Below are 57,671 nucleotides of genomic sequence, written 5' to 3' on the forward strand. Positions count from 1 at the left end.
ATATTAATGTACTCTGACCCCTTTATTTTTATAGGTTGTACGGGTTACCTGATTAAGGGGCGCGTCTTTCTGGCGGCCCGAGATAGCTGGGCTTGAGATTACCGGTGTCCACAATCACCCGCTGTAATACCGCTCCGGGCGTTAAGGCTTTCACCGCCAGCCGGTGACGACCAGTCGCCTCAATATTAAGCGTTGTGCTGAGCGTTTTGACATTATCCATTACCCCCTGCGCCCAGGCTTGCTTGTCTTTTTGTGAAGGCAGTTCCAGCGTAGCTACATGTTCACCATCCAGAGCTACTGCTACCTTAATGCCCGTTGCCTCATCAAACGGCAGGGAAGGCGATAGTTGTAGCGATAGCGGAAAGTCGCCGGTTGAGGTAAAGAATACCGGAAATTCAAGGGCCGGCGCCTGCTCGTGTGTCAGGCTGGTATAAGGCGGTAACGCCGCACTCATTGCTTCGCCGGTACGCCCATGAACCGCTACTTTGTGCCAGCTGCCATGTACGGTAGATTTGACCTTGCCATGGCTTGCATCCATGGCCACATAACCATCAGCTTCAATAAAGTCGCCGCTAACCGGCGCTTCAGAAAGATCGGGTTTGTAGGCTACCACTTTAATATTAGCACCGCCCCAGCCGGTACCTTTAACATTAATAGTGCCCTCATGATGCCCCGCCTTCAACTGCGACCAGTCAACGGAAACCGCCACATCGATATCCTGTGATAAAGCACCACCGGTTTTGGCCAGTGAAATCCACGGTTGTGATGCCGTTGCCGACCAGTTAAAAGCTTTGCCCTGGCGGTTGTACACGGTAAAGGTACGGCTCGCCTCGCCATAGCGGGTAAACGCCGGTAACGACAATCCACCGCTGGCCGGCCAGTAATCACGACTGCCCTCTACTGCAACCCCCATATCGGCCACGGCGGGTTGTGCCAGTGCTTTGGTCTGAACCACCGGCGGAATATTGGCCGGTGGGTTATTCCAGTATACATAGCCAATATGCGGCTGCGACATCATACGGTTCCACTTGCCCCCCTTGATACTGTGATACATCTCAGTAAGCTCGGCATCCCGTTCAAACCAGGCATTTACGTTAGCCGCCATGGCCGACGTAGAAGCGCGGTCCTGCTGGGCATAGAGTGCATTGAGGGCTTGAGCACGGTTTAACTCAAACATAGCCTGGGTGGCCCACACCGGATGAGCAACCAGTTGAAAGAATGCGTCCTGGTAGTCACTGTCGAGGCGCTCATAAATGTGGTTGGCTTTATCGGCTGCCTCGGCCAGTGTTTCACTTAACCGACCGGCTTCGTTGTAATTCAGTACGCTGTAGGTTTCCGGGCTTAGCGCTTCAGGTTTGCGCCGTCCGTTTTGCAGAGAATACACAGACAAAAGCTCTGCAATGTCTTGGGTAAACTGGCCATTAAACTGCTGCGCCGCCCATTCGCGGGTAAAGCGTGCGGCTGACTGAGCATTAAAGGCTTCCGGATCCCAGGCCTGGGCCAGGAAGAAGCTGATAGGTAATTCCATAGGCTTCAGGTCGCCCACGTTGGTGATCCAAATTTTATCTGCGCCATATTCCCAGGCCAGATTCATTTGTTCCCAAACCTTACCCAGCGGCACCGTATTGATCCAACGATACGACCGCGGGCCGCCCACATAATCAAAATGATAGTAAACCCCGGCACCGCCACTGCGAGTGCGCTCAGCTTGTGTAGGCAGTCGGCGAACATTGCCGGCATTATCGTCAGACCACAGTAACGTGACATCATCGGGCACGCGCATGCCGCGCTCGTAAAAACCCTGCACTTCTTTGTACAGCGCCCACACCTGCGGCACTTCAGAAAGTGGCTTATCCATTACTTTGGCGAGGATTTCTCGCTGGTCGTGGACAATTTTCTCCAGCAGACCAATATTTTCACCCTCGCTCATGGGCGTGTCGGCCTGACCGCGCATGCCAAGAGTGAAAATGCCGTCTTTATCTTTGTAACGTTTGGCGCCTTCTACCCAGAAGTCGTAGAGTTTATCGGGATTGGTTGAATACTCCCACGGCCCGCTACCATAGCGGTTCCACTCTTTATCTGCACGCATCATAGGCTCGTGGTGTGAGGTACTCATCACTATGCCCATATCATTGGCCAGATACATGTTTTGCGGGTCGTCATCGGCAAAGGCATTGTTCCACATGGCCGGCCATAAGAAGTTAGATTTCAGCCGCAACAGCAGCTCAAAAACATGCTTATAAAACTTCGCGTTATAGCCGCCGAATTTCTCGTGCACCATGCCAGTAAGAGCCGGCGCTTCATCGTTTAGGAAGATCCCCCGGTATTTCACCCTGGGGGCATCACTTTGGTGCGTACCGGCTTTTATATAGAGCTGCTGATGTTTCGCTACCGGCACATCGGCCCACCAGTACCAGGGTGACACGCCTATTTTTTCACTCAGATCATACACACCAAAAATAACACCACGGCGATCGTTGCCACTGATCACCCAGGCCTGCTCAATACCAGATACAGGACGTGCAACTAAGTCGAGCTGATACCCTTCCCATAAGCGAGCCTGCTCGGCCACTTTCAGGTGCTCGCTGGCAAACAACTGGTCGACAAGCGCTGACTGGCCACGCTCACCAATAATAATCACATGGCCAGACAAACCATTGGAGTCATGCGTTAATTGTGGCGTGAGCCCGGTTACCCGGGCAATATCCTGCTGCAGCGACTCAGCCGCCATTTTAATTCCCGGGTTTGCATTAGCGTCAACCCAGATGGTGGCAGTTTGTGATGCGCCACTGTCGGCCACCACAAAATCCCCTTGCTCAAACCGGTGGGTTACGTAATCACTCGCCAATACCTGTGCGCTGAAACACAACAAGACGAAACTAACAAAGCGCATTACCATTTTACTACTCCTGGTTATTTTCTGGCGTGCGGGCCAATTGTAGTGCCAACAAAGCCACCCGCTTTCTGCGTACTCAACCACGTGGCATCCTGAGCTTCACCTATGGCTTGCCACTCTCCTTGTTGCTGTACCGCAAATTCAATTTGTGCGCCCTCGCCATGAATTTTTAGTGTCACCGGCTCGCCAACTCGGGTCGTCAGAGTTTGCTTCGCCACGGTTTTAACATTGCCGTCGACCACCTGCTCTACAAATGCCTGGTAATAACCCTGCTCGTCTTGCAGGCCCAGGAAATAGTGATAGGTGGCACTTTGAAACGCGGCCAGTCCGGCGCTTGCCGTTGAGCCGGCGGCTATAGTCACTTCGGTGCTCGCTGCAAACGATGCCGCGGCCTGATGTGAGCCTACATAGCTCACCATTTCTTTGCTGCGCAGGGCATTCTCCAACGGCGACATCGTCATCACCCCGTTTTCAACGCTCACCCAGTGGCGATCAAAATCCCGCGGGGTTTGCCAGCGCACACTCAGCGTGTTGCCATCAAAATCGTCAGACCAATCATAAAAATCGGTGCCTTGCTGCACGCTTGTGCCAGCCGGGCGTTTTGTTGTTGGAGGGATAGGCGTTTTCGCCGGCAGGATATGCGGCCACTCATTACGCCACTCAACAGGCAGTAAAAAGGTGTCCCTCCCCGTGTTATACAGGTAGTTATCGTAGGGTCGGGTACCTAAAAATACGGCCCACCACTCACCCGCGTCGGTTTGAATCAAGTCGGCATGGCCTGCGGTATCCACCGGATTGGGTCGCGGCCAGCTCAGATCCCGCTGGGTCAGAATTGGATTGTTCTCATACGGAATAAAAGGTTCATCCAGAGAACGTGTGCGAAATACCACCTGCGAATGCTGTGGCCCGGTGCCGCCTTCGGCGCAGGATAAATAATACCAGCCGTTCACTTTGTAGATATGCGGTGCTTCGATCCAGATAGGCTCCTTACTGATATCAACCCCGCCATTCACTAACAGCTTGCGGCTATCAGGCAAGACTTTCTGGCTGGCCGGATCGTACTCCCACATCCAGATTGCCCGGTGGCCGTTGTATAAAGGCTCGCCGGGAGGTGCTTCGTTGTGGGTGATATAGACCCGACCATCATCGTCAAAGAAAATATCCGGATCGATACCGCCGACTTCAGGTAGCCAGACCGGCTCAGACCAGGTGCCGGCCGGATCGCTGGCGGTAATAATAAAGTTACCGCCATTATCCACCGAGGTAGTAATAATATAAAACAGGCCGTCGTGGTAGCGGATTGTCGGCGCAAAAATCCCCCTTGAAATTCGCGCGCCGGAGAACTCCATCTGCTCTTCGCGATCCAGCGCATACCCCACCAGCTCCCAGTCAGTCAGGTTTTTACTGCGCAGAATCGGTAACCCTGGTGTATAACCGAAAGAAGACGTGGTGAGGTAGTACTCATCACCTTTTTGGGTAATCGATGGATCCGGGTAAAACCCTGGCAGGATCGGATTGGCAAACTCGCCTGGAGGTGCCACAGGACGGTTGTTAGGCGTGGCATATTTAAACCAGTCAAAAGTGACCTCTGCAGCCAGTGCAGTAGACGCAGCCGGAACCTGTTGCGCTGATTCTGAAGAACCCGGTGAGTGACACCCGGTAACCAACAGGCCGGTTAGCAGCGATAAAATAACACGCGATTTCATAAACATTCGCTGTGGACTAATGTGTCTGGCATTTAACGTTAAAGCCAGCGCGGCTTCAACGCGTTGGCGTTATGAAAAATCTCAACCAGAATTGCGTTTTTTGTGAACCAGTTGTAAACAAAAAGCAGGCAAAGGACTTAACCGCAATATTGGGCTAAGTCCCTGAAATCAGGAAAAATCAATGCGTAGAGGAAATCTGGCCAGCGCGCAAAAAGCCAGCTTGTGCCCGGCATAAGCGGCTTTGCTTAGCGCGGCTTTCAGGACGCCTTGAGTGACAGATCCGGTTCGTCCTGATCGCGCCGGGCATCGCGGTATTCTTTAGGTGTTTGGTCGAAGTGCTTTTTAAACACCGCATACATATATTGCAGCGACGGATAACCACAGATCTTAGCAATCTGCGAGGTAGCTTCGTCAGAATTCTCCAGCATCTTGCAGGCACGGCTCAGTTTTTCATTGTGGATCTCATTATGAATACTGTGACCCCGCTCTTCTTTAAAGCGATGCTCAAGATTCGATCGCGACACCCCTACGTAGTCGAGTACCTGATCCACCTTAATACCGCGGCAAGCATTTTGACGGATGTAATGCATAGCCTGCATTACATGCGGATCGCTAATCGCTTTAAAGTCTGTGGACTGCCGCTCTGCCACACATTCAGGCGGGATAAGCACCGGTTTACGCGGCTTGTTATGCCCTTTCAAAATGCGGTGCAGGGTTTTGGCTGCCTGAACCCCCATTTCAAAACATCCCTGGCGAACCGAGCTTAAACTGACCCGGCTTAAATAGCGGGCCAGCTCATCATCATCAATACCAATGACCGACATTTTATCCGGGATCAACATACCAATATGGTCGCAAACCTGCAGTAAATGGCGTGCCCGGGAATCGGTAACCGCAATAATCCCAACCGGCGTTGGTAAACTTCTTAACCAGTCGGCGAGGCGTTTAGTTGTGTACTGCCAGGTTTCCGGCCTCACCGGGTGTCCACGGTAAACATGACACTCATAACCCTGAGAGCGGGTAATTTCCAGTACCGCATTTTCACGCTCCTGAGCCCAGCGGTGATGCTCGTTAACGGGAGCGCCGTAAAAGGCAAATCGTTGAATACCTTTCTGGCGAAGGTGCTCAAAAGCGGCCTGAATAAGGGCATAGTTGTCGGTTGCCACATAGGGCACATCCGGGTAATCGGCCGGATTGGCATAAGAACCGCCAATGCCCACTACCGGTACGTTGGCTTTGTGCAGAGCCGCCTGGATCTCGGGGTTATCATAATCGGCAATAATACCGTCACCGCTCCATTCATCCAGATGGTCGAGGCGCGCCATAAAGTCTTCTTCCAGATACAGATCCCAGTCAACCTTTGACGTTTGCAGGTAATCCCCCACACCGGCAATGATGCGTCGGTCATAAATTTTATTGGCATTGAATAAAAGCGTAATACTGTGTTTATTGTCAAACATGAACTGCTCCGTGCTAGCCGTATGTGCCCGTAGTATTTGATGTCACTTGCAGAATCTGTACATCAATTAACCACTTTATTTAAATTAGATAACTTTTTTTTACGATATTTCTTGTTTCCGAGCATACTAATACACCTTGTTCGAATTAACAAAAAAGTAACAAATTTTCGTAATTGCGATTTAGTGATTTCGCAATCAGCATAAGCCCCTAATCTTTCCGGTGAGAATAAATATGTATATTGGTATCGATCTTGGCACATCCGGTGTCAAAACCATTTTGACCGATGAAAGCGGCAAGGTGGTGGACTCAGCGTCTTCTTCTTTAACGGTTACCATGCCGCATCCGCTGTGGTCAGAACAGAATCCAGCAGACTGGTGGACAGCCACCTGCGCAACGCTGGATGAATTAACCCAGCGCAACGACTTATCGGTTGTTAAGGCTCTGGGCCTGGCGGGGCAAATGCACGGCGCAACACTGCTGGATAAAGCAGGCCAGGTGTTACGCCCGGCTATTTTATGGAATGACGGCCGCAGTGAAGCGCAATGCCAGACATTAGAAAGCATCGTCGCGAAGTCTCGGGTGATCACCGGCAACCTGGTTATGCCAGGCTTTACGGCTCCCAAATTGCTGTGGGTAAAAGAAAACGAGCCGGATATCTTTAAACAAGTCGATAAGGTGTTACTGCCAAAAGATTACTTGCGCTATCAACTCACCGGTGAATTTGCCTCTGATATGTCAGATTCAGCAGGCACCAGTTGGTTAAATACCGGTGAACGCAGCTGGAGTAAAAGCATGCTGATGGCCTGCGGGTTAAGCGAAAAGCAGATGCCAGCCCTGTATGAAGGTAACGAAATCACCGGTTATCTGAGAGCAGAACAAGCCAGTCGCTGGGGACTAAAAGCAATTCCGGTTGTTGCCGGCGCTGGCGATAACGCTGCTGGTGCGGTTGGCTGTGGCATTGTTGATGCGGGTCAGGCCATGTTGTCGCTGGGGACCTCCGGGGTATATTTCGCAGTCACCAACGATTACCGCAGCGATCCTGAATCAGCCGTACACAGTTTTTGTCATGCAGTAGGTCATCGCTGGCATCTGATGTCGGTAATGCTTAGCGCAGCCAGCTGCCTTGACTGGTTTGCCAAAAATTCCGGATACCGCTCCGTTGCCGAATTGTTTGACGATGTGGTTAACCACACCCGGCCGGATGATCCGAATACCCCTTTCTTTTTACCTTATTTAACCGGCGAACGTACGCCACACAATAATCCCAATGCCAAAGCCGGTTTCTTCGGATTAACAGCCTCAACTACCCGGGCCCACATGGCGCAGGCTGTGGTTCAGGGGGTTTCCATGGCGTTAGCCGACGGTATCGATGCCGTTCATGGCTGTGGTATTCAGGTTGACGGCATCAGCCTGATTGGTGGCGGCGTAAAAAGTCCCTACTGGCGTCAATTGCTTGCCGATGTCAGCGGCATTGCCATGAATTACCGCAGAGGCGGAGATGTGGGGCCGGCACTGGGCGCAGCAAGACTGGCGCAACTGGGAGTTTCTCCGCAAACGCCGATTAGCGATATTTGTCCGGTCCCGGAACTGGTTGCCAGCTACGAACCGGATGCGGCATTAAAAGCCTACTACGTTCAGCGTCGTCAGCAGTTTCGCGAGCTATACTTTTCACTTCATTCACAATTTTAACAAAAAACACAAAAGTCGATGAAGTTTACATAATTGTCGAATACACGCCGATTGCACAGTATTAGCAATCATCATAATAACGGGCCATTCGGCCCACTCAGGAGTTAACTATGGCGGATTTTTTCCAGGACATCAGCCCTATCCAGTACGAAGGTGCCGAGTCCACTAACCCACTGGCATTCAAACACTATAACCCCAAAGAAGTGGTGTTAGGCAAAACCATGGAAGAGCATTTACGCTTTGCTTCCTGCTACTGGCACAACTTCTGCTGGGATGGTGCGGATGTCTTCGGCGGTAATACTTTCGACCGTCCCTGGCTGCAACCAGGTAATGCCATGGAACGGGCGAAACAAAAAGCAGACGTGGCCTTTGAGTTTTTCAGCAAACTGGGCGCACCTTACTACTGTTTTCATGATATTGACGTCGCCCCTGAGGGTGACAGCGTTAACGACTATATTCGTAATTTCAGCGAAATGACCGAAGTATTAGCGGCCAAACAGGAAGCCACCGGCATGAAGCTGCTGTGGGGTACTGCCAACGTATTCAGTCACCCGCGCTATATGTCGGGCGCTGCAACCAACCCGGATCCGGAAATTTTTGCCCGCGCGGCTACACAGGTATTCCATGCAATGAATGCCACCAAAACGCTCGGCGGCGCAAACTATGTATTGTGGGGCGGCCGTGAAGGGTATGAAACCCTGCTGAATACCGACCTCAAGCGTGAGCGTGCCCAGCTCGGCCGCTTTATGAACATGGTTGTCGAACACAAACACAAAATCGGCTTTGACGGATTGCTGCTGATAGAGCCAAAACCTCAGGAGCCCACTAAACACCAGTACGATTACGACACGGCAACTGTGTATGGCTTCCTGAAAGAATTCGGTCTGGAGAAAGAGTTCGCGGTCAATATCGAAGCCAACCACGCAACGTTATCCGGCCATTCGTTCCACCACGAAATTGCCACTGCATTTGCACTGGGTGTGTTCGGCTCCATTGATGCAAACCGCGGCGACGCACAGCTAGGCTGGGATACGGACCAGTTCCCTAATAGCGTGGAAGAGATGACCCTCATTTGTTATGAAATTCTCAAAAACGGCGGATACACCTCAGGTGGCTTTAACTTTGACACCAAATTACGCCGTCAGAGTATTGATGCGGCCGATCTGTTCCATGGTCACATTGGTGGTATGGACACCTGTGCACTGGGCCTGAAAAAAGCCGCAGCTATGCTTGAAAACGACTTTATTGCCGATGCGAAGGCCAAGCGCTACGCGGGCTGGAATGGCGAGTTGGGCGAAAAAATCCTCAACGGTACTTTCTCTCTGGAATCGCTGGCGGGCTTAACCACTGAGCAGCAGCTTAACCCGAGACAGGTATCAGGCAGTCAGGAACTGCTGGAAAACCAGGTTAATCAGGTCATTTTCCGCTAAGCGGTTAGTTTTACTAAAAAAGTGCAGATACTCTCTGCACTTTTTTTGTTTCTGAAGGAGACGTAATGTGATTCGGTTATTATTGCTTTGTACCTGCCTGATAACACTCAGTGCGGAGGCAGCCACCACTCTGCACCGACTTATTTCTGATAATGCGGTATTGCAGCGCAACAAGTCCATCCCCTTGACCGGCACTGCCGATCCCAATGCCCCGATTCAAGTCTACTTTGATGGCAACCTGATAGGTGAAACAAGGGCCGAAAATGGTCAGTGGCGCTTAGAGCTGCCGCCACACCCGGCCGGCGGACCGCACCAGCTGACCATAAAAAGTACAGAAACGCTGACCGTCAACAATGTGTATTTTGGCGATGTATGGCTGACTTCCGGTCAATCAAACATGGAGCTCACTATGGCTCGTGTTGAAGAAGCCTATCCACTGGATGTGGCCGAAGCAGACTTTCCGCTTATCCGAGAATTCACGGTGCCCGATACCTACCGCTTTGACGCGGCAAATACCGATTATGACGGTGGCCAGTGGCGCAGTGCCACACAGCAAAACATTCGCCACCTTTCCGCCGTAGCCTATTACTTTGCCCGGCAGATACACCTTGACCAAAACGTACCGATAGGGATTGTTAATGCTTCACTTGGCGGCTCGCCCGTTGACGCCTGGATGCATAAGGATATTCTGACCCCTTATCCGGAAAAAATTGCTGCTGGCGAGCGCTTTGCCGATCCGGCGGTAGACCAACAAACCCGCAAAGACGATAAGGCCCGCTCCGATGCCTGGTACGGTAAACTTCATCAGGCCGACAAAGGATTACAATCAACCCCCAAATGGTATGCACCACAGTTGGATGACAGCGACTGGCAGCCAATCTCGCTACCCGGCAACCTGCCCACCAGCGGCAAAGACTTTATTGGCGTTTGGTGGCTCAGAAAAACCCTCCACCTCGACGAGGTCCCAAGCGGGCCGGTTACACTTCGACTTGGACGTATTGTGAATGCTGACACCGCGTATATTAACGGCCATGAAGTTGGCGGAACCGGTTATCAGTATCCCCCCCGCCGCTACAATGTAACGCCCGACATGCTGAAGAAAGGCGACAATGTGATTGCCATTCGCATTACCTCCGGCGGCGGCTCCACCGGTTTTGTACAAGACAAAGCTTACTTTTTAGGCACCGACAAAGCGCGTTACTCTCTGGTTGGGGAATGGCACTTTAAAATCGCCGCCGAGATGCCCAGAATGGCGGGCTCTACCTTTATCCGCTGGCAGCCAATGGGCTTGTATAACGCCATGATAGCACCGGCAACACAGTATCCGGTGAAAGGCGCCTTGTGGTATCAGGGGGAGTCAAACAGTGGTGCCCCTCACGACTATGCCGAGAAGTTAACGGCCATGATTAAGCACTGGCGTGCGCAATGGCAACAACCTGAAATGCCCTTCATAGTTGTGCAACTGACCAACTTTATGGAACGCCGATCGCAACCTGTAGACAGCAACTGGGCGGTATTGCGCGACCAACAGCAACAAGTCGGCCAGCTCGAGAATACCGGCTCTGTGGTCACGCTGGATGTTGGTGAGTGGAATGACATTCACCCGGTTAACAAAGCCGCCGTAGGGGAGCGACTGGCACTGGCCGCCCGCCATATTGCCTACAACCAGGACATCGCCTACCAGGGCCCGCTGGCAACTAAAGCGCAGCGGGAAGATGGCAAGGTTATAGTGCACTTTAGCCATACCGGAACAGGGCTCACTGAAGCCTCGCCTTTAACGCAAAGTTTTGCTATTGCCGGGGCAGATAAACAGTTCTACTGGGCCGACGTCAGCGTAAACAAAGATTCAGTCACCTTAGTGAGTGACAAGGTCAGTCAACCCATGTACGTACGCTACGCGTGGGCCGACAATCCCGAGCCCGGCTTATTCAGCAGTACCGGGCTGCCCGCCCCAGCATTCAGTATGACCGTTACCACCCCAGCAAATGCTGATTAACCTTTATTTCAGGCCGGAGTAATTATGACCACAAAAATAAAATCGTTTAGTAAGCTGGCTGTATCGTTATCACTGATATTGGCCATCAGCGCCTGCTCAGGGGGCAACAACATGAACAGCTCTGTGACGTCTGAAGCCCTTCAAAGTGAATCAGACCCCGTTGCTTTTTACGTTAATCAGACTGGTTTTTTGCCACACCAGCAAAAACACATTGTTATTCGCTCCTCGCAGCCGGTTACCTTTGACGTTATCCATACAGCTACCGGTAAAACTGTGCTGCAGGGAACCACCAGCGCGCCGGCTTACTGGGATCTTGCCGATCAAACGGTTGCCATTGCGGATGTGAGCAGCCTGGTTGAGCCTGGTCTTTACCGGCTGTCTGTGGGAGCGGAAGATTACACAACGTTCAGGGTTTCCGCTGAGCGTTTAAATGCCCTGCATGATGCCACCATTAAGGCCTATTACTATAACCGTGCGGGCATCGCGCTGGATCCGGCCTTTGCAGGAAAATGGCACCGTGAAGCGGGCCACCCCGACACCAAGGTCATTAACCTCAACCAACCGGAGCAAAGCATAGTCAGTGCGAAGGGCTGGTATGATGCCGGAGACTACAACAAGTACATCGTCAATTCAGGCATCTCAACTTATACCCTGATGCGTGCCTATCTGGATTTCCCCGGATTTTACGCTGAACGGCGCTGGAATATCCCCGAGTCCACCAATCAACAGCCCGACTTGCTTGACGAAATCAGCTGGAATCTGGACTGGATGCTTACCATGCAAGATAAGGACGGCGGCGTTTTCCATAAGCTGACCACCTTAAACTTTGCCCCGGCGGTTATGCCGGCACAAGCCAACGCGCAGCGTTATGTGGTGAGTAAGGGAACTGCCGCATCGCTAAACTTCGCGGCAGTCATGGCCACAGCAGCCAGAGTATACCCACAACACAAAAACACTTATCTGAGTGCCGCAGAAAAAGCCTGGCAATGGGCTCAGCGAAACCCAGCTAAGCCCTATACCAATGAAGCTAACGTTAACACTGGTGAATATGGCGACTCGTCATTCACCGATGAGTTTGCCTGGGCCGCCAGCGAACTGTATTTAACCACTGGTGAGCCAGGCTATCTTAACCAGATTGAGCAGAACCTTGGGGCTCCGGCAACCCCAGGCTGGTCTGATACCATGGGATTAGCTTACCTGTCGTTACTCTCTGAGCAAGGTCAGAAAACCTTATCCGGGCAACGCTATGATTCACTGAGATCAGGCTTTCTGGAATACGCCGATTCATTGGTAAAAACCAGCCAGGACTCGCCGTTCAGAATTGCCATGTCGGCCAGGGATTTTGTTTGGGGCAGTAATGGTGTTGCGATGAATCATGCCATGGTACTGGCCAGCGCCTACCGCCTGACCAGTCAGGAAAGTTATCGCCATGCATTTACCGGTTTGGTGGACTACGTACTGGGGAAAAACCCGCTGGGTTACTCTTATATTACGGGGTTTGGACAACGGTCACCGCACTTTATCCATCACCGGCAATCGCAGGCAGACGGCGTTGCCGAACCCGTACCCGGCTGGTTAGCAGGCGGCCCACAAAACGGCCATCAGGACAACTGCCACTATGAGTCATCTCTTCCTGCTACGTCGTACAAAGATAACTGGTGCAGTTACTCTACCAATGAAGTCACCATAAACTGGAATGCGCCGCTGGTGTATTCACTCGCGGCACTGCTGGAACAAAAAATTCAATAAGTATTGAAGAGGATAACAAATGTAAATTATTTGTTATCCTCACTCGCCTACCCAACTTGTATTACAATACTTCAAATAACAGCAACAAATCCCATAAAAACAGACTATTACAACACTCATTACGAAACCTTGTTAATAAACTGTTGCGATATATGGTTTTTACTTTGTGATATTTTAACATCCCATTGATACTTCTCCGGGCTTCAACGAGTATGCTTCCACCATAGTTGGCTTTCATAACCGCGGTCACAGGCCGGTTAACTTCAAAGCCAAGTAAATGGATAACAATAATTCCATTCTATCTCAGCGGAGAAGTACACATGGCTAGGATTCGGGCACACACTACCAACCGATATGCTAAGACTTTTAATAAATCCATCGTTGCCTTAACGATTCTTTCTGCGCTCCATGGCGTAACAGCTCAGGAACAGGAGGACCAGGAAACAAAAGCATCGAACGAAGAAGAAGTCGTAGAGAAAATTGAAGTTAAAGGGATCCGCGGCAACCTCTTAAATGCACAAAACCTCAAACGTTATTCTGATACGGTAGTGGACGCCATTACCGCTGATGACATCGGCACACTGCCCGACCGCAGTGTGCTGGAAGCCATTCAGCGGTTACCCGGTGTGTCCATTGAACGCTTTGCAGGCCCCGACGACCCAGACCACTTTAGCGTTGAAGGCAGTGGCGCCATCATTCGTGGCATGACCCAGACACGAAGTGAATTTAACGGGCGTGACTCTTTCACGGCTAATAGTGGTCGGGGCCTTTCTTTTCAGGATGTTTCACCTGAATTGATGGGGGGTGTGGATATTTATAAAAACCAGACCGCCGACATGATAGAAGGTGGGATCGGTGGAACGGTTAGTTTGCGAACCCGCAAACCGTTCGATTCAGAAGACCGGGTAATTGCTTTTGGTGGTGATTATTCTTACGGCGATGTGGCCGAAAAAGGCAGTCCGACATTCTCCGGATTATACAGTGATCGTGTCGACCTCGATGGTAACGGTGAACTGGGTTTTCTGGTGAATTATGCCAATTCACAGTTATACGGTGAGTCACATGGTATTCAGTCTGATGCTTACGTGCAGACCTACGCCCGTGATTTAGCCGGCGCTGAAGCCTTTACCGGCGCAGACAATAACGGCACGGTGTGGATCCCTAACGCGTCTAACCTGTTGAAGAAGTTTGACGATCGTAAGCGGGAAGGTTTCGCGAGTACCCTGCAATGGGAAAACGAAGATGAAACGCTACTGGCTACCATGCAGTACATTCGTTCAGATGCGTCGCTCTCCTGGCATGAACAGGCGGTTAAGTATCAGGGTGGCTATTATAACCTGGACAATCGCCGCACCCGGGCGCTGGAAGGCACCGAATTTGAATTTGATGACAACGGTCTGTTTGGCTCCGGCACCATGGTGCAGGGCGTTGACGGCTGGCGCGCCGCCGATGGCAACAATGACCGGATTATCCGCTCCTGGGAAAGTGGCGGTCGCCCGCAGTTTGGCTATCCCTACCAGTTTGATTCACGGGTCAAGCAAACCGATACCCTGGTGGAAGATCTGTCGTTTAATCTGGAGTGGATGGCCACTGATGCATTGGAACTGAAAGCCGATATTCAGTATATCAAAGCCAAAACCCGCGACGACGATGTGGTTGTTCACACCGCGGCTTTTGCCGGCCAGGCTTACGATGTGACGGGCAACACGCCCACCATGACACTTATCGAACCCTATTTTGGTTACCGGGATGCAAACCCGGATGTCTATGCTGAAGGGAATTATCCGGGCTTCACCGGCGACCCGGCCGGCGACAGCAATTATTTTCAGGACCCAACGTCTTATTTCCTGCGCAGTGCCATGGATCACTGGGAGCGCTCGGAGGGTGATTCTTTTGCCACCCGTCTGGATGCTACTTATCACTTAGACAGTGACAGTATTTTCACTTCGGTACAATCTGGCGTTCGTTACGCAAAGCGTGAACAAACCGTGCGATCTACCAGCTACAACTGGGGGCCTCTGGCCCCGGAGTACAGTGGTGCGGCGGCAGCAGGATGGCTGGATACCATCCCTGTAGATGCCAGTAATTTTGAACTGGTCGACTGGTCTGATTTTCATGGTGGCGGTATCGCTAACATTCCGGGCAATCAAACCATCCATGCCACCGAAGCTTATGTACGATCGATTATCGCAGGCGCCCGTCCCTATATGTCGGCAGGAGGTTCCTGGGAACCCTATCCTGACCGTCCCAACGTGGATGATAAATACGGTATCTTTACACCGGGTGAGGTCAACCTGACCACCGAAGAGAATAAAGCAATTTACGTGCGTGTGAATTTTGAAGGTACCGGCGATCTGCGTTACAGCGGTAATATTGGTTTACGTTACGTGCAGCTTGACCGTCAGGCCGACGGAGCTATTACGTTCCCGGATTTAGTGCCGGACTTTATGCCGCCGGAGTCTTTGCAAGGTGCACCGTTAAACGCCGAGATTGTTACTGACTGGCTCAACGAGCAGATCAGCGCCGGCAATTATGCGGATATTGAGGAAGCCCTCGAGGCTGAAGAGAACCGTTGGATTGGCGATCAGCGCAACTACTTGTCCAATGCAGAGCGCAATTTTGGTAATGACGCTGAAGAGCGCCTGTCTGCCGAGACCGACTTTGACATGCTGCTACCCAGCTTTAACTTCAAAGTTGAGGTTGCCGATGATTTGATTACCCGTTTCGCGTTTTCAAAAGCGGTGGCATTGCCTGATATGTCAGACATCCGTAACCGAGCCACGCTGGGCACCGAATCCATTCAGGCTGTCCGCCCCATCAGCAACCCAGATCCGGAAAATCCACCAGAGCCTGGTGAGAACCTGATCCAGTCGGCCTATGTGCCAGCGTGGACCGGCTCCGGCGGTAACCCGTTCTTAAAACCTATGGAATCCACCCAGTACGACCTGGCGCTGGAGTGGTACTTCGCTGAAGTGGGTCAATTGAGCGTGACCTATTTCCATAAAGATCTGAAAAACTACTTTATTCAGGGCGCGGCGGTCCAACAGTACACCAACCCCACCAACGGACAGGTCCAGTCGGCACTGGTGAACTCAACCACTAATGGCGGTAAGGGCACCATGGACGGGGTTGAAATTGCGTATCAGCAATTTTACGACATGCTCCCCGCGCCCTGGGATGGCCTGGGTGTGCAGGCAACCTACACCTATATAAACGCCTCGGGGGTCCCCAATAACGAAGTGGATGTGGAAGATGAAAGCTGGTTAGGGGATGACTTTACCGATACAGGTATTCGCGTCAACCTGGATAACGTGCCGCTGCAGGGTCAGTCTAAACATACGGCCAACATTGTTGCCATGTATGAGAAAAATGGCTGGAGCGCACGACTGGCGTATAACTGGCGCTCGCGTTATCTGCTTACTACCCGTGATGTTATCTCCAAGGCACCACTGTTCTACAACGATATCGGTCAGTTAGACGGTTCCATTTTCTACAACTGGAATGAGAATGTTACGGTGGGTATTCAAGGCACCAACCTGACAGACTCGCAGTCTGAAACCATTATGGTATTGAACAACGAGGGGCTGGAAGCAGGGCGTTCCTGGTTTAGATCAGACCGTCGACTGGCATTTGTTATTCGTGCTAACTTCTAACAGCCACATCGCTGCGTGATGGATCAGGCCCTGGCTCAGGGCCTGATTTTTTTGTTTTTGGGGCAGACATGCAAACACCGTTAAAAAAAATCATTATTCTGGGCGGCGGCTCGGCTGGCTGGATGACAGCCGCCGCACTGGGTAAAATTTTAAGTAAACACCCCTGTGATATTCAGGTTATTGAATCAGAAGAAATCGGTACTGTGGGCGTGGGCGAAGCCACCATTCCACAAATTCAGTTGTTTAACGACTTAATCGGGCTGGATGAAGATACCTTTTTAAAACGTACCCAGGGCACCTTTAAACTGGGGATCCAGTTTCAAAACTGGCGCAAGCCTGGCCACAGCTATTACCACGCATTTGGTGAAGTGGGCAAGAACATGGAGGGGGTGCACTTTTATCAATACTGGCTCAAAATGCGCCAGCAAGGTAAAGCTGCGCCACTGGATGAATATACGCTGTCGTCGTTAGCCTGCAATGAAAAGCGTTTTATGCGACCGTTCGAAGCGGGCAACTCACCCCTTTCAAACATCGCCTATGCGTTTCATTTCGATGCTGGCCTGTATGCTAAATTTCTGCGTGAAGTGGCCGAAAGCCATGGCGTGCAGCGTACCCAAGGCAAAGTCACTGAAGTCCGTCAACAGCCCGACGGCTCTATACAGTCGTTGATTCTGGAAAACGGTAGCGAACATGATGCAGACTTCTTTATTGACTGCTCGGGCTTTCGCGCGCTGCTTATCGAGCAAACATTAAAAGCCGGCTATGAGGACTGGCGTCACTGGTTACCTTGCGATCGCGCGGTAACCGCACCGTCTTCACTCACTGAAACCCCATGGCCTTTCACCCGCGCCGCCGCACAACAGGCTGGCTGGCAATGGCGTATTCCCCTGCAGCACCGGGTTGGTAACGGCCACGTCTACTGCAGCGAGTTTATGTCAGACGAGGAAGCCGACAAAACACTGCGGCTGAATATCGAGGGTGAGCTGCTGGCAGACCCCAGACAAATCCGTTTTGTCACCGGTAAACGGCGTAAGTTCTGGCATAAGAACTGTCTGGCAGTAGGCTTATCCGGCGGCTTTATGGAGCCACTGGAGTCCACCAGCCTGCATCTGGTGCAGGTAGCAATTTCCAAATTCTTTAGTTATTTTCCGTTCCAACAACCGTGCCAGAGTGATATTGACCAGTACAATACAGAGATGGACTTTGAATTTACCCGTATCCGCGATTTCCTGATCCTGCACTATCACGTTACCGAGCGCGAGGATACTGAGTTCTGGCGATACTGTAAGCACATGGCCATTCCCGATACCTTGCAGGAAAAAATTGATCAGTTTAAGGCCAATGGCCGCATCACCCGCTTTAACAATGAGCTGTTTAATGATTTAAGCTGGTTTGAGGTGATGTACGGGCAAGGCCTGCGCCCTGAGGGATATCACGGGCTGGCGGATATTTTTCCCGAGGAGGAGTTACGCCGACGGCTTGAAGGGATCCAGCGGGTAGTCAGAAAATCGGTAGATTATATGCCTTCCCATGCTGAATTTATTGCCAAATCCTGCGCAGCAAACAATGACTGACATAAAGGCGCTGCCGGTAGCGGACACTGGCCATCAGGTTTGGGTGATTGACGATTTTATACCGGGCCCTCATCAACTCATTGACTATGCCTGTACCCGGCAGCACCCCCCCCGGTTATCGCCGGTTTACCCCGGGCTAAGAATGGCGGTTCCGCCCGGTTATCTGAAGTACTCCCTGACCGCCATTACCAGCGCATTGCATCGCAGCGGGGTAGCTACTACGTTAACCGCCGGCGAGGCTTATTTCGCCATGGTAACCCGCACCGCAGAGCAATTAACCCCGGAACAGTGCATTCCCCATTTTGACCGCCCGCTACTCAACGAATACGCCATGGTCCACTACCTGTGCCCGCCATCGTACGGCGGTACCAGTTTTTACCGATATAAACCCACAGATCAGGTAGCTGTTACCCGCAGCAGTCTGGCAGGCTATCAGCAAAGTCTGTCTGAGCAGTTACCACAACAGCCGCCCTCGCAAGGCTTTGTTAATGGTGATACGCCGCTGTTCGAGCGGGTTTTACAAGTCCCCTGCCAGTTTAACCGGGCAGTGGTTTACCCCTGTGCACTGCTTCACTCAGGGGATATTGCCGCCAATTTCACACCCGATTTAAACCCCTACACCGCTCGCTTTACTGTGACCGCCTTTCTGCGCTAGTGTGCAGCGTTAACCAGCCCAACGACCCCATGATAAGCCGCTTTGGGATTACCCTTGCGATCGAGTAACAGCGGGTAATCTGTGCGCCCGCGAATAGGCCAGTTATTGCGCCACGAATCACCATCGGTAGTGCCCCACAACGTCACCCGGTTAATATGTTCTGCATAGTTAAGAAACAGCGAGAACAGCGCCGCATATTTATCGGCCAGTAACTGTTGGCGGGCTGGCGGTAACCCCTCTACATAAGGGTCATAAACCGGATGGGCAGTAAAATTCTGAGTGATGTCCGCGCCGGTATGGGCGTTATCAGGCAGCGGCAATACGGTCACATCCAATTCGGTAATCGCTACGTTAGTGCCTGCCTCAATTAAGCGGATTATGCTCTGCTCAACATCACTGAGCGCCGGGTAATCCAGCGAATAATGGCCTTGCATGCCTACCGCATCCACATGAATATCCTGACGGGCTAATTGCTTAACCAGCCTGACCGCCCCCGCCACTTTTTGCGCTTTATACAGATTGTAATCGTTGTAATAAAGCTGCGCTGAAGGGTCGGCCTGCCTGGCATATTTAAAAGCATATTCGATGTAATCGTCACCGATGATCCGACGCCATGGCGTATCTCGCAACGTGCCATCGTCATTAAGCGCTTCGTTCACAACATCCCAACCCCTCACCTGCCCTTTATAGCGGCCAACCAGGGTAAAGATATGCTCGCGCAGGCGGGACAGTAAGACTTCACGACTCACCGCCTGTCCTGCATCATCTTCAAACACCCAGGCCGGGGTTTGCTGGTGCCACACCAGGGTATGACCAATAACCTGGCCGTCACACCGCTGTGCCAGTTGAATTAACTGATCAGCCATCACAAAGGAATATGCCCCCGGCTGCGGTTGAACATGTTGCCATTTCATCGCGTTTTCGGCGGTAAAGGCATTAAATTCCCGGCACTCCGGGGCGTTGTTGTCGGGCAAAGCCGACATCAGAGTACTGGATTTAACCGCGGTGCCAATCAAAAACTGCCCCGCATAAGCATCAGCCAGTCCGCTGTTGGTGTTGGTGTTGGTGTTGGTGTTGCCCGCACAGCCAGTCAGCGACCATGACAGTAATAGTGTGGCCATCAGGCGATTCAACATCGTCAGGCTTCCTTATTGCAACTGAATACGTTTATGCGCAACGGCTTCAGGCTTACCGTAACCAGGCTGGCCATCGCCCATGTAAACCTCAAGGGCACCGGTGTAAGGCACTTTTTGTCCCTGCTCATCAATGTACACCAGTTCATCGGCCGTTACCGTGAGCGAAACGGTTTGCTGTGCGCCCGCATCAATCGTCGAACGGGTAAACCCTTTAAGGCTCAAGCGGGGCGTGTCTACCGGGGCATCCGGCATACTGACATAGACCTGGGTAACCTGACTGGCCGCCTGCTCACCGCTATTGTTAAGCGTTACACTGAGGGTTAAATCCTCACCGGAAGCCAGACTATCCGGCGCTTGCAGGCCGCTGTACTGAATGGTGCTGTAGCCCAGGCCAAAACCAAAGGGATACAGTACATCGCCCTCAAAGTAACGGTAAGTGCGATTGGCCATAGCGTAGTCATCCAACGGCGCAAAGCCATCAAGGTTTTTATAGAAAGTTACCGGCAGGCGGCCGGAAGGATTGACTTCGCCCCAGAGAATACGGGCTAAAGCGGTGCCGGTGGCTTCGCCCGGATAAAATGCCTGGATAATCGCATCCACATTGTCCTGCTCCCAGTTGAGCGCCATGGCACTGCCACTAAAGTTAACCAGTACCACCGGTTTACCCAGTTTTTCAACCGCTTTAATCAGTTGCTGCTGTTCTTCCGGCAAAGCAATACTGGTGCGATCGCCGTAGTTAAAGCCATCCAGCTTCACTGGCATTTCTTCGCCTTCAATGCGAGGAGAAATTCCCACTGCCATTACCACCACATCGGCTTTGGCCGCTTTTGCCAGGGCTTCTTCCTGCAGCGCTTTGCTCTCATTCACCCAGCGCAACTGCCATTCTGCCCGCAGGCCGCCGGCAGTGTTACTCACCGGATTGGATACCACCCGATGACTGACTTTAAAGTCGTAGCTTTGCTCTGCATTAAGCGCCACTGCGCCGTTTACCAACTCACCGTTAAGCATAACTTCACCCGGCCCGTCGAATCGGTAACTGCCCGACGTCTGTGGCACAAGCTGGCCGTGTGCCACCATAGCAAAGTCATCCAGCCACTTACCGCTAACCGGTGAGCGCAGGCTACGCATTTGCAATGTATTGAGTATCTCAGAATTTACTGCGCTTCCGGTTTGCTCAGCTGGCACCCTTAATGAGGAGAAATCGGTGATCGGTTCACGCGCAACGGCATAGTATTCCACCTTCACGCCGGGGCTCAGTTCACCGGATTCATCCCGGTGAAACAACACCGATTCATCAAGGACTTGCCAGTGGCCGTAAATATCGTCAATCAGGGCACTGCCGGGCGCATACGGCACTGCCTCATTGCCCGTGTAGTTTTTGATGCCCTGAAGTACGGTAACCGGATTAACCGGCAGACCATTGTAGTTACCCAGCAGCACATCCTGATTATCCGCGTTGGGCCCAATCACTGCCACTTTAACCCCTTTTTGAAGCGGCAGCACGCCATTGTTTTTCAGCAATACCAGGGCACGTTCCGACGCTTTTTGCGTGAGGGCCAAATGCTCTTCTGTGCCCACTACCTCCAGCGGAATGTCAGCAAAAGGTACACTACTATCGGGATCGAACATGCCCAGTTTAAAGCGGGTCATCATCAGGCGGCCTACCGCCTGATCTATCAACGACTCCTCAATAAAGCCTTTTTGTACAGCAAAGGTAAGGTTGGCATAACTGCTCAGGCGTCCGGTACCACAATTCAGATCGGTCCCACTCTTTACTGCCCAGGCTGCGGCTGCGGCCGGAGAGCGTGTAACATTGTGTGCCTTGGGATCATAAAAATCGGCAATGGCTCCGCAATCCGACATTACATGCCCGTCAAACTGATAATCACTGCGTAAGATGTCTTTGAGTAAACGGTCAGAACCACAGGCCGGCGCGCCATTTACCCGATTGTAGGCACACATTACGGCTTCGACATCGGCCTCCACTACCGCCTTCTCGAAAGCCGGTAAGTAGGTTTCGAACAAGTCCTTATCAGAGACCACATAATCGTCGGAATGGCGGGAGACTTCCGGCCCGTTGTGCACGGCAAAATGCTTGGCGGTGGCGGCGGTTTTTAAGTACGTTTCATCATCGCCTTGCAACCCGTTGATAAAGGCCACGCCCAGTTCGCCGGTCAGGTAAGGATCTTCCCCGTAAGTTTCCTGCCCTCGTCCCCAGCGCGGATCGCGGAAAATATTAATATTCGGCGACCAGTAAGTTAACCCGGTATAACGATAACTCAACCCACGTTGCTTAAAGGCATGGTGCTTTGCGCGGCCTTCATCAGAAATGACCGTGGCAATCTCATTTAACAGCGCCCGGTCCCACATTGCCGCCATGCCGATTGCCTGGGGAAACACCGTTGCTTCCCCCGCCCGGGCTACCCCATGTAAGGCCTCATTCCAATAGTCGTAGGCCGGTACATCGAGTCGCTCAATCGCCGGTGCATCGTTGTACATTTGCGCGACTTTTTCCTCAAGCGACATCCTTTTCACCAGATCGCTGACTCTTTGCGGCATCGGTAATGATGTATCCTGATACGGCAACACCTGATCAGTTTGTAAGCCTTCACTTTCACTGCTAGTTTTATTTTCACTGCTTCCCGAGCAGGCACTAAGTATCATAGCCAGGGCCAGCAATGTTGCCGACCGGCGTTTCACTCTCAGGTCATTGTTCGGTTTGTTACGCGTAGGTAATTTCATCAGATGCCTCAACAATCAATTTACCCGCACGATACCCTATCGCTCCTGAGGCACAATCGAAGGACCGCAAAACGTAAATAAAAAGTTAAAAAACGCTAGACTTATTCCCACATCCAGGTCCGCTGGCGTTGCTCACTGTTACTGCTCGGATGCGCTTTTAGCCGTTCCAATAAAATTGCTGTAACAATGTACATTTATGCTGACTCTATTCGATTAAGTATCGGTTTTAAGCCCGGTTTACGTTACACTGTGCTCAATTTTGCAACTGGTAAGATGACTGTAGTGAAAACCTTATTAAAAAGCCTGAACGGCGTATTGTCGGCGTCACTGTACGGGCTAAATACCCTGTTTTGGGTGCCCCTGGTGCTGGTCTTAGCCTTATTTAAGCTTATTCTTCCGCTGCGCTTGTGGCGCACCTTCATGACCTACCTGCTGGACGCTTGTGCGGTGGGCTGGATCAGCGTGAATAACCTAAACCAGCGTTTATTCAGCCGCACCATTCTGGAAATCTCCGGACTGGAAGGTCTGTCCCGTAATGACTGGTATCTGGTCATTGCCAATCATCAGTCCTGGGTCGACATTTTATTGCTGCAACGGGTATTTAACCGTGAGATACCGTTTTTGAAGTTTTTCCTTAAACAGCAACTTATCTGGGTGCCTTTTTTAGGCCTGGCCTGGTGGGCACTGGATTTTCCTTTTATGCGACGCTACAGCAAATCGTTCCTGGCTAAGAACCCACACTTAAAAGGCAAGGATATGGAAACCACAAAAAGGGCTTGCGAGAAGTTTAAGTACAAACCGGCCAGTATTATGAATTTTGTGGAAGGCACGCGCTTTACCAAAGAGAAACAGGCCCGTCAGTCATCGCCCTTTAAACATCTGCTAAAACCCAAGGCCGGCGGCATTGCCTTTGTGCTCAACGCCATGGGCGGCCAGCTTCATCAACTGATAGATGTCACCATTTTTTACCCTGGCGGCACCCCGTCGTTTTGGGACTTCATTAATGGCTCGGTGAACAAGATTAAGCTGCATGTTGACGTAAAACCGTTAACAGGGCTGTTTCCGGAAGAGGTAAAGGTCATGGAGTACTTTGAAAACCCGGAACAACGTGCTCGCTTTCAGCAGTGGCTGAATGACCAGTGGCACACCAAAGACCAGCGCTTAGAATGCTGGAAGACGGTGTAAGCAATGCTTAGAGTAGTAATGGCACCGCTGATATTTATTGTTCATTTACCTCTGCAGCTGGCCAACCTGGCCTTCTGGGGCGGCCTGATCATTGTGTTTGGATTAGTGCGTTTTGTGCTGCCCATTGCGGCGATTCAACGAGCACTGGCCCCCCTTATGAACTTCTTTTTGCTGTGTTTCGGCAAGTGCAGCTTAGCGCTGATCCGGCTGTTTAATCCGGTTATCCTCGATTACCGGGTGCAAGGTGAGCTAAGTAAAGAAAACTGGTACCTGATTGTCGCGAATCACTTAAGCTATCTGGATATTGTCCTGCTCATCGAATTTTCGGCCTTTCGGATCCCGGCACCTAAGTTCTTTTTAAAGCAGGAGCTCATCTGGCTGCCGTTTGTTGGCCTCGCAGCCTGGGCGCTGGAAATGCCGTTTATGAAACGCTACTCGGCGGCTTACCTGAAGAAATATCCCCATAAACGCGGCACTGACATTGCGACCACCAGGCATCACTGTCAGAAATTCCGCCACAAGCCCACTACGGTTATCAACTTTGTGGAAGGCACACGTTTTACGCCAATCAAACATGCCAGCAAACAGAGTCCTTATAAGCACCTGCTCCCGCCGAAAGCGGGCGGTATTGCCTTTACTCTGGCCACCATGGGCGAACTGTTCACCAACATTCTGGATATTTCGCTTCTTTATCCGGACAATACTAAACATCCTATGCTGGCTATGTTGTGCGGTCAGATGCGACGAATCATTGTAGATGTTAACGTGATTGACATTCCCGGCGAAGCGATTGGCGATTATTATAACGATGCTGAATTTAAAGCCGGTTTCCAACACTGGGTGAATACTCTGTGGCAGAATAAAGACCGCAACATTATTGGATTAAAAAAGGGTAACTAAATGGTCACAGCGGAAACGCTTCGTGAAAACTTTGTTGAACTGCTTAAACAAATCGATACCGATATCGTCTTAAACGGATCCTTGTACAACAGCTTTTCCCTTCTGCTGATTTTTGTTCTGGCTCTCTGTGGCCTGTTTATTAGCCGATTAATGCTTAATTCGGTTGTTACTCGCTGGGTCCTGAAAAGCAAAACACATTGGGATGATGCACTGCACAGCCATGGATTCTTTAACCGACTGATTCACCTGGCGCCGGCCCTGATTATTTTTGCCTCGACTCATGTGCTGCTAACCACCGACAGCCTGCTGTATACCGTGCTGCTGAAATGCTCTTTACTGTACTTAATGACGGTCGCGGCGCTGTCGATGAGTGCCTTACTGAATACCTTTGAAGACTGGTATAACTCAACACCTTTCGCGGCTCAGGCATCGATTACCGGCTTTGTACAGGTTGCCAAGCTGGTGCTGTTTATCGTACTGATGTTACTCAGCGTATCGCTGATAGTAGAACGCAGCCCGCTGTTGTTGTTATCCGGCTTAACGGCTATCGCCGCAGTTTTATTGTTGATCTTTCGCGACACCATTCTGGGTTTTGTGGCCGGTATTCAGATAACGGCTAACCGGTTATTTACCAATGGCGACTGGATCCAGGTTGATAAATTTGGCGTCGACGGTGAAATCATCGAACTGGGATTAACCAATGTAAAGGTCAGAAACTGGGATAATACTATCTCAACCATCCCCACTTATTCACTGACCAATGAAGCCATTAAAAATTGGCGGGGCATGCAGGAATCGGGCGGCCGGCGTATAAAACGTGCCGTTTATATCGACATTCACTCCATCCATTTGTTTGATGAAAACAGCCTGCAAGAGGTGGCTAAAATTCGCTTTATTGCCGATTACATTAAAAGCAAAATTGACGAGTTACAGCGTTATCATAAAGACCACTCCATCGATGAAGGGGATTTGCTCAATCGCCGTGCACTGACCAATATCGGCACATTTCGCGCCTATCTGGAAGCCTATTTAAACAAGCACCCGAAAATCAATCAGGACATGACTCTGATGGTCCGGCAACTGCCGCCTAACGAGCTGGGTTTACCGCTGGAAATCTATTGCTTTTGCCGGGACAAATCCTGGGTTGCTTACGAAAAAGTCCAGGCCGATATCTTCGACCATATTATGGCAATGCTGCCACTGTTTGACCTGCGGGCTTATCAGCGCGACAGTCACCTGGCGGCAATGTCTGGCCCGGCAAGTACAAGCGCAAAAGCTTCCGCAGAGGATGCCCCGGACTCAGTAAAAGACTGACACAAAAAAAGCGCTCATCAGAGCGCTTTTTTACCGAATACCTAAGCAGGTTAACGGTGATTTATTTAGCCGATTACGTAGAGCATCAACAAGCTGATAACCAGGCCGCTTACGCCCAGATAGCCCATTTCAATTCGCTCATGCAGGGCTTCGCTGCCCTCTTTGCCAGACATAAAGCCCATGACGATGCTGCTCATGCCTAAAGTAAACGCTACTAACGCAACACCAAATAAAATTGCATCAATCCAGTCACTCATAATCTTTACCCTATAAAAATTCTGCGCGTATTATGCACTAAGGAAACAAAAATGAACATGCGCAAAATCAATATTCCGTTGAATAATGAACATGGTCAAATACGCTAATAATTAGTGTTACTTCCAAAACAATAGGAATTAAATTTGCCAACGAATACCACGAAAAAACCTAACCCATTGTTTTAAATAAACTTAACAGATTGGCCTGTGAATTGCGATACGACATTCGTATTGTTTAAAGCAGAAATGAGGATAACCATGAAAACTGTTGCTGCATCATTGATTTTAACCTCTGCCTTAATGGCTCAACCGGCACTGGCACACGTTGAAGTTGATAATAAATGTAATATGGAACTGCACGGCTCGGTAACGTTTGACCATGGCGATCTGACCATCACCACCGAGAGTGGTGAAAAGGTGCTGATCACCCCCAGTCACCAGTTATACGTTGATAGCCAGGCAGTAAACCTGGATAGCGAAGAGCAGCGTTGGGTATCTGATTATTACACCAGCATTGAAACCGCTATTCCTATGACTGTTGAAATTGCCCGTGACGGCATCAAGATTGCCAGCTTCGCCATTACCGAAGTATTCACCGAACTGCTGGGTGAAAATAATGACCTGGCGGAAGATTTTGATACGCTGTTTACCGACCTGTCGAATGAGATTGACGAGCGCTTTTACGCTGCCGACGGCACGTATAAGTTCGATAGCACCGGCCTCGAGGGTGACTGGGCTGATGCCGCCTGGAGCGAAGAGTTTGATGACAAAATTGAGTCGCTGGTAGAGCGTTCTACCGGTCACCTGCTAATGGCCATTGGTCGTCAGATGCTGTTTGAAGACGGCGACATGGACGCCTTTGCCAATCGCATGGAAAACTTTGGCGAAATGATTGAGCAACGGGTTGAAGGTGAAGCGGATGCGCTGGAAAGCAAAGCTGAAGAATTGTGCACCGTGCTGGCCAAAGCCGACTATGCCGAATCACGCATGCAGAAGAATATCGCCGGATTATCTGGTCTGGATTTACTGGAAACCACCGGTAAATCAACCCTGAAACAATAATGAAATCGCTACCGGAAGTGTTAAGCTTTAGCAAAACAAACACCGGTAGCGTAAATGACATCTCAACAAGTAAATAAACTGATACTTTGTGGTTGTGGCTGGCTGGGAGGTTATCTCGCCAGCCATTTTCGTTCTCAGATGACTATCTACGGAACTACCCGTAGTGAAGACAAAGCCAGGGCATTAAGTCAGCAAGGTATTCAGGCCATCCCTTTTACGCTGGGTGATAACCCACAGGACCTGCTAGCGGTAGCCCCCGACAGCACCTTTGTTCTTAATATTCCGCCGGGCAGACGCAATACCGATTTAAGCCAATTTACCTCAGCCATGCAGCAATTAATATCGGCGTTGTATAACCAGGTTCCGCCCAAACAGCTTATTTTTATCAGTACCACATCGGTTTATGGCGATCAGGAAGGCGATATCACCACTATTACCGCGCCAGCGCCAAACACCGCCTCTGGCGAAGCCCATGTTGAGATTGAGCAATGGCTCCAAAACACTGCGCCGGACTCGGGATACATATTGCGCCTGGCCGGTTTAACCGGGCCAGACAGGCATCCGGTAAAGACCCTGGCAGGCCGAACACTCAGCGGCGCCACTCAGGTAGTAAACCTGGTCCATGTTGATGATGTGGTAAAGGTGATAGAGGCACTTTTAGTGCAAAAGCCCGCTAACAAGCTCTGGCATTTATGTAGCGATGAACACCCTATGCGCGGAGACTATTACCCGCAAATGGCACAACGGCGGGGGTTACCAGCCGTTGAATTTAGTGACGAATTAACCAGCGCAAGCGTGCCTTCGGGCAAACACATTAACCCCGGGGCAACCCTTACCGGCCTCGGGATAACGCTTAATTACCCCACACCGTGGACAATGCAACCGGCCTGATGGCCGGTACTGACTAGCCAAACAGACTGACACCAAAATATTTCAGCGCCACGGTATTAACGAATATCACCGCCAGAATGAGCGGAATAAACGTACCTACCGAAATATCCACATAGCGTTCAACCCAGCTGCCTTTGTAGTTGGGCGCGCCAACCTGCAGTGCCTTGTTGAAGTTATGGCGCTTCCAGCGATACATCACAAAAATACAAATTAGCAGGCCATTGAGTGGCAAAATCGTGTCGTAGAACACGTCATATACTACATCAAAGAAAGACTTATCCGCCCCCGCGTAAGCGGTGAATGAAGTCAGGGCCGGCACAAAGCCAAACGACAATGCACACAACGCGGCAAATACCACCAGCAGCACACCGAGTACCACCAATGACTTGCGACGGCTGTAGTCTTTTTCGTCCATCAAGGCTGCCACTGGCACCTCAAAGATAGACACCAGGGAAGTAATGGCAGCAAAGAATACCAGCAGGAAGAAAATGCTGGCCACGATGCTGGCGCCAATAAATCCGATGCTGGTTTGTAAGGCCAGAAAAATCTGCGGCAAAAATGAGAAGATCATGCTAATTGATGACTCACTCAGCTCGGTAGTATCGATGTTCGGATTAAACGAAAATATCGCAGGTAAAATCATCAGGCCGGCCGTGAACGCTACTGCGGTATCGGTGATAGCCACCAGCTTGGCCGAGTTAGGAATGTCGGACTGGTTATCAATATAACTACCATAGGTAATCATGATCCCCATGCCCAGACTTAACGAAAAGAAAGCCTGCGACAGAGCGCCGTTAATAACCGAGGCATTAATTTTGCTGAAATCCGGTACCAGATAAAAGCTCACCCCCGCCATGGCGTTGTCTTGGGTCAGCACGAAAATCACCAGCAGAACCAGCATCACAAACAAGGTGGGCATCAATAACTTGGCCGCTTTTTCGATACCCTGTTTAACACCGCCCTGTAAGATGCCGTACATAATGCCCAATACGGCGGCCATGTAGGCGAATATCACCGGCGAGTTGATAAAGTTACCGAAGGTATTCGGGTCGGCGAGTAATTCTAAATCACCTGTCACCGCATAAAACAGATAGCCAAATATCCATACCGTGATCACCAGATAAAACACGGCAATCATAAAAGGGGTAACAATGGATAACCAACCGGCAATCTTCCACTTCGCCGAGTTGCCGGTGAGATCAGAATAGGCTCCCAACGGATCTTTCTTGGTGTGTCGTCCCACCGACATTTCAGCCATCATTACCGGTAAACAAATGGCGAATACAAAAATAGCGTACATCAGCAGGAATGCGCCGCCACCATTTTTTGCAGCGCCCACCGGAAATCCCACCAGGTTGCCAATGCCTACCGCAGAGCCTGCGGCGGCCAGAATAAATCCAAGGCGCGATCCGAACTGTTCTCTGGTCCCGCTCATATAAGTTCCTCTTGTGATTTTTATTGTTGCTTTATTTCGGAACGGTGCGCACAACTTCTTTTATAGGTAATGACGGTTGGCTGCGTCCTGTCGTCCGATTTTTTCCAATTGCATACTATCAATACCCCGTAAAAAAGTCTTGGGTTTCATCGGAAGCAATCAGCCAGCGGGCGGGTAACGCTGTACGCGCAACTTACCAGGGGATGGGTTTGTTGTCCCAGTCGAGGAAATAAGGACTGTGATCTACTTTGCGTAGCTGAATCATGGTGACCAGTTGCTGCGCGGTAAATTCTGGCGTAAACAGTTTTTCAGGTTTTACGTTACGCTGAAAAGGCTCAGATAGCTGTGAATCCACTGTGCCAGGATGATAGCAAATCAGACTGGTGTGTTTGGCTCGCCGCTTGTACTCCACCGCAGCGGTTTTCACCAGCATATTAAGTGCCGCCTTGGAGGCCCGGTACCCATACCAGCCTCCCAGGCCGTTATCTTCGATACTGCCTACCCGGGCACTCAGCACGGTTAAGGTTGAATGCTCTGAAGGGAAAAAACCTACCAGCTGTTTTATCCAGAGCATCGGCAATACAGTGTTAATGGCAAAGTAATGCTGCAGCGCCTCAGGCGTGATGTCCTCGAGGCGTTTTTCCGGTTGTACCTCACTGTCGTGCAATATACCGGTAGTGCACACCACATGGTGAAACTGCATGTCGTGTTGCTTACATTCTGCCAGCCAGTCTGCGACCGCCTGTTCATCCGTTGTGTCAAGCTGTATTGCTTTGAGGTTTGCCTGCGCGTGGTCATTCTCCTGCACCTGACGCGACACCGCATAAACAGTAGCCTGTGGAAATGCCTTGTGCATTTGCTGCGCAATGGCCTTACCTATAGCGCCGCTACTGCCAATCACTAATACATTCATGTTTTTTTGAGCTCACACTGCTGGCAACGTTTTTGCCCGGTTAGTAAGTAGGATATGCGGTATCGGTGTTTGGCAAACCACAGGTAAAAACGGTCTGCTAGCGGTTTTATCAGCGGCCAGCGCAATGGCGCATACAGCCAGCCTTTGCCCACCAGTCGCCAGGCTTCGTAGGTCACATCCAGACCAATGAGCATCGTGCCGTCGGCTCGCATGGCGTGAATACGATCGTTCAGGGCCTGCCAGTCGAGTCCGGGAAAGCGTTGGTTAAATTCCGCGGTCATAATATCGACAAAAGCCAGTTTGTTATCCTGGTTAAGGCGCTTCAGGTGGCGCATTTCTATGGCACACAGCGGGCAGCCGCCGTCATAGAATATGGTGAGTTGTGGCATTGTTTTTGTATTCATGCTTGCTTATACGCACAAATTTATCGCCTGGATGACTTGAAGATCAGTCTTTACGCCACCACACTTCATGCATAACAAAATGCGGAGTTTTTTATGACAACCACAGCGACAGAAACCACGGCAACCGCCACACTGGCCGGCGGCTGCTTCTGGTGTATCGAATCAGCCTTTAATCAGGTTCAGGGCATTAAACTGGCCACCTCGGGTTATGCCGGCGGTCACACCGATGCCCCCAGCTACGAAGCCGTTTGTAAAGGCGATACCGGTCATGCAGAAGTAGTACAGCTTACTTACTACCCGGACCAAATCAGCTATCGGGAAATTCTCGAAATCTTTTTTGCGTTGCACGATCCAACGCAGTTGAATCGCCAGGGTAATGATGTGGGTACCCAATATCGCAGTGCCGTGTTTTACCACGACGATGAGCAAAAGGCCGAAGCGGAAGCGATTATCCGGGAAATGACGGAAGAGGCGACCTGGCCGGAGCCTATTGTTACTGAGGTAGTGCCGCTGTCCAATTATTCTGATGCGGAAGATTACCATCAGTCATATTTTAAAAATAACCCTCAAAATCAGTACTGCGCTATGGTTGTGGGGCCAAAACTGGCGAAATTTAAAAAGACTTTCGCTGATCGTCTGCGTTAACGCAAACGGGCTGGTTTATGCCAGCCCGTCATGCATTCTTATTTAACCACTCATTTAATCATTTAGTTAAACCAACTGGCATCTATTGGCATGCTAAACAGTAACGGTGCCATCCCCTCGTAACGGGCCTTGTTGGCCGGGCACTGCAGATTCTTCATGTAATTTACCTTCCACGGATCGTTTATCATCCACAGGGTGTCACCTATCACCGCCAGGCCTTCAATAGAGGCATTATCCATAACTTCTTCGGCAGAACAGTTTTGTGGGTCACCACTGGGAGCAGTAAATTGTAATGCTATTTTGCGGGTTGGCATCTGCGCTGCGGTATCGATCACCCATAACTCATTATCGTTACGCGCTGCGGCCAGTAAAAAGCCGCTGTCAGCCCCTTCAGGCTGATAATACTCCAGTCCGTTGATCGGATGACGGCCGCTATCAAACGCCGGTACCAGCAACGCCGGGTCTTCCACCTCGACAAAGTCGCTGCTGTCCCAGAACGCCTTATCAAGGGTGACTGAAAATACCCTCGGATTACCCGCATTGTCCCGTTCAAGGGCCAGATACAAAGTCCGGTCCTGCCCCAGCGCCATACCCTCAATGCCATCATTGGGAAAATCGCCCACTGCAAAGGATAAAGGATACTGCAGCGGTCGCACGTGAGTCATGGTTGCACGGCCGTTATCGTGTTGTTCAATACGCACCAGAAGCGTTGGATAATCAGTCGAACCGGTTGCTTCATAGCGCTGCTGGCAACGGTCCGACAACGCACCGGTACGCGTGGCATCTTCGGTAACCGTATAAAACACGTTGGGTTGTTCGGGGTCGGCAACCAGCGCTTCCAAATCCGGCTCGTCGGACAGGTAATTGGAAAAGCAACTGCGGCGTACCCGGCTTGCCATGCCCATGTCATCAGGACGAGCGGCCAGGGTGGCGGTAGCCGGGTCGAGCTGGTGCAGTCGGCGGCGCTGATACTCTTTAGCGCTGGCGTCAGAGATTGTATATAGCATCCCATCAACCTGGGTCAGGCCGGAGGTTTGCGGATCCAGCATAACACCGCCGGCCGCTTCCATTATCCAGCTGCCGGCCAGCACGTATTCCTCAGGTGCCGTCTGGGGTTCGATTTTAGGGGTAGGTTGTTTGTCGTTGCTGCAGGCACTTAATAAGCCCGCCGCTAACAGGCTTAAAAACCAGGCTGATTTCATTGTCAGGTCCAATCCATAGTCATTTTGCGCTTATCGTCGCCTACTGACCCACCCCGGTCAAGCCCGTTGAGCAAACGGCTTGCGCTGTTGAGCGCACTTGCCTGAAACTGAACAGCACCGTATAGTCTGGCAGTAACTACTACAGGAGCAGTTTTGACCTCATCACCCCTTCCTCTTGTTATCGCCGGGCCCATTTTAAGGCATACGCAGCGGGCTGATTTTACCCTTTGGCTGGTTACCTCAGAACCGGCCGAAATCACAGTAGCTGTAAGTCAGGCCCAACAGGCACTAAGCAGTGAAACCACCGACCGCGTTATCCAGGTAGGAGAGCGGGCTTTTATTCACGTGGTGACCTGCACAGCAGAAGCCCCTTTGGCGAGCGATACGCTGTATCATTATCAACTCGAGTTTAAGCAAACGGCGCAACAACGCCGCTGGCAGAATCAGTTGCCTGCGCTGTGCTATTCGGGCCAGACGACCTTACACTTTCGCGTCCCCGAGACGATAGCCAATGTCCTGCACGGCAGTTGTCGTAAGCCCCACCATCCCTCTCAGGACAGCCTGGTTAGGGTTGACGAGCTGATTGGCGAAGAGTGTCGCGGCGGTGCAACCAGACCCGACTTACTGCTAATGACCGGCGATCAAATCTACGCTGATGACGTAGCGGGCCCCATGCTACAGGCCATTATGCAGACGATTGCGCGACTGGGGTTGTTTCATGAAACCCTTGATGAGGCCATTGTAGATTCGACCGCGCAGCTCGATGGCCACCCTTATTGCTATTACCACCGCCAGCAAATATTGCCGCAGGTCGCCACCAACACCGCATTATCCAAGTTATTTTTCGGCGCCAAAAAAAAGCCGGTTTTTACCTCGGTAAATGCGCAGAATCATCTTATTGGTCTGGCCGAAGTGATTGCGATGTATTTATTGGTGTGGTCGGATGCGCTCTGGGCAGATATCGCCTTTAATGCCAACGAAGTCGACCCGGCCCATCAGGCCTTATTTAACCGCGAAGCCGACATTATCGACCAGTTCAGCCAGTCCTTACCTCAGGTTCGCCGCGCACTGGCGCATATTCCCAGTTATATGATTTTTGACGATCACGATGTCACTGACGACTGGAATCTTACCCGGGGCTGGGAACAGGAAGTCTATGGTCATCCGTTGTCACGGCGCATGGTGGGCAATGCGCTGGCCGGCTACTGGCTGTGTCAGGGCTGGGCAAATCAGCCCGACCGTTTTGCCGCCATCGAAAAGCTCGCCAATGAGAACTTTACAGCCAACGGCATGGTAAAACACCCGGCCTTTATCGACGCCCTATTTGAGTGGGAGCAATGGCACTATCAGCTGGACACCCAGCCACCGGTGCACGTATTGGATACCCGTACCCGCCGCTGGCGCAGCGAGTCCAGCCTGAACAAACCTTCCGGGCTGATGGACTGGGAAGCCCTTTGTGAGTTTCAGCATCAGCTTATTGGTCAGAATGCGGTAATTGTGGTGTCTGCCGCGCCCATTTACGGCGTAAAGTTTATTGAGGTGATCCAGAAACTGTTTACCCTGGCTGGCAAAGCATTAACCGTCGATGCGGAAAACTGGATGGCGCATAAAGGCACCGCCAGCGTCATACTGAATATTTTCCGGCATTATAAAACGCCACCACACTTTATTATTTTGTCTGGTGATGTGCATTACTCCTTTGTTTATGATGTTCGCTTGCGCTTCAGACGCAACAGCCCTGAAATCACCCAATTTACCTGTAGTGGCATTAAAAATACGTTTCCAAATACGCTTATCCGCTGGCTCGACCGTTTAAACCAGTGGTTTTACAGCACCCGTTCACCGCTCAATATTTTTACCCGCCGACGCAACATGTCGGTGCACGACAGGCATCCCGATAACAATGACCGTATTGCACTGCTTAATCAGGCAGCCATTGGCCAGATGCTGATTGATCCGGAAATTGAAAATGTTCGTTGTATTGCCTTGTGTAGTAACGGCGACACGGTAGAATTCCCCCCCGAACTGTCGGATGACGAAACACCAGCAAGAGAACAGTAAATGAGTGATACCGGATTAAAAATTGGCCTGTTTTACGGCTCAACTACCTGCTATACCGAAATGGCCGCTGAAAAAATTCAGGACCAGCTTAACGCCTTATTTGGCGAGCCGGTTGTTGAGTTACATAACATTCAGGAAGTATCACTGAGTCAGACCGCGGCCTACGATATCCTGATCCTGGGCATATCCACCTGGGATTTTGGTGAATTACAGGAAGACTGGGAGTCAAGCTGGGACGACGTCCACCAGCTCGATCTGTCAGGCAAAATAGTGGCTCTGTACGGGTTGGGCGACCAACTCGGCTATGCCGACTGGTTCCAGGATGCACTGGGCATGCTGCACGATGCCATTGCGCCTTCCGGTTGTCAGTTTATTGGCTACTGGCCTAACCAGGGCTATGAATTTACCCAGTCCAAAGCCCTGACCGAAGATGGCTCGCACTTTGTTGGTCTGTCACTGGATGATGAAAACCAATACGACCAAACCGATGAACGGGTCCTGACCTGGTGTACTCAACTGGTAACCGAACTCAGTGAGCTCTGACGGTAAAAGTCCACCGCCTGTCGGACGACTGCACCAGCAATACTACCGTAATGGTCAGAGTCACCGCGATGGTGCCGACGTCTCGTTCCAGGATATTCGTCGGTTATTCGGCTTTCAGTCGATTACGGTAGGCCGATGGGTTACCGCCGCAGAGCAACAAATTGCGGCCAATCTATTCTTCGATGCACTGTATGATTTAATTGATATATTGCAGGTGAATGAGCGGGTGGTCTCGCTCAATGGTTCGCTGTCACTGGCTTTTGGTACCGGCGGCCAAAAACACGCCAACGCTCACTATCACCCGGCCAAACGTCAGCTGGCACTGGCCAAAAATGCCGGCGGCGGTGCACTGGCCCATGAGTGGTTCCATGCCTTTGACCATTACATCAGTCAACGTTTTCTGAGTCGTCCTCAGCCGTTGCTTTTTGCCTCACAGGCCTGGCTGGATGATGCCGAACTGGTCGAACATCCTTTGAATTTACGCCTCGCTGAGTGCTTTCAACTGCTGTTTTTAGACGCCGATGGCGGTGCCCCTAACGACTACGTTTTACGCTCAGTAGAAGCAGATAAGGCATTGAAAAGCTTTTATTTTGCATCACCACCCGAAATGGCCGCCAGGGCCTTCGAAGCCTGCATCCAGGACCAGTCAATTAAGAACGCATTTTTAGTTCAGGGGACAAAAATGTCGGTAGAGGCTAGACTTGGCATTTATCCTCATGGTATTTTGAGACAGCAGCTAAACGACGCTTTTAAGTTGTATTTTTACCAACTGGGTGTGGCGCTGTCCGCTAAATGATGTTGCTTTCTAACGAAAGTGAACGACTAAGTCAGTAAGTTTATCGCTTTTAGTAATAATGTTTGTACAAATTACTACATATTTTTGTTACAAACAGTATACTAGGCAGACAAGTGTTAGAGACAAGAAAACGAAATGAAAAGAAAAAAGCATACTTCTGGGGATGACGAAGCCCAGGTCGACATGACGCCCATGCTGGACATTGTGTTCATCATGCTGATCTTCTTTATCGTAACGACATCATTCGTTAAAGAGAAAGGTCTGGATGTTAATCGCCCAGAAAATAAAAACGCATCAAACCAGCCAAGTAAGTCTCTGTCGATTCGTATCGATGAGACAGGTACTATCATGATGAATGGCCGCGAAGTTGACATTCGTCGTGTTATTGCGAACATTCAAACTTACTTAGCTGAAAACCCAACCGACACTGCAGCTATCCAGGCTCACGAGAATACTGAGCACGGTGTAGTGGTTGAGGTAATGAACCAAGCTAAAGAAGCTGGGATCAATAAAGTATCAGTGCTGGTTAAATCTTAATAACCTAAGCTGATGATAAAAAGCGCGTTTACCGCGCTTTTTTTGTGCCTGCAGTATCCCTTTTTAATTAGAAATTAAGGTAATAATCAGCGCAGAGTGTTTTATACTCGGGCGTATACTGGTTATCTTCAGCACGGATAGTTAACAGTTCAGCGGTAGCTTTACAGGGCTCACGAACAAAGCAGTACACCCCAAGGTAAGGTGGAGTACAGGCATTGTGCCGAACGGCCATCCGATGCTGTAAATACCACCCACATTGCAAGGCATTATCCAGCACCAATGCTTCTCTGGTGATAGGATACATACAGTAAAGCCGGCCCTCAGCAGTACTCAGCAAAGCCGTTTCAGCAAAAAATTGTTCTACACTCAGCGTCTGCTCCGTTCGTGCCTGCCCTCGATTTTGAGCCATCGACGCATAAGCGCGGGTGGGACTGACCGCATCAGCGAAATACGGCGGGTTAGAGACGATCAGGTCAAAGCAGCCCGGGCCATCTATGGCCTTAAGTGAGCTGTGTAGTACTGAGATTTTGTCAGGCCAGGGGCTGTTAAGACGGTTTTGGCTCGCCTGGGCAATCGCTGCCGAATCGATATCAATAGCAGTGATCACCGTAGCAGGAGCGCTTTTTTGCGCCAGCATCAAGGCCAGAATACCTGAACCGGTGCCCACATCGAGAACCCGCCGTGCATTACCCACTTCAACCAGGCTGCCCAGAATTAAACTGTCTGTGGAGACTTTCATTGCACAGCGGTCGTGTGCCACAAAAAACTGTTTGCACTGAAACCCTTTGGGTTTGGCACTACGACCACTCATTTGAAGGACTGGTGGCGCATCATTTCGCGAGCCACCTGATGAGGATAGACCGCCCGGTATTTTTTTAGCCGGCCGATGAGCAAGGGCTTTAAGAGTTGCATCATGCCGGCACCAAAGCGCTCCAGTGGACGGTTATCATTAGGGCGCTCGCCAATCAGCACACCGGGCCTCACAGCGGCGGCATTAGGTAACTGCGGCATGCGCATAATCGCGTTTTCCAGTTCACCTTTCACGCGCAGGTAGTAATTTTTGCTGTTGGCATTGGCACCCACCGATGAAATCCACACAAACCCATTAGCCCGCTGAGCTCTGGCCAGCTGGGCCGCAACGTGTACATATTCAAAATCGACCTTGCGAAAGGCACGGATGTCACCTGCTTTCTTTAACGTAGTCCCCAAACAACAATACACATGGTCAACCGAGAAGTACCCCTGATACTCATCCAGCGTGTCAAAATCGATCACCACCGGCCGCAGTTTGTTATCCGGGTCCTGGTAGTGCTGCCGTCCCAGGGGACGCCTGAGCAGACAGGTCACCGATTCATAACGGGGATCCAACAGCAGCAGACGCAGCAGGTTTTGGCCTACCAATCCACTGGCTCCCAGGATAAGCGCACTTTTTAATACCGCCAAATTGTGTCATCCTCTAGCTTTAAATAAGAGCCTGCTCAGCGCAGCACTCTTCTGTATAACAACAACTTGTTTATACGTATTTCAGAGCAAATGCGTGCAGTAAGCAAGCCCTAATAACGACAGATAATAGCGTATCCATGAAAAAAGCTTTAATACTTGGAGCCCTTATGCTCACAAACACGGTAGCCGCTGAAAAGCTGACCATCGAACGAATTTATGCATCGCCGTCACTTGACGGTAGTTCTCCCCGCAACCTCCAGGTTGCCCCGGATGGCAAGCGCGTAACCTATTTGCAGGGAAAGCAGTCCGATTATGAACGCCTTGACCTGTGGGAATACAATATTGCCTCGGGTAGCTCGCGGCTGCTGTTCGATTCCGATGACTTATCCTCAGGCGAAGAAACCCTTTCTGACGAAGAGAAAGCGCGCCGCGAACGGATGCGCTTATCTGGCAGCGGCATTGTCAGCTACCAATGGTCCGCCGACGGCCAGGCGCTGTTATTCCCCATGGGCGGCGATGTCTTTTACCATCAGCTAGGTAAGCCCGGAGCTCGTCAGTTGCTGAATACCGATGCCTTCGAAACCGACATCAAGTTATCGCCAAAAGGTAACTATATTTCGTTTATTCGCGACCAGAACCTGTTCATCAAGCACATAGAGTCAGGCAAGGAAACCGCGATTACCCGTGACGGTGGCGGCAATATTAAATACGGCATGGCCGAGTTTGTGGCACAGGAAGAAATGAACCGTATGACCGGCTACTGGTGGTCGCCGGATGAGGCGTATATTGCGTTTACCGAAGTAGATGAATCGCCGGTTGAAGTGATCACCCGCTCAGAAATCTATGCTGACGAAATCAAGATGATTGAGCAAAGGTACCCCAAAGCCGGTACGCCGAACGCCACCATCAAACTGGCCGTGCAGCACATTGAGAGCGGTAACCGCCAGTGGATTGATACGGGTAAAGAGCAGGATATTTATATTGCCCGCGGTAAATGGATGCCTGACAACGAACATTTTACCTATCAGTGGCAAAGTCGAGACCAGCAACAACTGGAACTGCGCAGCTACAACGTCAATAACCAGCAGCAAAAGCTGGTGCTTAAAGAGCAATCCAACACCTGGGTAAACCTGCATGACGACTTTACCTTCTTAGCCGATGGTAAACATTTTATCTGGGCTTCTGAGCGTGACGGCTTTAAGCACCTCTACTTGTTCAGCAATGACGGTAAACTGGTCCGTCAGCTTACCGACGGTGAATGGGTCGTGGACGAACTGGAAGCGGTTAACGATAAAACCGGCCAGGTTTACTTTACCGGCCGCAAAGACACACCGCTGGAGCGCCATCTTTATGTTACCGACCTTCAAGGCAGTGCACCACAGCGGCTCACCGATCGCGAAGGTATGCACGGTATTAGCTTTAGCCGCGATGCCTCAATTTATGTGGATAGCGCTTCAACCGCTAACCGCCCCACCCAGGTAAGTTTGCACAGCGCCAACGGCAAGCAGCTCACCTGGCTGGAAGAAAATGCGCTGGATGAAAACCACCCACTTACCCCGTACCTTAGTGACTGGGTAGAGCCTGAGTTTGGCGCCATCACCAATGACGACGGCATTGACCTGCATTACCGCCTTTACAAGCCGGCAGAGCTGAAAGGCAAGCATCCGGTTATTGTTTATCTGTATGGAGGTCCACACGCGCAGGTGGTTAACAACGCCTGGGGCGGTAATCGTGGCTTGCTGATGCAACACTGGGTGAGCAAAGGCTATGTGGTATTTAGTATTGATAACCGCGGCTCCAATTATCGCGGCAAAGCTTTTGAGGAACCTATCTACAAAGCCATGGGCAGTGTAGAAGTGGACGATCAGGTATCCGGCGTTAAATTCCTCCACACGCTGCCCTATGTGGATAAAGAGCGCATCGGCGTATATGGCCACAGCTACGGTGGCTACATGACTCTGATGAGCATGTTCAAAGCCGGCGATTACTTTAAAGCCGGTGTATCCGGTGCGCCGGTCACTACCTGGCGGTTGTACGACACGCACTACACCGAACGGTATATGGGCAACCCGAACACCGATAGCGATGCCTATGAAGCGTCATCGGTATTCCCTTATGCCGAAGGGCTCAAAGGCCCGCTGCTGATCTATCATGGAATGGCCGATGACAACGTGTTGTTTACCCACAGCACCAAGCTGTATAAACACCTGCAGGATGCCGCCAAACCTTTCGAGGTAATGGACTATCCCGGCAAGAAGCACAGCATTCGGGGTAAGCAAACAGGTATACATTTGTATCACACCATCACAAATTTCTTCGACAGACATTTTGATGTGAAGTAAATACACCCGGCACAAAAAAGCACTCAATGGTCTGAACCACTGGGTGCTTTTTTATAGCTACTTTTTAAGGTAACTGTCAGGCTTCTTTGGCAAAGCCTCTGAAAACATACCCCAGTGCATCACACGCCCGTCCTACCGGACAGTCTTCTTTATGCACAATATCCAACCCAACTCTGACGGCTTTCTCTTTGCACACACTGCACTCACAAGCCACATCAGACGACTCATCAGTAATAAACTGGCCAGCGTCGAGCAAATCCATAATGATGATCTTGAGATCTTCCCGAGAAACGTCCACATTCGTCTCCTACATACGATTAGTTTCAGGATGATTATATTTGCAGTGGCCGGTATGAGTGCATATCGATGGGAATAATCAGGTATAGCCAGACAAACTCTGAGTGATTGAACTTTAGTATAAAGGCATTAAAAAACCACCGAAAATCAACACACCAACTATTCTCCGGTGGTGATAGGTCTGATTGTGACATCGGCGAATATTTCCTGCTAACATAACTACAAATTTCCCGGCCAGATACCATTGTGAAAATACTTGTTATTCCTGTTACCCCATTTGCTCAAAACTGCTCATTAATCTGGGATCCCGACACCATGAAAGGGGCGCTGGTCGACCCCGGGGGCGATGAAGACAAGCTCTATAAGGCAGTAAGCGAGCACCAGGTGAGCATCGAAAAAGTTATTCTCACTCATGGCCACCTCGACCACGTGGGCGGCACAACCGCGGTGGCGGCGCATTACAATGCCCCGGTTATCGGCCCCCATATTGGCGATAAATTCTGGCTCGATGGTCTGATGCAGCAAAGTCAGATGTTTGGCTTTCCGCCAGCGCAGCCATTCAGTCCCAACCAGTGGTTAACCGAAGACGACACCATTTCGGTGGGCAACCTGACGCTGGAAATTCTGCACTGTCCGGGGCATACACCCGGTCACGTTGCGCTGGTTGAGCGCAGCAGTAATAAAGTGATTGTGGGCGATATTATCTTTGCCGGTTCAATAGGCCGTACCGACTTTCCTCAGGGCAACCACCAGCAATTAATTGCTGCAATTCGAGAAAAGCTGTTTACCCTGCCAGACGATATGACCGTTTACCCTGGCCACGGCCCCACTACCAGCATTGGGCATGAACGCACCACCAACCCTTTTGTGGCAGATGCCAAATTTGGCTAACTTCTAACATAGAAGCCGCAGTCAGCGGCTTCTTGCTTTTTTATTAGCTTTACCAGGTGGCTTTAGCGTCGCTTTTATAGGCACGCCAAACAAACCCGACACCCACACTATAGGTCACATCCTTCTCAAAAAGCGGACTGTTTTCATTCGCAGAACCACTATTAAATTGTACCGATGTGGTTAAAAAGCCGCGCACGTTTTTAACTACCGGGAAGGCCAATCCTGCCGACAACTCTGCGCCCAGGTAGCCACTTTGCGCATCGTAGGCAGGCCTGACCGTTGTGGCATATTCCGGCCTTACCTCATAGAAATAATCATGTAACTTTTCGGTTGCCCAGGTGGTTCTGAGAGCCAGGCTAAAACCGGTATCAGGCAGAAAAACGCCTCGTTGCTGGTAGGTCAGGGTCGGTTCAAAAACAAATCCTCTGGCATCAAATCCACCAAAATCGGTTGAGAAAACGGCGCGTGCCTGAAGGCGTGCATTCAGGCGCGAGTTGCCGCCCCGGTCAAAAGAAAAGTCTTTAATTTTGTAGATGAGTTGTGGGCCAACCTCAACCAGGTAATCAAGTTCAGGCATGCCTTCGCGAACGGTATTGTCATCACTGTCTGCGGCAAAGGCTCCGCCAAAACTCATATCCAGTTCCAACCTGTCATTTTCGAGGAATACGGCTCTTGCTCCTCCTCTTCCGCCCACACGAAAAATATCACCGCGATAAATAACGTAAGGTAATGCCAGGGCTACAAAATTGCGCTCGCCTGAGGCCGGGTAATTCGGTGACTCTATCATGCCGCCGCCCACCCCCGCTTCCCAAAGGGGGAGTCGCTCATTCAGGCCCTCAAAGCCGGTTAAATCACGATTTGGCGAGTCTTCGATATCGGCATTTTCAGACGCGGCCAGACCGCCATTGCAGAGCAATGTCAGCAGAATCAGCCCGCCAATTTTTTTCACAAAGTACATGGTATAATCCTAAACCAGAAAATAAAGCCCGTCAGGCCGGCTTCGAACTGTCATAAACGTCTCTTTATACTCAATAAATAGCGTTAGGGATGAAAAAATACCAGAGTGAGCCTACAGAACAATAACAAATCGGCAGTACCGCATAATTAAGGCTTTTGCTCACGGCAATTTACGCTATCATGCCTTTACTTCAGACTAAGCACTTTTTCTGATGGGATTGCTGACCTACGTAAAACAACGGTTTCGCCCTGCCCCGCTCCCTGTGATTGCGGCAGGCACTGATATCGCCTCCTACCAGCTGATTGAATATCTTACGCGCTCGCCTAAGTTCGAGCCGTTGTACGTGTTGAATGAAGAACCCTGGCATCACCGCACTTATATGTTTGGCGCGCAATTGCGCTACGCCAGTGAGCTACTTGCTCTGGTCGAAAAACACCATATCAAAAAAGTTTATTGTGTCACGCCACAAGATTACGCCAGGCTGGAGTCTGAGTACGCTAAGGCGTTATCAGCAAAAGGTTGCGAGCTGTGCTTGCTGAGTAAAGGCGAATTACCGAAAGACTGAATCGCTCAGCTTCATAAGCAGAGGCTGAGAGTTTATGACGATCAGCCGCTCATCGGACTAAGCTTGTTCGTAGGGCTCGTTGTCTTCCAGCACATTTTGATTCATGGAGTCGCAGGGCCGCGGACAACAGGGACGGCCCACTACTTTGGCCGGTACACCAACTACCGTAACATGAGGTGGGACATCATTGAGCACCACGCTACCTGCACCCACCTTTGAACCTTCGCCAATTTCAATATTGCCCAGCACTTTCGCACCTGAGCCCAGCATAACGCCCTGGCGAATTTTCGGATGACGGTCGCCGCTTTCGTTGCCGGTACCGCCAAGCGTAACGTTTTGCAGAATCGAAACGTTATCTTCAATCACGGCGGTTTCGCCCACCACAATACCTGTCGCGTGGTCAAACATTACGCCCTTACCAATGGTGGCCGCCGGGTGAATATCCACCGCGAAGGTTTCTGAATTGCGACTTTGTAAAAACAGGGCTAGCTGGTGACGGCCCTGCTGCCACAGATAATGGGCCATGCGATGCACCTGGACAGCCTGAAACCCTTTAAAGTGCACCAGCACGTTAAGGTAATTGGTTACTGCCGGGTCTCGGGTGTAGATGGCACGAATATCTTCGATAGCCGATTCAACAATGGCCGGTTCCAGCAAATAGGCTTCATCGAGAATTTCTCTGATGGTCAGCGCAGGCATTACATCGTCAGCCATTTTGTTCGACAAAATAAAGCTCAGCGAGGATTCAAAGTTGTGATGAGTTAAAATGCAGGCATGGATAAAGCTCGCTAACAGCGGTTCTTCATCAACAATTTGACGCGCTTCTTTTTTTAGCTGCAGCCAAAAATCAGCGGTATCGGTCAGTGCATGCATGGGCGTTCCTAATTAGTTTGCTGTGCGGGTAGAGTTGAACAAGATAAAACCAGCCAACGCGCGTAGCGCTAACATAATGGTTTATGACATCAATTCAAGAGGTAACCCGAAAAAATTGCGATAGCCGGAGAATTCAGCGCGGTCTGCGACACCGGAAGGTTTATATTACCTTATATCCGACCGGACTTCGCACAGATCACTTTCATTAACTTGTTACGGGCAATAATCCGCCATTATTGTGCAAGCGCGGTTTATCGCGATAGGCTTTAATGGCATACTTTGCTTTTTATGCCCTGAATAAAAATACAGGTGTTTTTGTATTGCTATGGATGTTTCTGAGTTACTCGACGAATTAAACGATAAACAGCGTGATGCCGTTGCAGCGCCGCTGTCTAATATGCTGGTACTGGCAGGCGCCGGCAGTGGTAAAACCCGGGTGCTGGTGCACCGTATTGCCTGGCTAATGCAGGTAGAGAACATCGCCCCCTACAGCATTCTGGCGGTAACCTTTACCAATAAAGCGGCGCGGGAAATGCGCGGGCGTATAGAGCATGTGATGGGCCGGCCGTTAAACACCATGTGGATTGGTACCTTCCATGGCCTGGCGCACCGGTTGCTTCGCGCCCACTACGCTGAAGCCAATCTGCCGGAAAATTTTCAGATCCTCGACTCTGACGATCAATACCGATTGGTGCGCCGGGTACTGAAGGCCATGAACCTCGATGAAAAACACTGGGCGCCACGGCAAATCCAGTGGTACATCAACGGTAATAAAGACGAAGGCCTGCGTCCTCAGCACATTGAAACCCATGGCGATCATACCCAGCAAAAAATGCGTGATATCTACGCCGCCTATCAGGAAGCGTGCGATCGCTCAGGGCTGGTAGACTTCGCCGAATTGTTATTGCGTGCCCACGAATTATGGGTCAAAAACCCGGACGTACTGGCCCACTATCAGCGTCGTTTTCGCGCTGTACTGGTAGACGAATTCCAGGATACCAACAATATTCAGTACGCCTGGTTACGCCTGCTTTGCAATCAGGACAACAATATCATGATTGTAGGCGATGACGACCAGTCGATTTATGGCTGGCGTGGTGCCAATGTAGACAACATCCAACATTTTCTGAAAGATTTCGACGGCGCCTCCACCATTCGATTGGAGCAGAACTATCGCTCTACGGCGACCATTCTTAAGGCTGCCAACACGGTTATCGACAATAACCAGGGCCGGTTAGGTAAAGAACTGTGGACCGACGGTGATGATGGTGAACCCATTTCTATTTATGCCGGTTTTAACGATCTGGATGAAGCGCGCTTTATCGTTTCACAAATAACCGACTGGCATAACCAGGGCAATCAGTTAAAAGAGGTTGCCATTTTGTACCGCAACAATGCCCAGTCGCGGGTACTCGAAGAAGCCTTGCTGCATCAGAGTCTTCCCTACCGTATCTACGGCGGACTGCGCTTCTTCGAACGGCAGGAAATTAAAGATGCACTGGGCTATATGCGCCTGGTCAATCACGCTCATGATGACGCGGCGTTTGAACGGGTGGTTAATACCCCCAGTCGTGGCCTGGGTGAGCGTACCCTGGCCACCATTCGCGAACAAACCCGACTGCAGGATTGCTCTATGTGGCAAGCCAGCCTGCAACTGTTGCAGGACGGTAGCCTGAAAGGCCGCGCAGCCAACGCGCTCAATGCCTTTATTGAGCTAATCAATAAACTGGCCGGTGAATTTGAAGGCCAGCCACTGGAAGAACAGGCCAACAAGGCCATCAACCAGTCTGGTTTATACGCTATGTATCAGGCCGAAAAGGGTGAAAAAGCCCAGGCCCGGCTGGAAAACTTAGAAGAACTGGTGACTGCCTGTAAGCAGTTTGTGATCCCGGAAGAAGCCGACGAAATGACACCGTTACAGGCATTTCTGGCTCACGCTTCACTGGAAGCGGGGGAAACCCAGGCCAGTAAAGACCAGGATGCCGTGCAGCTAATGACCATTCATACTGCCAAGGGCCTGGAATTTCCGCTGGTGTTTATTGCCGGCGTGGAAGAAGGCATGTTCCCCAGCCAGATGACCAACGACGAACCCGGCCGGATGGAAGAAGAACGCCGCCTGTGTTACGTAGGCATGACCCGGGCAATGAAAAAACTGTATATGACCTACGCCGAAATGCGCCGGGTATACGGGCAGGAAAAATATCACACTGCTTCACGCTTTTTACGGGAAATTCCCAGTGAATGTGTGGAAGAAATCCGCCTGACGTCTACAGTATCAAGACCGGTCACAAGTCGTTTCAGCAATGCGGCGTCCCACGAGCGGATGGAGCAAAGCGGCTTTTCACTGGGTCAGCGGGTCAATCACCGCAAGTTTGGTGAGGGTGTAGTGCTAAACTATGAAGGGAGTGGCGACCATGCCCGGGTTCAGGTTAACTTTGATGAATTCGGCAGCAAATGGCTGGTACTGAGCTTTGCTAAATTAGAGGTGATATAGGGTTCACAAATGCAGCAGAAGGTGCTGATAATTGAAGACAATGCGAGTAGCATCAGCCTGCTGACCAAGTTGGTTGAAATGGCGCAATTAAAGCCGGTACTCGCCTCTTCACTGACTGCTGCAAAACATACCTTTATACACAGCGACCCGGAAGATTACCTGTGTGCCATTGTCGATTACGATTTGCCAGATGCGCCCAATGGCGAGGCTATCGACTTTGCGGTAAAAAGCTACCTGCCCACTATTGTGACCACCGCCCGATTGGACGAAGATATTCGTAAAGCGGTACTTTCCCGCGATGTAGTGGATTACATCCCCACAGAAAACGCGCAAATTTTTGACTACCTCATGCGCCTGATTGGCCGGCTGGAGAAAAACAAAACCACCGGCGTCGTGGTTATTAATCCCCGGCGAAGCGAACGAACCGCCATGGCGGCTCTCTTACGACGACATAACTTTATCACTTACGAGTGCGCCACGGCGACGCAGGCAGAAACACTGCTCGATAAACACAGTCACATTAAACTGGTATTCGTCGACAGCGATATTCAGGATAAACCCCCTACCCAGTTTGTTGCCTGGCTGCGCAAACAATACAGCAAGGAAGATCTGGCCATTATTGGCATTGCTAACGATCGTAATAACCTGCTATCGGCACGGTTTATTAAAAGCGGCGCCAACGATTTTGTGCGTAAGCCTTATCACCTGGAAGAATTCCTTTGCCGGGTAAACCAGAACATCGAACTGCTGGAAAATGTAGAAACCATCAGGCGTACAGCAAATACAGATTATCTGACCGGTTTACCTAACCGCCGCCATTTTTTCTACACCGTAAATAAAATGCAGCGCAATCAGCCAGCCAATCAGGCGCTGGCGTTACTCGATTTAGACTTTTTTAAAGCCATCAACGACACCCATGGTCATGACGCCGGCGATGAAGTGCTCAAAGTGGTAGCCAACCGCCTAGCGGTGATGTGCGCAGATGTGATTATTGCGCGCTTTGGCGGCGAGGAATTTTGTATTTACTTGCCAGACACCGAACCTCACAAAGCGGTAAGCCGACTTGAAGAGATACGTCGAAACATCAGTGATCACCCGGTTAAATTCGGCGAACTGACCCTAAACGTAACCGTCAGCATCGGCCTTACCACACAAAGTGATCATAATATTCAGGCAATGCTCACCACCGCCGACAAGCTGCTCTATCAGGCCAAACACAATGGCCGTAACAGAGTAGAGCATGATGCACAAAAAGTATGTGGCTGACGGGGTACTGCCGATGCAAAGTAAATGGTCTGATAACCGAAATAACCTCGGGTACGAGCGATAAGAAATCGACAAATACTTCACAGAACTGCTAAAACCACAACTAGCCCACCCGGCACAACCAAAGGAAGCGGTTTTTTTATATTCCGAGATTAATAGTTAGCCCATCATGATCACGAATTGCACAAAATTCAATCAACCTGTATGCTCAAACTTCACTCGTTATTGCATTTTGATAACTGGATTTTTATATACCAAGGAAAGCAATAAATGAAACCCCTTATAGGATGGGTGTTAGCCCTGTTATTAAGTTCGGCAATACTTAGTGGATGTAGTAAAAAAACCGAAGACACCTCCAAGTCTGCTCCCAGCCCCGGCACAGATACCAGCGCCAGCGTTGAATATACGCCACCACCAGGCTGGATAGAAAACGTCAAGGGGCCACTAACCATTTACACCCCTAAAGAGGGCGATGCCAGCGTGGTTATCGCAACCGTTGATGATGCGCAAGATGAAGAAGTAGCGGCTCAGATCGCCTGGAAATTATTCGACCCGGAATTTTCACGGGATATCAGGGTTAACTACCCAGACAACATTTATGGTGGTTGGGAACAAATACGAAACATAGAGTATGTTACTTCGCCAAGTGAGCAACAGCTGATTTACGCCACCACTTTTCAAAGTGATGGGCGTTGGCAGGTTGTTATCCTCGCGGGCAGTAACGCCACGCTCTATAAACGCTGGGCTGAATATAATGAGTTTATTCAGAGTTTTGTAAAAGCGGATTACGTTGCGGAAGATCTGAGTACTCGTCAGGCAAAACAGCTAACCGATAATGATATTACCGAACTGTTGACGTTTGCTGAAAAAGCGTCTGTAAGCCTGAAGATTCCAGGAGCAGGCATTGCCCTGGTACAAAATGGGAAAGTCATATACAGCGGCGGTATTGGAGTTGAGGACATCAATACCAAAGCCCCGGTAACCAAAGATTCTGAATTTATGATTGCCTCGAACACCAAAGGCATGACAACCCTGTTGTTGGCCAAACTGGTTGAGCTGGGCAAAATAGGTTGGGATGATCAGGTAATTAGCCATTATCCACAATTTGAGCTGGGAGATAAAACCACCACAGAAAGTGTATTAATAAAACACCTGGTCTGTGCCTGCACCGGACTGCCTCGTAAAGACTACCCCTGGCTATTTATAAACACACCCGACACTCCTGTTACTGCCACTTTCGAAGATTTGGCGAGTACCGCACCAACCAGTGATTTCGGCGAGATCTTTCAATATAACAATCAGATGGCTGCGGCAGCCGGGTATATTGCAGGTCATGTTCTCTACCCTGAAATGGAGCTCGGTGAAGCTTACGATAAAGCCATGCAAGAATTGATTTTTGTACCTCTTGATATGCAAAACACAACGTTTTCTTTTGAAGAGGCTTATAACCAAGGCATTGCTTCACCACATGCCCTGAATATAGATGGCGATATTATTATATTAGAGCAATCAACCACTACAGGCTTTAACCATCTTGTTATGCCTTACCGCCCTGCAGGCGCAGCATGGTCTACCTCCGCAGATATGATCAAATACGTTTTTAATGAACTGTCTGGCGGCGTAGCGCCAGATGGCACACGATTGTTTGCAAAGGAACCTTTGCTGAAGCGCAGAGAGCCATTTGTTAAGACTGGCGCGAATGAAAGTTATGGAATGGGCTTATCCAATGAGACAACCGGAGGCATTGATATTGTGTTGCACGGCGGCAGTTTGTTCGGCTACAAATCTAATTTTTTTGCTATTCCGGGCGCACAAACCGGCGCTGTGGTATTGACCAATTCTGATGAAGGCTACTCTCTACTGCAGCCATTTTTAAGAAAATTAATTGAAATTTTATACGACGCCGAACCGTTAGCCCAAAGTCAGGTGGATGTTGCAGCCGAAAGTAATCAACTTTACCTCGATACGTTCCGAAGCGAATTTACGTACCCTGCGTCTGAAGAAACTATTAACCAACTGGCAGATACTTACATAAGCGACGACCTCGGTGAACTGAAAATTGTAAAAGTTGACGAAAAAGTATTTCTCGACTCGGGCGTGTGGACCGCGGAAGTGGCAACCAAAGTAAGTGAAGATGGCAGTAATCTGTTATTCGTGATCGCACCTGAATTGTTGGGTTTAGAACTGGTTATTGGTGAGGAATCAGGGGTAGGCGTGTTAACCCTTTCTGATGGACAACACGACTACAAATTTCGGGCAGTGTCGCCATAACGATGCGATACCCAGTCGAAATAGCGTTGAATGACCAAAGAGAAGCAACACCCTGACCCTGTGTCATCAACTTTCTCCCTCGATGGAGCACAAGCCATTCCTCGCCTGTGGCTGAACAATGGTAATGGTACATTCAGCGCCAGCGCACAGGATTTATAATCTGAACGCAGTTAACGACAACCGTCGTTACTGCCCTTTCCAACGCATAAATTAGGCAGCCCGTAGCACTTTGCGCTGCTGGCGGTAGGTTTTCAGTGAGTCGAGGCTAAATAACACCAGGCCACACCACACAAAACCAAAGGTGACCAGCCTGGCGGGTTCCAGCGGTTCGTCGTACATCCCCACTGCAAAGATAAACATCAACGTTGGGCCGATGTACTGAATGAGGCCTAGCGTGGTAAACATAATGCGTTTGGCCGCCGCATTAAACGCCAACAGCGGCAGCGTGGTCACCACTCCGGCAGCCATCAGCCAGGCATTTAACGACCATTCGTTGGTCAGCATATTGGCCGCATCCGATGCAAACCATACCCAGTACAATCCGGCAAAGGGCAACAACACCAGGGTTTCCATAAATAATCCCGGCAGTGGCTCAACGGGGATTTGCTTGCGTAACAGGCCGTAAATGGCAAAGCTGCCCGCCAGTAACAACGCTACCCAGGGTAAGGTACCGTGGGCAATAATGATATTCGCCACCCCGATGATCGCCAGCACCACAGCCGCTTTTTGCATGGTGCGTAGCCGTTCATTTAAAAACAGCCGGGCCAGAAACACATTCAGCAACGGGTTTATATAATAGCCCAGACTGGCTTCGAGCATCATATCGGCATTGATAGCCCAAATGAACAGCAGCCAGTTTCCCCCCAGCAACACACTGGCCACGGCAAGTAATCCCATTAACCGTTTGGAGCGGAAAATGGCTCTGACTTTGGCAAATTGTCCTAAGCCCAGTAATAACAACGCCAGTAACGCCGCCGACCAGACAATACGATGCATCAGAATATCCGGCGCCGGTACGCTGGCAATTTGCTTAAAATATAATGGGGCGATGCCCCACATGGTGTAAGCCGCCACCGCATAAAGAAGACCGGCGGTGGCCTGGCGTTGAGTAGCCTCAGCGTTCAAAGCGTTTCCTTATTATTACAGTAAAAACAGGCTGCCCAGCCCCAAAAACGCCACAAAGCCGACAATATCGGTCACCGTGGTGAGAATAACGGAACCAGAAAGCGCCGGGTCAATCTTCAGCTTTTCCAGGATCACCGGCAACATCACTCCGGCAAGAGCGGCTGCCAGTATGTTGAGGAAAATAGCCAGACAAATCACCACGCCAAGCAGTGGGTCACTAAACCACATAAAGGCCACGATCCCAATGACCAGCGCCCAGATAACCCCATTCACGCCGCCAACTTTAAGTTCTTTGGTCATCAGGGCTTTAAGGTTGGCACTGGTTATCTGCCCCAATGCCAAACCACGCACAATCAGCGTGAGGGTCTGGCTTCCTGCTATTCCGCCCATGCTGGCCACCACGGGCATTAGCACAGCCAACGCTACAACCTGTTGTAAGGTGGCTTCAAATAAACCAATAAACCAGGAGGCCATAAATGCGGTAAGCAGGTTGATGCCCAACCACAATGCCCGATTACGGGCACTTTTTGCCACCGGCGCAAATAAATCCTCGTCTTCATCCATACCGGCAGTCGCCATCACCTGGCGTTCGTAGTTTTCGTTAACCAGCTCACTGGCACTTAAAATATCATGGCGTCCGAGCAATTTATTGTTGTCATCAATCACCGGCAGTGCCGTATAACCACTGCGCTGCACCAGTAATGAAGCCGTGGTGGAATCATCCGTTCCTTTTATTACCGGCATGGATTCTTCGGTCAGCTCCACCATGGGTAAGTGCTCAGGCGCACCGAACACGGCGGTAAGCTTCACGGCGGCTGAAAACTGGCCGGAGCGATTGACCAGAAAAATACTGTCACAATGATTGGGTACATTGCGCCGGATTAAGCGCAGGCCATCACGCACCTTGGCGTTGAGCGGTAGCACCAGCATTTCGTGGGATATCCAGTGACCTACCTGTTCATCAGGGAACTGGGTCGCGTCCCGGAAATACGCCTGCTGTTGTTCATCCAATGCCTGGATGGCCAGTTCCAGCAATTTGCTGGGTAAGGAGTCCATCAACTCAAGCAAGTCTTCGGCATCGATCCCCAGTAAAATGGCACTCCACTTGTCATCTGGTGTGCCCGAAATAAGCACTTCCCGCGGATCGCTACGCATTTCTACCAGTACGTCGAGTTTTCGGACATCCGGCAACACTTCCCAGAGCGACATCCGCTCTTCAACCGGAAGTGATTCTAACAGCGTGGCAATTTCCAGGTCTTCAGCCGGTAACAATTGCTCAGCAACGGCCTGAATATCATCGTTGCCATTATCGGCAACAATTTCTTCAATCAGATCGGGTAAGGGTTCAGCCATGAGTTCCACCACACAACAAAATTTGGATCATGATAACACTGATGTTCACCCGGCTGGAATGACTCTGTCGCGGTACATCAGTCAGTTATGGCAGCAAACAGAAAAAGTCGGGCAAAACCCGTGAACCAAAGGCAAAAAACGCGTAAACTCTGCGACTCATGACTGCAACACCAGATACCCCCATAGCCATCGACGAAAACGATAGCCATACCGCTATCGCGACCAGTGCTGCGCCACCCGCAGACAGCCGCAATGCCCAGCAAATCCTGGAAGATATTTTTGGTTACAGCAACTTTCGCTCCGGCCAGGCCGAGGTCATCGACCACACCATAAACGGTAAGGATGTACTGGTACTGCTACCGACTGGTGGCGGTAAATCGTTGTGCTATCAAATTCCGGCCATGGTTCGCGAAGGCACCGGTATTGTTGTTTCACCTCTTATCTCGCTAATGCAGGATCAGGTAGAACAGTTACGCGAAGCCGGGGTAAAGGCCGCCTTTCTTAATTCCTCCCTCGATCAGGAGGATTATCAGGCCACCGTACAGCGACTGCAGGAAGGGCACTATGACATCATTTATGTGTCGCCGGAACGCCTGTTACAACGTTACTTCCTGAACATGCTGGCGCAAACCAAAATTGCTTTATTCGCCGTCGATGAAGCCCACTGTGTGTCTCACTGGGGCCATGATTTTCGTCAGGATTACCGCTCTTTAGGGCAACTAAAGCAACGTTTCCCCGACATTCCGGTGATTGGCCTGACGGCCACTGCCGACACCACTACTGAGCAGGATATTCAGGTCCAACTGGGGCTGGATAACCCGCTGGTATATAAGGGTTCTTTTGACCGCCCGAACATCCGCTACCGGGTTATCGCCAAGTACAAGCCTTTTGAGCAAATCGTCACCTATATTCGACAGCAGGATGGCAGCGGCATAATTTATTGTAATTCCCGGGCCAAGGTGGATGACCTCAGTGCCAAGTTACACCGCCAGGGCTTTAAGAGCGCGGCTTATCATGCCGGCATGGATGCCGATGAACGGGCTTTTGTACAACGCCAGTTTATTACCGATAAAATAGATGTGGTGGTTGCTACCGTGGCGTTTGGGATGGGGATTAACAAATCAAACGTGCGCTTTGTAGTGCACCACGATGTTCCCCGCAGTATTGAAAGTTACTATCAGGAAACCGGCCGGGCGGGTCGTGACGGGCTGCCCGCCGAAGCGTTGTTATTGTTCGACGAAAAAGACAGTGCCCGGGTGAAGCAGTGGATAGATCAGGGCTCCACAACCGACCGCAACGCCATAGAGCTGCAAAAATTTGCGGCCATGGAGGCTTTTGCGGAGGCCCAGACCTGCCGGCGCCAGGTATTACTTAATTACTTTTCTCAGTTTAGCGATACGGCCTGCGGTAACTGTGACATCTGCCTTGACCCGCCACGACCATTCGATGGTCTGGAAACCGCGCAAAAAGTTCTGAGTTGCGTGTTACGCCTGCAGCAACAGGCGGCCACCCAGTATGTGATTGATGTACTGCGCGGTAAAAACCTTAAACGTCTGCAGGAAGCCGGTCACGACAAGCTGTCTACCTGGGGCATTGGTAAAGACCAAAGCGATCAGTACTGGCACAACGTTATTAACCAGCTCATTCACCGGGGATATATTCGGGTAGATATTGCCAGCCATGCCGTACTGCGGTTAACTGAGGCGGCCCGCCCGGTATTAAAGGGGGAAATTCCGGTAGAACTGGCTACGCCGCGGCTTGAAATCAAAGCCGATAAACCGGCGAAAACGGCGCTTAAAAACTACGATAAAGCGCTGTTCGCGCGGCTCAAACACTTGCGAAAAGTACTGGCTCAGGAAAACGACGTGCCGCCTTTTGTTATTTTCAACGACGCCACACTGGCCGAGATGGCCGCCAGTAAACCTACCGATAAACAGGGTTTGCTGGCAGTGAGTGGGGTTGGTCTGACCAAACTCGAGCGTTACGGCGCCCCCTTCCTGCAGTTAATTAACGACTACCTGGAACGAGACGAAGAATAACCCCTTAGGCGTAAGCGTATTCGCCGCCTTTTTCGAGCCCGCGCTGATAGGCATCCCGGCTGTGGATTTTATTCACCCAGGCATCAATAGCTTGGTACTGCCCTTTGCCCACTCGCCCCTGCATGGCTTCCAGCGGGAAGCTCATTTGAAAATCCGCACCGCTTAACCCTTCGCCGGCAAACCATTCGTGCTCTTTAAGATAGCTATTCACATAGTCGAGACTGGTTTTTAAGTTTGGCCCGTAATAAGCGTTGGTGATGGCATCAACCACCTTAGCCACTACCGGTTTCATAAAGAACGGGCTGGCTTTCTCTTTGGCTTTACTCAGTACCAGCCTGGCCACCAACGGCGGCATCAGACTGCCTTCAGCAAAATGCATCCAGAACCGATACTGGTTTAACGCATAGCGATTGTCGGTGGGTTTGAACTGCCCGCCAAATTCATCAATGAGGTACTCAATGATAGCGCCCGATTCTGCCAGCGGGGTATCACCATGGGTGATAATTGGTGCACGCCCGAGAGGATGCACTGCCTCAAGCCCCTCTGGCGCCAGATTGGTTTTGGCATCACGTTGATAGTGCTTAATTTCATAATCCACCCCAAGCTCTTCGAGCAGCCATAAAATACGCTGTGAGCGGGAGTTATTCAGGTGGTGTAATACAAGTGGGGATGGTGATGTCATAGATTACCCTGTATGCCGTGGTTGAGTCTGTCACGACCATAAAAAACAATAAGATGGTTCTAATACGTAAAAACACTTAGTTGGATTACATTTTTCTAAAAGATGCAGCGAAATGATGTTAACTCTCGACAAACAGGCTGAGCGCAGCCTGTGAGTTAATCACCGCCCGCCATGAAAAGCGTGGTATGGCAGCCACCGTTTCCGGGGCAGGCCGGACAGACACAGTCCCTGGCTATTCCAACAATAAATTCTCAACTGACAAACAGTAATGCTATGGGACGCGTTAAACCTTTCAGGCTTACTCAGTAATCAGGGACAATTGGTATGATCGGAGTCACTAGAGCGTCATTACTGTTCGGTTTGTTAATGACCGCATTATTACCCGCAATTGCCCGCGGTGACATCACAGCGCCGAAAGTCTCTGTACCCTGGCGCTATTACAACGGCGATCAGCAGGGCCAGCACTTTTCTTCCCTGACTCAAATTAACAAACAAAATGTCAGTCAGCTGGAAATGGCCTGGCAACTGGATATCTCCGGTCAGGGCGATCCCCAAACGAACCCGTTAATTATTGGTAAACAGCTATTTGGCTTTACGCCAGGGTTAAGTGTTTTTGCTGCCGATGCCACCAATGGCAAAAAATTGTGGGAATTCGATCCTAAAGTGAAAGGCAGCAAGTTATCCAGTGGTAAACTATTTACCGGTCCGTCACGAGGATTGGCGTTTTATCAGGGTAAGGAACAGTCTTATCTGATCGCCGGGGTGATGAACTACCTGTTTGCCATCGACAAAGACACCGGCGAACTGGTCTCTTCGTTTGGCCACCATGGCGCCATTGACCTGCGTAAAAATCTCGGCGGTGATTACACCCGGCATTATGTTTCTCTGACCACCCCGGCCACCTATATGATTGATGGAGTTCAGTACATCGTGATCAGTACTAATAACGCCCGCAATCCCAAGGCGCAACAGGGTTCGGCTTACGTCGCCTTTAAATTCGCTGATTAACCGTTGATAGCCTCGGCGTAGGATGACTGCAACTTTATCCGGCGCCGTTCCTCTCCTACACTATCACCCTGGCAGGTGTTACACTTTTCTCCTTGTTGTTTATTGAGAGTCCAATGCAATTAAACCATCGCTACGCCACCGAACTGGCCGAAACTGTGAGTGCAGTAAAACCGCAACCGCTTAGCGGAATGACGATGCCAATGTACAATCACGAACTGGCTGCACAGTTTAATTTGCCGGACCGCGATCAGCTGATGGCGGCGATATTTGATGACGGCGGCGAACTGGCTGCAAAATCCGTGGCGCAAAAATACGGAGGTCACCAGTTTGGCCAGTGGAACCCGTTTCTGGGCGATGGGCGTGGTTTATTACTGGGTGAGGTAAGCGACACCCATGGCAATCACTTTGATTTACATCTGAAGGGCGCCGGGCAAACCCCCTATTCCCGCCATGCCGACGGGCGCGCAGTATTACGCTCAACCCTGCGAGAGTACATTGCCTCAGAAGCACTCCATTATCTGCGCATTCCAACGTCGCGGTCGCTGTGTTTGATTACCAGTGAGCAATCCATAGTACGTGAATTACCAGAGCCAGGCGCAATGATGATCCGCATGGCATCGAGCCATCTGCGCTTTGGCCACTTTGAATATTATTACCACAATAAACAACAAGACACGCTGGATAAGCTGATGCAGTATACGCTGGCCCATCACTTCCCGGAGTGTTTACAAGACGCCAATCCGCATAAAGCACTGCTGACCGCCATCACCTTGCGTACCGCGCGCATGGTAGCGCTATGGCAGGCTTACGGCTTTGTACACGGCGTAATGAACACCGACAATATGTCAATCCATGGCATTACCTTCGACTACGGGCCTTATGCGTTCATCGAACATTTTCAGTCTGACGCGGTATTTAACCACTCGGATTATGAGGGCCGGTATGCTTTTGACCGCCAGCCGGGTATTGCCCTGTGGAATCTCAATGCGCTGGCCTACGCTTTCTCGGGCCACCTCAGTACCGATGATATCCGGGCCTGCCTGACCTTATTTGAGCCCACCTTTTTAAGCCAGTATCGTCATCAGATGTTAAGCCGCATTGGCTTGGACGATAACCCTGAGCATGAAAATTGTTTAAACACCTGGCTCAGTTTATTAAGCGCCGAAAAACGCGATTACACTGAGAGCTTCAGACAACTGGCGATGGCCGAACCGCAGCAGCCAACCTCGCCG

Annotated in this window: 46 protein-coding genes (1 of these 46 running past the window's edge); 28 read left to right on the forward strand and 18 right to left on the reverse strand. The window is 50.6% G+C overall.

The annotated features are described in order from the left end of the window. Positions 1–52 precede the first annotated feature (52 nt). From AC27IB_RS16690 to AC27IB_RS16700, 3 genes are all read right to left on the reverse strand, one after another. Positions 53–2,899: a glycosyl hydrolase 115 family protein gene (locus AC27IB_RS16690; protein ID WP_487122335.1), complete on the reverse strand. Its 2,847-nt coding sequence runs from the start codon at positions 2,897–2,899 to the stop codon at positions 53–55. Positions 2,900–2,913: 14 nt separating this feature from the next. Further along, positions 2,914–4,602: a glycoside hydrolase family 43 protein gene (locus tag AC27IB_RS16695; protein ID WP_487122337.1), complete on the reverse strand. Its 1,689-nt coding sequence runs from the start codon at positions 4,600–4,602 to the stop codon at positions 2,914–2,916. A 257-nt stretch (positions 4,603–4,859) separates the two neighbouring features. Then, entirely contained in the window at positions 4,860–6,062 is a 1,203-nt protein-coding gene (locus AC27IB_RS16700; RefSeq protein ID WP_296049237.1) for a XylR family transcriptional regulator, read from the reverse strand. Positions 6,063–6,294: 232 nt separating this feature from the next. On the opposite strand from AC27IB_RS16700, the gene xylB reads away from it, so the two are divergent. From xylB to AC27IB_RS16735, 7 genes are all read left to right on the forward strand, one after another. After that, complete coding sequence (xylB, locus tag AC27IB_RS16705; RefSeq protein ID WP_296049238.1) at positions 6,295–7,752, forward strand: xylulokinase; 1,458 nt, start codon at positions 6,295–6,297, stop codon at positions 7,750–7,752. 110 nt (positions 7,753–7,862) lie between these two features. Continuing rightward, on the forward strand, positions 7,863–9,182 hold the full coding sequence (gene xylA, locus AC27IB_RS16710; protein ID WP_296049240.1) for a xylose isomerase: 1,320 nt from the start codon (positions 7,863–7,865) through the stop codon (positions 9,180–9,182). A gap of 67 nt (positions 9,183–9,249) precedes the next feature. After that, complete coding sequence (locus AC27IB_RS16715; protein ID WP_487122340.1) at positions 9,250–11,178, forward strand: sialate O-acetylesterase; 1,929 nt, start codon at positions 9,250–9,252, stop codon at positions 11,176–11,178. A gap of 24 nt (positions 11,179–11,202) precedes the next feature. Continuing rightward, entirely contained in the window at positions 11,203–12,927 is a 1,725-nt protein-coding gene (locus AC27IB_RS16720; RefSeq protein ID WP_296049243.1) for a glycoside hydrolase family 9 protein, read from the forward strand. Between the two features lie 320 nt (positions 12,928–13,247). After that, positions 13,248–16,580 (forward strand): TonB-dependent receptor, encoded by a 3,333-nt coding sequence (locus AC27IB_RS16725; protein ID WP_296049244.1) that lies wholly within the window; start codon positions 13,248–13,250, stop codon positions 16,578–16,580. Between the two features lie 68 nt (positions 16,581–16,648). Further along, complete coding sequence (locus tag AC27IB_RS16730) at positions 16,649–18,154, forward strand: tryptophan halogenase family protein (RefSeq protein WP_296049246.1); 1,506 nt, start codon at positions 16,649–16,651, stop codon at positions 18,152–18,154. Continuing rightward, the gene (locus AC27IB_RS16735) at positions 18,147–18,809 is read left to right on the forward strand and encodes a DUF6445 family protein (protein WP_296049247.1); all 663 of its coding nucleotides are present in this window, start codon (positions 18,147–18,149) and stop codon (positions 18,807–18,809) included. Before AC27IB_RS16730 ends, AC27IB_RS16735 begins: the two co-directional genes overlap by 8 nt. Here AC27IB_RS16735 and AC27IB_RS16740 read toward each other — a convergent pair. Both AC27IB_RS16740 and AC27IB_RS16745 read right to left on the reverse strand, forming a co-directional pair. After that, entirely contained in the window at positions 18,806–19,945 is a 1,140-nt protein-coding gene (locus AC27IB_RS16740) for an endo-1,4-beta-xylanase (RefSeq protein WP_296049249.1), read from the reverse strand. The two genes, AC27IB_RS16735 and AC27IB_RS16740, sit on opposite strands and share 4 nt — an antisense overlap. A 12-nt stretch (positions 19,946–19,957) precedes the next feature. Next, on the reverse strand, positions 19,958–22,687 hold the full coding sequence (locus AC27IB_RS16745; RefSeq protein ID WP_487122344.1) for a glycoside hydrolase family 3 C-terminal domain-containing protein: 2,730 nt from the start codon (positions 22,685–22,687) through the stop codon (positions 19,958–19,960). A 273-nt stretch (positions 22,688–22,960) separates the two neighbouring features. Here AC27IB_RS16745 and AC27IB_RS16750 point away from each other — a divergent pair, with 273 nt between their 5' ends. The 3 genes from AC27IB_RS16750 to AC27IB_RS16760 are packed head-to-tail and all read left to right on the forward strand — an operon-like array spanning position 22,961 to position 26,086. After that, positions 22,961–23,872, forward strand: a complete 912-nt coding sequence (locus AC27IB_RS16750) for an acyltransferase (RefSeq protein WP_487122346.1) — start codon at positions 22,961–22,963, stop codon at positions 23,870–23,872. 3 nt (positions 23,873–23,875) lie between these two features. Then, positions 23,876–24,772, forward strand: coding sequence for an acyltransferase (locus AC27IB_RS16755; protein WP_487122348.1), 897 nt, complete (start codon positions 23,876–23,878; stop codon positions 24,770–24,772). Continuing rightward, positions 24,773–26,086: a mechanosensitive ion channel family protein gene (locus AC27IB_RS16760; protein ID WP_487122350.1), complete on the forward strand. Its 1,314-nt coding sequence runs from the start codon at positions 24,773–24,775 to the stop codon at positions 26,084–26,086. Positions 26,087–26,151: 65 nt separating this feature from the next. Here AC27IB_RS16760 and AC27IB_RS16765 read toward each other — a convergent pair whose 3' ends face one another. Next, positions 26,152–26,343, reverse strand: a complete 192-nt coding sequence (locus tag AC27IB_RS16765) for a hypothetical protein (RefSeq protein ID WP_105932886.1) — start codon at positions 26,341–26,343, stop codon at positions 26,152–26,154. A gap of 258 nt (positions 26,344–26,601) precedes the next feature. On the opposite strand from AC27IB_RS16765, the gene AC27IB_RS16770 reads away from it, so the two are divergent. Then, on the forward strand, positions 26,602–27,405 hold the full coding sequence (locus tag AC27IB_RS16770) for a YggN family protein (RefSeq protein ID WP_487122352.1): 804 nt from the start codon (positions 26,602–26,604) through the stop codon (positions 27,403–27,405). Positions 27,406–27,459: 54 nt separating this feature from the next. Next, positions 27,460–28,296 carry an SDR family oxidoreductase gene (locus AC27IB_RS16775; protein ID WP_487122354.1) on the forward strand — a complete coding sequence of 279 codons (837 nt, stop codon included), beginning with the start codon at positions 27,460–27,462 and terminating at the stop codon, positions 28,294–28,296. Positions 28,297–28,309: 13 nt separating this feature from the next. Here the strand turns inward: AC27IB_RS16775 and AC27IB_RS16780 are convergent, their stop codons facing one another. The 3 genes from AC27IB_RS16780 to AC27IB_RS16790 all read right to left on the reverse strand — a co-directional run bounded on the left by AC27IB_RS16780 (position 28,310) and on the right by AC27IB_RS16790 (position 31,048). Continuing rightward, a complete protein-coding gene (locus AC27IB_RS16780) occupies positions 28,310–29,731 on the reverse strand; it encodes a sodium-dependent transporter (protein WP_296051422.1) in 1,422 nt (473 codons plus the stop codon). Between the two features lie 193 nt (positions 29,732–29,924). Beyond that, positions 29,925–30,644, reverse strand: a complete 720-nt coding sequence (locus AC27IB_RS16785; protein WP_487122356.1) for an SDR family NAD(P)-dependent oxidoreductase — start codon at positions 30,642–30,644, stop codon at positions 29,925–29,927. Further along, entirely contained in the window at positions 30,641–31,048 is a 408-nt protein-coding gene (locus tag AC27IB_RS16790; RefSeq protein WP_487122358.1) for a thiol-disulfide oxidoreductase DCC family protein, read from the reverse strand. The genes AC27IB_RS16785 and AC27IB_RS16790 overlap by 4 nt, the downstream gene beginning before the upstream one ends. 93 nt (positions 31,049–31,141) lie before the next feature. On the opposite strand from AC27IB_RS16790, the gene msrA reads away from it, so the two are divergent. Beyond that, complete coding sequence (gene msrA, locus AC27IB_RS16795; protein WP_296051429.1) at positions 31,142–31,693, forward strand: peptide-methionine (S)-S-oxide reductase MsrA; 552 nt, start codon at positions 31,142–31,144, stop codon at positions 31,691–31,693. Positions 31,694–31,755: 62 nt separating this feature from the next. Here msrA and AC27IB_RS16800 read toward each other — a convergent pair whose 3' ends face one another. Then, complete coding sequence (locus tag AC27IB_RS16800) at positions 31,756–32,895, reverse strand: hypothetical protein (RefSeq protein WP_487122360.1); 1,140 nt, start codon at positions 32,893–32,895, stop codon at positions 31,756–31,758. A gap of 153 nt (positions 32,896–33,048) precedes the next feature. On the opposite strand from AC27IB_RS16800, the gene AC27IB_RS16805 reads away from it, so the two are divergent. The 4 genes from AC27IB_RS16805 (at position 33,049) to AC27IB_RS16820 (ending at position 36,832) form a co-directional block, all read left to right on the forward strand. Then, positions 33,049–34,956: a metallophosphoesterase family protein gene (locus AC27IB_RS16805; RefSeq protein WP_487122362.1), complete on the forward strand. Its 1,908-nt coding sequence runs from the start codon at positions 33,049–33,051 to the stop codon at positions 34,954–34,956. Beyond that, positions 34,957–35,499 (forward strand): flavodoxin FldB, encoded by a 543-nt coding sequence (fldB, locus tag AC27IB_RS16810; protein WP_296051440.1) that lies wholly within the window; start codon positions 34,957–34,959, stop codon positions 35,497–35,499. Further along, positions 35,489–36,295, forward strand: a complete 807-nt coding sequence (locus AC27IB_RS16815; RefSeq protein WP_487122364.1) for a CLCA_X family protein — start codon at positions 35,489–35,491, stop codon at positions 36,293–36,295. Before fldB ends, AC27IB_RS16815 begins: the two co-directional genes overlap by 11 nt. A gap of 135 nt (positions 36,296–36,430) precedes the next feature. Continuing rightward, a complete protein-coding gene (locus AC27IB_RS16820) occupies positions 36,431–36,832 on the forward strand; it encodes an ExbD/TolR family protein (RefSeq protein WP_296051444.1) in 402 nt (133 codons plus the stop codon). A 67-nt stretch (positions 36,833–36,899) separates the two neighbouring features. Here the strand turns inward: AC27IB_RS16820 and AC27IB_RS16825 are convergent, their stop codons facing one another. Both AC27IB_RS16825 and AC27IB_RS16830 read right to left on the reverse strand, forming a co-directional pair. Beyond that, positions 36,900–37,643, reverse strand: coding sequence for a tRNA1(Val) (adenine(37)-N6)-methyltransferase (locus AC27IB_RS16825; RefSeq protein ID WP_487122366.1), 744 nt, complete (start codon positions 37,641–37,643; stop codon positions 36,900–36,902). Continuing rightward, on the reverse strand, positions 37,640–38,275 hold the full coding sequence (locus tag AC27IB_RS16830; protein ID WP_296051448.1) for an NAD-dependent epimerase/dehydratase family protein: 636 nt from the start codon (positions 38,273–38,275) through the stop codon (positions 37,640–37,642). The genes AC27IB_RS16825 and AC27IB_RS16830 overlap by 4 nt, the downstream gene beginning before the upstream one ends. A 137-nt stretch (positions 38,276–38,412) precedes the next feature. Here AC27IB_RS16830 and AC27IB_RS16835 point away from each other — a divergent pair, with 137 nt between their 5' ends. Further along, the gene (locus AC27IB_RS16835) at positions 38,413–40,617 is read left to right on the forward strand and encodes a S9 family peptidase (protein ID WP_487122368.1); all 2,205 of its coding nucleotides are present in this window, start codon (positions 38,413–38,415) and stop codon (positions 40,615–40,617) included. A gap of 76 nt (positions 40,618–40,693) precedes the next feature. On the opposite strand, the gene AC27IB_RS16840 is transcribed toward AC27IB_RS16835, so the two are convergent. Then, the gene (locus tag AC27IB_RS16840) at positions 40,694–40,915 is read right to left on the reverse strand and encodes a hypothetical protein (RefSeq protein ID WP_296051453.1); all 222 of its coding nucleotides are present in this window, start codon (positions 40,913–40,915) and stop codon (positions 40,694–40,696) included. 245 nt (positions 40,916–41,160) lie between these two features. Between AC27IB_RS16840 and AC27IB_RS16845 the strand changes: the two genes are divergently transcribed. Next, positions 41,161–41,805, forward strand: a complete 645-nt coding sequence (locus tag AC27IB_RS16845; RefSeq protein ID WP_487122370.1) for an MBL fold metallo-hydrolase — start codon at positions 41,161–41,163, stop codon at positions 41,803–41,805. A gap of 49 nt (positions 41,806–41,854) precedes the next feature. On the opposite strand, the gene AC27IB_RS16850 is transcribed toward AC27IB_RS16845, so the two are convergent. Beyond that, a complete protein-coding gene (locus tag AC27IB_RS16850; RefSeq protein WP_487122372.1) occupies positions 41,855–42,763 on the reverse strand; it encodes a MipA/OmpV family protein in 909 nt (302 codons plus the stop codon). A 211-nt stretch (positions 42,764–42,974) separates the two neighbouring features. On the opposite strand from AC27IB_RS16850, the gene AC27IB_RS16855 reads away from it, so the two are divergent. Beyond that, complete coding sequence (locus tag AC27IB_RS16855) at positions 42,975–43,328, forward strand: hypothetical protein (RefSeq protein ID WP_296049957.1); 354 nt, start codon at positions 42,975–42,977, stop codon at positions 43,326–43,328. Between the two features lie 57 nt (positions 43,329–43,385). Here AC27IB_RS16855 and cysE read toward each other — a convergent pair whose 3' ends face one another. Further along, complete coding sequence (gene cysE / locus AC27IB_RS16860) at positions 43,386–44,201, reverse strand: serine O-acetyltransferase (protein ID WP_296049961.1); 816 nt, start codon at positions 44,199–44,201, stop codon at positions 43,386–43,388. Between the two features lie 325 nt (positions 44,202–44,526). Here cysE and uvrD point away from each other — a divergent pair, with 325 nt between their 5' ends. The 4 genes from uvrD (at position 44,527) to AC27IB_RS16880 (ending at position 50,391) form a co-directional block, all read left to right on the forward strand. Continuing rightward, a complete protein-coding gene (gene uvrD, locus AC27IB_RS16865; RefSeq protein ID WP_296049964.1) occupies positions 44,527–46,695 on the forward strand; it encodes a DNA helicase II in 2,169 nt (722 codons plus the stop codon). Positions 46,696–46,704: 9 nt separating this feature from the next. Further along, the gene (locus tag AC27IB_RS16870; protein WP_296049967.1) at positions 46,705–47,961 is read left to right on the forward strand and encodes a GGDEF domain-containing response regulator; all 1,257 of its coding nucleotides are present in this window, start codon (positions 46,705–46,707) and stop codon (positions 47,959–47,961) included. 270 nt (positions 47,962–48,231) lie between these two features. Then, positions 48,232–50,232 carry a serine hydrolase domain-containing protein gene (locus AC27IB_RS16875; RefSeq protein ID WP_487122375.1) on the forward strand — a complete coding sequence of 667 codons (2,001 nt, stop codon included), beginning with the start codon at positions 48,232–48,234 and terminating at the stop codon, positions 50,230–50,232. Between the two features lie 30 nt (positions 50,233–50,262). Further along, a complete protein-coding gene (locus AC27IB_RS16880) occupies positions 50,263–50,391 on the forward strand; it encodes a hypothetical protein (protein ID WP_296049971.1) in 129 nt (42 codons plus the stop codon). A gap of 51 nt (positions 50,392–50,442) precedes the next feature. Here the strand turns inward: AC27IB_RS16880 and rarD are convergent, their stop codons facing one another. Both rarD and AC27IB_RS16890 read right to left on the reverse strand, forming a co-directional pair. Then, positions 50,443–51,357, reverse strand: coding sequence for an EamA family transporter RarD (rarD, locus tag AC27IB_RS16885; protein WP_296049974.1), 915 nt, complete (start codon positions 51,355–51,357; stop codon positions 50,443–50,445). A 15-nt stretch (positions 51,358–51,372) separates the two neighbouring features. After that, complete coding sequence (locus tag AC27IB_RS16890; RefSeq protein WP_296049977.1) at positions 51,373–52,710, reverse strand: magnesium transporter; 1,338 nt, start codon at positions 52,708–52,710, stop codon at positions 51,373–51,375. Between AC27IB_RS16890 and AC27IB_RS16895 the strand changes: the two genes are divergently transcribed. Together AC27IB_RS16895 and recQ are read left to right on the forward strand one after the other, a co-directional pair. Continuing rightward, positions 52,709–52,834 carry a hypothetical protein gene (locus tag AC27IB_RS16895; RefSeq protein WP_487122377.1) on the forward strand — a complete coding sequence of 42 codons (126 nt, stop codon included), beginning with the start codon at positions 52,709–52,711 and terminating at the stop codon, positions 52,832–52,834. The two genes, AC27IB_RS16890 and AC27IB_RS16895, sit on opposite strands and share 2 nt — an antisense overlap. Before the next feature lie 91 nt (positions 52,835–52,925). Further along, positions 52,926–54,749 carry a DNA helicase RecQ gene (recQ, locus tag AC27IB_RS16900; RefSeq protein ID WP_487122421.1) on the forward strand — a complete coding sequence of 608 codons (1,824 nt, stop codon included), beginning with the start codon at positions 52,926–52,928 and terminating at the stop codon, positions 54,747–54,749. A gap of 4 nt (positions 54,750–54,753) precedes the next feature. On the opposite strand, the gene AC27IB_RS16905 is transcribed toward recQ, so the two are convergent. Continuing rightward, entirely contained in the window at positions 54,754–55,431 is a 678-nt protein-coding gene (locus AC27IB_RS16905) for a glutathione S-transferase (RefSeq protein ID WP_296049987.1), read from the reverse strand. Positions 55,432–55,755: 324 nt separating this feature from the next. On the opposite strand from AC27IB_RS16905, the gene AC27IB_RS16910 reads away from it, so the two are divergent. Both AC27IB_RS16910 and AC27IB_RS16915 read left to right on the forward strand, forming a co-directional pair. Further along, positions 55,756–56,439 carry a hypothetical protein gene (locus tag AC27IB_RS16910; protein ID WP_487122379.1) on the forward strand — a complete coding sequence of 228 codons (684 nt, stop codon included), beginning with the start codon at positions 55,756–55,758 and terminating at the stop codon, positions 56,437–56,439. 113 nt (positions 56,440–56,552) lie between these two features. Continuing rightward, positions 56,553–57,671, forward strand: partial view of a protein adenylyltransferase SelO gene (locus AC27IB_RS16915; protein WP_487122381.1) — the 5' portion only. The gene runs 294 nt beyond the window's last position; 1,119 of the gene's 1,413 nt are visible here — the first part of the coding sequence; its start codon is at positions 56,553–56,555; the stop codon falls past the right edge of the window.

It is taken from the genome of Alteromonas sp. 4NH20-0104 (assembly GCF_057547795.1).

Coding starts and splice junctions, on each gene's coding strand:
- AC27IB_RS16725 (WP_296049244.1), top strand. CDS start 13,248: ATGGCTAGGATTCGGGCACACACTACCAACCGATATGCTAAGACTTTT.
- AC27IB_RS16910 (WP_487122379.1), top strand. CDS start 55,756: ATGATCGGAGTCACTAGAGCGTCATTACTGTTCGGTTTGTTAATGACC.
- AC27IB_RS16755 (WP_487122348.1), top strand. CDS start 23,876: ATGCTTAGAGTAGTAATGGCACCGCTGATATTTATTGTTCATTTACCT.
- AC27IB_RS16905 (WP_296049987.1), bottom strand. CDS start 55,431: ATGACATCACCATCCCCACTTGTATTACACCACCTGAATAACTCCCGC.
- AC27IB_RS16800 (WP_487122360.1), bottom strand. CDS start 32,895: ATGAAATCAGCCTGGTTTTTAAGCCTGTTAGCGGCGGGCTTATTAAGT.
- AC27IB_RS16850 (WP_487122372.1), bottom strand. CDS start 42,763: ATGTACTTTGTGAAAAAAATTGGCGGGCTGATTCTGCTGACATTGCTC.
- msrA (WP_296051429.1), top strand. CDS start 31,142: ATGACAACCACAGCGACAGAAACCACGGCAACCGCCACACTGGCCGGC.
- AC27IB_RS16745 (WP_487122344.1), bottom strand. CDS start 22,687: ATGAAATTACCTACGCGTAACAAACCGAACAATGACCTGAGAGTGAAA.
- fldB (WP_296051440.1), top strand. CDS start 34,957: ATGAGTGATACCGGATTAAAAATTGGCCTGTTTTACGGCTCAACTACC.
- AC27IB_RS16770 (WP_487122352.1), top strand. CDS start 26,602: ATGAAAACTGTTGCTGCATCATTGATTTTAACCTCTGCCTTAATGGCT.
- AC27IB_RS16740 (WP_296049249.1), bottom strand. CDS start 19,945: ATGTTGAATCGCCTGATGGCCACACTATTACTGTCATGGTCGCTGACT.
- uvrD (WP_296049964.1), top strand. CDS start 44,527: ATGGATGTTTCTGAGTTACTCGACGAATTAAACGATAAACAGCGTGAT.
- AC27IB_RS16790 (WP_487122358.1), bottom strand. CDS start 31,048: ATGAATACAAAAACAATGCCACAACTCACCATATTCTATGACGGCGGC.
- AC27IB_RS16820 (WP_296051444.1), top strand. CDS start 36,431: ATGAAAAGAAAAAAGCATACTTCTGGGGATGACGAAGCCCAGGTCGAC.
- AC27IB_RS16855 (WP_296049957.1), top strand. CDS start 42,975: ATGGGATTGCTGACCTACGTAAAACAACGGTTTCGCCCTGCCCCGCTC.
- AC27IB_RS16760 (WP_487122350.1), top strand. CDS start 24,773: ATGGTCACAGCGGAAACGCTTCGTGAAAACTTTGTTGAACTGCTTAAA.
- AC27IB_RS16730 (WP_296049246.1), top strand. CDS start 16,649: ATGCAAACACCGTTAAAAAAAATCATTATTCTGGGCGGCGGCTCGGCT.
- AC27IB_RS16895 (WP_487122377.1), top strand. CDS start 52,709: ATGAGTTCCACCACACAACAAAATTTGGATCATGATAACACTGATGTT.
- AC27IB_RS16765 (WP_105932886.1), bottom strand. CDS start 26,343: ATGAGTGACTGGATTGATGCAATTTTATTTGGTGTTGCGTTAGTAGCG.
- AC27IB_RS16875 (WP_487122375.1), top strand. CDS start 48,232: ATGAAACCCCTTATAGGATGGGTGTTAGCCCTGTTATTAAGTTCGGCA.
- AC27IB_RS16835 (WP_487122368.1), top strand. CDS start 38,413: ATGAAAAAAGCTTTAATACTTGGAGCCCTTATGCTCACAAACACGGTA.
- AC27IB_RS16700 (WP_296049237.1), bottom strand. CDS start 6,062: ATGTTTGACAATAAACACAGTATTACGCTTTTATTCAATGCCAATAAA.
- AC27IB_RS16825 (WP_487122366.1), bottom strand. CDS start 37,643: ATGAGTGGTCGTAGTGCCAAACCCAAAGGGTTTCAGTGCAAACAGTTT.
- AC27IB_RS16720 (WP_296049243.1), top strand. CDS start 11,203: ATGACCACAAAAATAAAATCGTTTAGTAAGCTGGCTGTATCGTTATCA.
- AC27IB_RS16785 (WP_487122356.1), bottom strand. CDS start 30,644: ATGAATGTATTAGTGATTGGCAGTAGCGGCGCTATAGGTAAGGCCATT.
- AC27IB_RS16775 (WP_487122354.1), top strand. CDS start 27,460: ATGACATCTCAACAAGTAAATAAACTGATACTTTGTGGTTGTGGCTGG.
- AC27IB_RS16880 (WP_296049971.1), top strand. CDS start 50,263: ATGACCAAAGAGAAGCAACACCCTGACCCTGTGTCATCAACTTTCTCC.
- xylA (WP_296049240.1), top strand. CDS start 7,863: ATGGCGGATTTTTTCCAGGACATCAGCCCTATCCAGTACGAAGGTGCC.
- AC27IB_RS16735 (WP_296049247.1), top strand. CDS start 18,147: ATGACTGACATAAAGGCGCTGCCGGTAGCGGACACTGGCCATCAGGTT.
- AC27IB_RS16690 (WP_487122335.1), bottom strand. CDS start 2,899: ATGGTAATGCGCTTTGTTAGTTTCGTCTTGTTGTGTTTCAGCGCACAG.
- AC27IB_RS16890 (WP_296049977.1), bottom strand. CDS start 52,710: ATGGCTGAACCCTTACCCGATCTGATTGAAGAAATTGTTGCCGATAAT.
- AC27IB_RS16750 (WP_487122346.1), top strand. CDS start 22,961: ATGACTGTAGTGAAAACCTTATTAAAAAGCCTGAACGGCGTATTGTCG.
- AC27IB_RS16870 (WP_296049967.1), top strand. CDS start 46,705: ATGCAGCAGAAGGTGCTGATAATTGAAGACAATGCGAGTAGCATCAGC.
- AC27IB_RS16695 (WP_487122337.1), bottom strand. CDS start 4,602: ATGAAATCGCGTGTTATTTTATCGCTGCTAACCGGCCTGTTGGTTACC.
- cysE (WP_296049961.1), bottom strand. CDS start 44,201: ATGCATGCACTGACCGATACCGCTGATTTTTGGCTGCAGCTAAAAAAA.
- xylB (WP_296049238.1), top strand. CDS start 6,295: ATGTATATTGGTATCGATCTTGGCACATCCGGTGTCAAAACCATTTTG.
- AC27IB_RS16780 (WP_296051422.1), bottom strand. CDS start 29,731: ATGAGCGGGACCAGAGAACAGTTCGGATCGCGCCTTGGATTTATTCTG.